This is a genomic window from Bradyrhizobium acaciae (genome assembly GCF_020889785.1).
In the GTDB taxonomy this organism is placed as follows: domain Bacteria; phylum Pseudomonadota; class Alphaproteobacteria; order Rhizobiales; family Xanthobacteraceae; genus Bradyrhizobium; species Bradyrhizobium acaciae.
In genome coordinates this window covers 1-51,119 of record NZ_JACMYK010000043.1, presented here as the reverse complement: position 1 = coordinate 51,119, position 51,119 = coordinate 1, and the positions used below count along the sequence as shown (strand labels likewise).

The following is a 51,119-nucleotide window of genomic DNA, read 5'->3' as shown; positions in this document are numbered from 1 at the left end:
CGCAGCACCCGCGGCCGGAGCAGCGCCACCAGCAGCCGCCGCAGCAGCGGCCTTCTGCTCTTCGGCGTAGCCGGACGGCGGCACGATGGTGACGAGCGTCGCGTCCTCGCGGGTCAGCGACTTCACACCCGCGGGCAGCTTGACGTCGGAGAGATGCAGCGAATAGCTGATCTCGAGCGCGCCGACGTCGGCCTCGATGTACTGCGGAATGTTGTCAACCGAGCACTCGAGATCGAGCGCGTGGGTGACGATGTTGACGGTGCCACCGCGCTTGACGCCCGGCGAGCTTTCACCGTTCACGATGTGCAGCGGCACGCTGACGCGGATGGTTGCACCTTCGCCGAGCCGCATGAAGTCGACATGGAGCGGGAAGTCCTTCACCGGGTCGAGGTGGTAGTCGCGCGGAATCACGCGATGCTTCTTGCCCTCGACATCGATATCGAACAGCGTGGTCAGGAACCGGCCTGCCAGGATGCGCTGGCGCAGTTCACGATCGTCGACCGAGATGGTGACGGGGGGCTGGTTGTCTCCGTAGATCACTCCGGGAACTCTCCCGGCGCGACGCTCTGCCCGGGCGGCCCCCTTGCCGCTCTTCGGACGCGCGGTCGCCTTCAATTCCTTGACGGTCGCCATAGCGTTAAGTCCTTGTATTTAAAAAGTTAAAGGCCGCAGCGCGGCCCATGCTCAAGTCCACAGCAAGCCTCCAGGGGTGCGGGGGCCGCGGACGTGGCGGGCTTTTAGCCCCAAAGGGCCCGAATGACAAGGAAATGAAGGGATTTTTCTCACTCCCCCCTGAAGAGGGAGGGTGAAAAGATCAGCCGGCTGAACCGCCGAGCTTGGCTTCCAGCGCAGCGATCCGGGCCTTCAGCGCCTCGTTCTCCTCGCGCGCCAGGCGGGCCATGTCCTTGACCGCGTCGAATTCCTCGCGCTTGACCACGTCGAGGTCACGCAGGATCCGTTCGGCCTGGTTGCGCATGACCGTGTCGACCTCGCGCTTGACGCCCTGGGCGGCACCCGCGGCATCGTTCATCAGACGGCCGATCTCGTCGAAAAACCGGTTGCTGGTCTGGGTCATCTCGCAAAACTCTCCGCGTTCACTGAATCGCGATAAGACAATGGCGATGTCGGCCACCCGGTTCAAGTCCGCCGCGAATGGCAGGCCTCTCGCAGCTTGCCTTGTCATGCTCCGGTTTCCTTGCAATCGTATGAACCCACAACAAAAATCGCACACATAACGCGAGCAGAAACGCCATGATCGAAGAGACCGTCGAAATCCCGACCAAGGACGGCAAGACCACCACCTTCATCACCCATCCCGAGCGCGGCGGCCCCTTCCCGGTCGTGATCTTCTACATGGATGCACCGGCGATCCGCGACGAGCTGCGCGACATGGCGCGCCGGCTCGGCACCTCCGGCTACTATGTGATGCTGCCGAATATGTATTACCGCGCCGGCGTGATGGAGCTCGGCCCGATCAATCCCGATCCGGAGTCGCCCGAACGCAAGCGCATGTTCGAGCTGATGCACTCGCTCAACATTCCCCTCGTCATGGAAGACACCCGGGGCCTGCTCGCCTATGCCGAGACGCAGAAGGCCGCCGACACAGAGATCATCGGCACCGTCGGCTACTGCATGAGCGGTCGCTATGCGGTGAACGCGGCGACGCATTTCGGCGACCGCGTCAAGGCCGCCGCTTCGGTCTACGGCACGCATCTGGCGACCGATCAGCCCGACAGCCCGCATCTTGCCGCGCAAAAGACCAAGGCCGAACTCTATTTCGCCTGCGCCGAGACCGATATCTACGCGCCTCAGCAAATCATCGAACAGGTGAAGGCCGGCATGAAGGGATCGAACAACGAGGTCGAGATCTATCCCGGCACCCATCACGGCTTTGCGTTCCCCAAGCGCCCGGTCTATGACCGCGACGCCGCCGAACGCCATTGGGAGCGGCTGCTGGCGCTGTACCGGCGCAACCTCGTGAAGTGAGTCTCAACCCGCACGATGCCGTTCCTGCTGATCGACTTTCCGGTGTTCAACCCCGTCGCGCTCGCGCTCGGGCCGATCGTGATCCGCTGGTATGCGCTCGCCTATATCGTCGGCATCGTGCTGGGCTGGATCTACGCCCGCTCGCTGATCAAGAAGGACCGGCTGTGGGGCGGCGAGGTGCCGATCACGCTGCCGCAGCTCGATGACTTCATCCTCTGGGTCACCATCGGCATCATCGTCGGCGGCCGCACCGGCTATGTGCTGTTCTACAATCTGCCGTTCTTTATCGCGCACCCGTCCGAGATCCTCGAATTGTGGAAGGGCGGCATGTCCTTCCACGGCGGCTTCCTCGGCTGCGTCGCCGCGGTGATGCTGTTTGCCCGCCGCAACAACATTCCGATCCTGTCGCTCGGCGACATCACCACGGCGGTCGCGCCGATCGGGCTGCTCCTCGGCCGGCTCGCCAACTTCATCAACAGCGAATTGTGGGGCCGGCACGCCGATGCAAGCCTGCCCTGGGCCATGATCTTTCCCAATGGCGGGCCGTTGCCGCGCCACCCGAGCCAGCTCTATGAGGCCGGGCTCGAGGGCATCGTGCTGTTCACGGCGTTGGCGATCATGATCCGGATGGGTGCGCTCAAGCGGCCCGGCCTGATCCTCGGCAGCTTCATTACGATCTACGGCATTGCCCGGATCATCGGCGAGCACTTCCGGGAACCGGACCCGCAGCTCGGATTCCTGTGGGGCGGACTGACCATGGGCATGCTGCTGTCGGTGCCAATGATCATCGTGGGCGCTATCATCATCACGGCCGCCGTCCGCCGCAGGGCGAACGGGCCGGCGCCGAGTTCAACGTAAGCAAGTGCAATCCAAGGAAGGCCGTGAGCGAACCCTCCCCGCTGCTGGATGAGATCAGGAAGCTGATCAAATTGTCCGGGCCGATGCCGGTCTGGCGCTACATGGAATTGTGCCTGATGCATCCGCATTACGGCTACTATTTGTCGCGCGATCCGCTCGGCCGCGAGGGCGATTTCACCACCGCGCCCGAGGTCAGCCAGATGTTCGGCGAACTGCTCGGGCTATGGAGCGCCTCGATCTGGCGCGCGATCGGCTCACCCGAGACGCTCCGCCTGGTCGAGCTCGGGCCCGGCCGCGGCACCATGATGTCCGACGCGCTGCGTGCGCTGCGCGTGCTGCCGCCGCTCTACCAGTCGCTCAGCATCCACCTCGTCGAGGTCAATCCGGTGCTGCGCGAGAAGCAGCACGCGACGCTGACCGGCGTGCGCAACATCACCTGGCACGACAGCATCGACGACGTCCCCGAGGGGCCGGCGGTGATCCTCGCCAACGAATATTTCGACGTGCTGCCGATCCACCAGATGGTCCGCCGCGAGACCGGGTGGCACGAGCGCACGGTCGGGATGGATGCCAATGGCAGCCTGTATTTCGCACCTGCCGTCGAGCCGACACCACACTTCGAGGTGCTGCTGCCGCCGCTGGTGCGCGCCGCGCCGCTCGGCGCGGTGTTCGAATGGCGGCCCGACAACGAGATCATGAAGCTTGCCACGCGGGTGCGCGACCAGGACGGCGCCGCGCTGATCATCGACTACGGCCATCTGCGCAGCGACGCCGGCGACACCTTCCAGGCGATCGCACGCCACAGCTTCGCCGACCCGCTGAAGAACCCGGGACAAGCCGACGTGACCGCGCATGTCGATTTCCAGGCCCTGGCACGGGCCGCCGAGGATGTCGGCGCGCGCGTGCACGGGCCGGCGACGCAGGGCGCCTTCCTCAAGCGCCTCGGCGTCGAGGCCCGAGCTGCCGGATTGATGGCGAAAGCAAGCCCCGAAGTCTCCGCCGACGTCGCCGGTGCGCTGAAACGGCTGACCGATTCCGGACGCGGCGGGATGGGCTCGATGTTCAAGGTCATGGCCATCTCCGACCCGCGCCTCACCTCGATCGCCGGACTGAGCGATCAGCCTGACGAGACCGAACAATGACATTGGGATCACCGCTGCTGTCGGCCATACCTGGCCTGCGCCACGCCTTCTTCTCGCGCGAGGGCGGCGTCTCCGATGGAATCTATGCCGCGCTCAACGGCGGGCTCGGCTCCAACGACGATCCGGCCAAGGTCGTGGAGAACCGGCGGCGGATGGCCGAGCAGCTCGGCGTGCCGCTCGATCATTTGATCAGTGTGCACCAGGTTCACTCGCCCGACGTCGTCGTCGTGGACAACCCGTGGAATGGCGCAGCGCGCCCGAAGGCGGATGCGCTCGTCACCCGCACCGAAGGCCTCGCGATATCGGTCACGACGGCCGACTGCGGCCCGATCCTGTTCGTCGATCCCAGTGCGCGGGTGATCGGTGCAGCGCATGCCGGCTGGAAGGGCGCGCTGACCGGTGTGCTGGAATCGACCATCGATGCGATGGAGAAGCTCGGCGCGGAGCGCGGCGGCATCGTCGCCGCCATCGGGCCGCTGATCCGCAAGGAGTCCTACGAGGTCGGACGCGAATTCGTCGAGCGCTTCATCGAGGCCGATGCCGAGAACGGCATGTTCTTCATTCCCGCCGAACGCGACGGCCATGCGATGTTCGATCTTGCCGGCTTCATCCGCATGCGGCTGGAAAATGCCGGCGTGCTGATGATCGACGATCTCGGCATCGACACCTATTCCGACGAACGCTGTTTCAGCTACCGCCGCTCCGTGCACCGCAGGGAAGCCGATTACGGCCGGCTCGTTCACGCCATCGCGCTGGAACGCTGACGCGCCGCCGCGCGTCCTCTTCATTTTCATGCGACAAGCGTCTTGACTCTCCACCTGCTGGAGACCGGACAAGCGGCGCATGACACAACGCACCTACAGCATCGGCGAGGCGGCGCGGCTCAGCGGAATTTCCGTCCGCAAGCTCCGCTTCTATTCGGACCAGGGGTTGCTGCCGCCGGCCGGCCGCACCGCGAGCGGCTATCGCGTCTTCACCGACGCAGAGCTCGTTCGCCTCGACCTGATCCGCTGCCTGCGCGATGCAGGGCTCGGTCTCGACGCGATCAGTGAGGTCCTGACCAAGGAACTCTCGCTGGTCGAAGCGCTGAAGCTCCGCCTCGAGACGCTGGAAGCGGAGATCGCGGCCCAGCGCCGCGTCGCCTCGGCCCTGCGGGCTGCGTTGCGCTCACCGCAACTCACCGAAGCAGACTTGAGGAGATTTCTGACCATGACGCAGCTATCCCGCACCGAGCGCCGCAACGTCGTCGAACGCTTTTTCGAGAAAGTGTCCGACGGCATCAACATCGACCGGAAATGGATCCGGCAGATGATCGAGACCAGCGTGCCCGAATTGCCGGACGAGCCGACGCCGGAGCAATGCGATGCCTGGACCGAGCTGTCGGGGATGCTGGGCGATCCCACTCTCGTCGCCAACATCCGCGCCAACGCAGAGGACGTCTGGAATCACCACGTGCTGGATCTCGCTGCCTGGCAGGCGGCCAACGAGACCGTGCTGGCAAGAGCCAAAGAGATCATCGCGCGCGATCTCGCGCCGACGTCGCAGGCCGGCCAGGACCTGGCCCGCGACTGGCTGGAGACCTCGGCGCGATTGCTGAAGCGAGAACCCGACCAGGAATTCCGCAACTGGATTCGCGGCAAATATGCGCTGCACGACGCCCGTGCGGCCCGCTACTGGGAGCTCGTCGCCATCATGCGCGGACAGAAGCCGGACGCGAGCCCGAACCGCGAATGGGCCTGGATCACCGAAGCGATGCGGCATCATCTGGCCGACTGAGCCCGAAGTATCGAGCAAGGAATTCGATCCTCTCCCCGGTCCGGCCGGCCGGATCGGTTAAGTGCTGTGGCCGTCCTGCCCTAGACGTTAAGCCGTTTTAACGATATCGCAGGACGCAATGAGGGATGCGTCAGACCACCAGTTTCAAACTGGGACAGTCGTGCGTGCCGCGATCGCAGTCACCTGGCTGGCGATCGCGGGCGTGCTTGGCGGATGCGCGGCCGGCGGCGGCGCTGCCGACTCCTACGCCATGGCCACGCCGGCGAGCGGCGGGGCAACTGTTGCCTTCGAATCGATCGACGGCCCGCCGCCCCAGGTGTTCGACCGCATGGTGGGGGTGCTCGACAGCGAATCCAAGCTGCGCAGCCTGTCGGTCGTGTCGCGCCAGGGCACCGCGGCCTACCGCGTGCGCAGCTATCTGTCGGCGCAAGTGGTGCGCGGCCGCACCATGATCTCGTGGGTATGGGACGTCTACGACAGCAATCAGCAACGGGCGCTCCGGCTTTCGGGTGAAGAACCCGCCGGCAAGGCCGGCCGCGACGCCTGGGCCGCGGCCGACGATCTGGTGCTGCGCAAGATCGCCCAGGCCGGCCTCAGCGGCCTGTCCAGCATGATCAACGGCGGCCCGGCGGATGGCCTGGCGCCCGCCCCGGCACCGGAGCTCCGTGGGCCGACGGTGGCGAGCGCCCCGGCCGCGGCGGCGTCCGAGACCGTGGCGCTCGGCTATTCGGCCGACTAACCCCGGGTACCTCCCGGGGAAAGGCGTTTTTTGCCCAGGAAAACGGCGGCGAAAGCAGCTAATGGGTTGCCATCCGAGCCGCCTGCCTGATATTCCCTCGCGCACCGAAAACCCGCCGGTTCTGTAAGGACTTGAGATGCTGAACGTCGTATCCAGCAAGGCGCGGGGGGAAGCATCGATGTCGGCAAAGAACGGATCAATCAAGCTCGTCGCCGGCAACTCCAATCCTGCGCTGGCGCAAGAAATCGCCAAGGGACTTGGCATTGAACTGACCAAGGCCGTGGTCCGGCGCTTCGCCGACATGGAGATCTTCGTCGAGATTCAGGAGAACGTCCGCGGCTCGGACATGTTCATCCTGCAGTCGACGTCGTATCCGGCGAACGACAATTTGATGGAACTGCTGATCATCACCGACGCGCTGCGCCGATCCTCGGCACGCCGCATCACGGCAGTGATCCCCTATTTCGGCTATGCCAGGCAGGACCGCCGCTCCGGCTCGCGCACGCCGATCTCGGCCAAGCTCGTCGCCAATCTGATCGCCCATGCCGGCGTCGACCGCGTCATGACGCTCGACCTGCACGCCGGCCAGATCCAGGGCTTCTTCGACATCCCGACCGACAATTTGTTCGCGGCGCCCTTGATGGTGCGCGACATCAGGGAAAAGTTCGACCTTGCCAAGGTGATGGTGGTGTCGCCCGACGTCGGCGGCGTGGCGCGTGCCCGCGGCCTCGCCAAGCGCATCAATACCCCGCTCGCGATCGTCGACAAGCGCCGCGAGCGTCCCGGTGAGTCCGAGGTGATGAACGTGATCGGCGATGTCGCCGGCTACAATTGCATCCTGGTCGACGACATCGTCGACTCCGGTGGCACGCTGGTGAACGCGGCCGAGGCGCTGATCGCGCACGGCGCCAAGGAAGTCTCGGCCTACATCACCCACGGCGTGCTGTCCGGCGGGGCTGCCGCGCGCATTGCATCGTCGCGGCTGAAGGAACTGGTCATCACCAACTCGATCCTGCCGACCGAGGCCGTCAACAAGGCGCCGAACATCCGCCAGATCTCGATCGCCGGCCTGATCGCCGAAGCGATCGGCCGCACCGCGGCGGAAGAGTCGGTGTCGAGCCTGTTTGACTAATACCCTGTCGTCCCTGCGAAAGCAGGGACGACACTGAATTTGCAGATGCGGCGTTCTTAAAACCCCGGCCGCGGCACGTGACTCATCAGCGTCCGCGCATAGCCGCCATCGACGATGATTTCCTCGCCATTGACATAGGACGACCGGTCGCTCGCCAGGAACAGGGTCGCGTCCGCCATGTCCTGCGGCGCGCCGATCCGGCGCATCGGCACCACGGCAGTGCGCCGCTCGGTGACCCCTGGCGTATCGTAGAACGCCTGGCTCATCGGCGTGACGACAAGGCCCGGACTGACCACATTGCTGCGGATACCGTGCGGGCCCCATTCGGCGGCGAGTTGCTGCGAGAGCATCACGACGGCGGCCTTGCTGACGCTGTAGGCGCCGCTCTGCCCCTGCGCATTGCTGGCGGCGATCGAGGCGACGTGAATGAGGCTGCCGCGCCCCAGCTTGCGCATCTGCCGGCCGAACGCCTGCGCGCAGATGAAATAGCCGGTCAGATTGACCGCCAGCACCGCATTCCATTCGGCGAGGGGCAGCGTGTCGAGCCCGCCGGGGCGCAGCACCGCCGCGGTGTTGACGAGGATGTCGCAAGCACCGAGCGTGCGCGCGACGGTGTCCGCGACGACAGCGACGTTGTCCTCGCGGGTGGTGTCGCAGCTTGCGACGAGATGGCCGTCGCCGAACTCGCGAAGCTTTGCCTTGGTCTCCGCAAGCCCGCGCTCGTCGCGATCGAGCGCAGCGACCTTGGCGCCGGCGCGCGCGAAGCTGACCGCGGTGGCGCGGCCGATGCCGCCGCCTCCGCCGGTGACGACGGCAACGCGGCCCGACAGGCCGAGCCAGTCGGAAGAATGTTGTTCGGTCATGAGCGCCTCCCGCACATTTGGTTATGCCGGCAAGCATAACCGAACGCGCTGGCCGCGAGAGCGATCCCGGCGCGCATGCCGGGATCGCTTTTGCGTTGGATCTTCGAGGCTCCGAGGCCTCCCTATTGGCGTATGATCTTTCCGGAAAACCGCTTCGCACTTTTCCGGATCATGCGCGTTAGCCGGGAATCCCCGCCGCGACCTGGCCGCGCAGGCGTTCCAGGCTGAGCAGCGTGTTGGCGCAGGCTTCCGCGACCTCGATCCCCTTGATCACGAAGTGCTTGCGGAAGAAGTCGTAATGCACCTCGGTCTCATGGAACTGCTGCGGCGTCAGCACCGCCGAGAACACCGGCACCTCGGTGCGCAACTGCACATCCATCAGTGCCTTGATCACGGTGTCGGCGACGAACTCGTGGCGATAGATGCCAGCGTCGACGACGAGCCCGGCAGCGACGATCGCGGTGTAGCGGCGCGTCTTCGCCAGGAGCTGCGCATGCAGCGGGATCTCGAACGAGCCCGGCACCTCGAACACGTCCACATTGGTGATGTGGCGCGCCTCGATCTCCTTCAGGAAGGAGATGCGGCACTCCTCCACCACATCGCGATGCCAGGACGATTGCACGAAGGCAACGCGCTGCGGCTTCGCGAAATGCGGATGCTCCGGCGTCGGCGGATGTGCCGGCGTATCGGGAGCATTTTCTGCTTGGGAGGTTTGGATTTCAGCGTCTTGAACTTCAGTGTCTTGCAACATCTGATTCATGGCTTTCCTCTTTCAGGACCAGAATCAGGGCACACGGACAACGACACGAGCCCACGCGAAAATCGCGTTGGCTGCCGCAACCGTTCTCTTTCATCCGGACTGTAACCGTCGGCTTCGGAATTGCACCGAATCTGCTGACCCTTCCTTCCGCTTCGCGAAAAGAAGGCGCTCGCGGGCTTGGGCTCATCGCCCTTTACCGCCGGTGGGGATTTTCACCCCGCCCTGAGAACATCGGCACGCCCGGGATGGACGTGCCTGAGACGAAATATGACCAAACCGCGACAGCCGGGCAAGGCCTTTGGCATGGGCAAACAGCATGTCCCCATGAGCGTGTTGCGGCCCTTGCGGAGGCGATATGAGTGCCCGGAGGCTGATTCACGCGTGCGGCGAGGCGGGTGCAAATGGTTAACAAATCGTTACTCCAATGCGGAGATTCCGATTTGTTCTCCAAATCACAAGTGTGGCGGAGATCAGCTGTGGACGATGCGCGCTTTGGCTGTGGACGGACTCGGCGTGCGGTTGCGCGGATTCCGCAAATCACATCACTTCATCGGCGTCAGGTCCAGGGGCATCCGGAAGCCCGGTCAAGGAACTGCACTCGGCCACGACGCAGTATGTCGCAAGTGCCGGCTTCCGTGTGCGTATCAAGCGATCATAAGAACAAGGTCCGAGACGGCATGTCCCTCCTCGAAAGCATTATCGATTCCCGGAACAACCCGCTTGCGGTGGTCGAGGATATCGCCACCGACAACAACTGGGCGTTCGAGCGTTCCGGCGAAGACGAGGTGACGATCGTCTCCAAGGGAGACTGGATCGACTATCAGCTCTCCTTCACCTGGATGGGAGAGATCGAGGCGCTGCATCTCGCCTGCGCCTTCGACATGAAGATGCCGCAGGCGCGTCGCGCCGAAGTGCAGCGGCTGGTCGCCGCGATCAACGAACAATTGTGGGTCGGCCATTTCGATCTGTGGACCCACACCGGCATGGTGATGCATCGTCAGGCGCTGGTGCTGCCGGGCGGCCTCACCGCCTCCACCTCGCAATGCGAGGCCATGGTGGTCAACGCGATCCACGCCTGCGAGCGCTACTATCCGGCGTTTCAGTTCGTGGTGTGGGCCGGCAAGTCGACCACCGAGGCGATGGCGGCTGCGATGTTCGATACCGAGGGCGAAGCGTAAACGGCTGAAGCGCGACGCTTCCACACTTTCGGTGTCGTCCCTGCCTAGTGCGCAATTGCGCACGGGAGCAGGGACCCACACTCCGCGGCCGCGGGGCTCACGCAAACTGCTTGTCGCTGGCGTCACGCTTCACTAGAACCGCCTGTGGTTATGGGTCCTGGCTCAAGGCCGGGACGACACAGAGTTTGTGGAGCCACCTGTGAACACAAGCAGCGCACTGAAGAATACTTCCGGCACCATCGCGCTTGCGGGCGCTGGCAAGATGGGCGGCGCAATGCTGACCGGCTGGCTCGCGCAGGGTCTTGCACCCACGCAGGTCGCGGTGATCGATCCGCATCTTTCACCTGAGATCTCCGCGCTTGCCGCGAAAGGTGTCCGGCTCAATCCGCAACCGAAGGATCTCGGCACGCTCGACACGCTTGTGGTCGCGGTGAAGCCGCAATCGTTCCGCGACGCCGGCGCCGCGCTGAAGGCCCTGATCGGCCCCTCGACGCTCGTGGTCTCGATCATGGCCGGCACGACCATCTCAGCCTTGGAAGAGGTCGTCGGCGGCGCCGTGGTGCGCGCGATGCCGAACACGCCGGCGGCGATCGGCCGCGGCATCACCGTCGCGGTGCCGTCAAAACGCGTCACCGCCGCGCAGCGCGCGATGACGGATGCACTGCTGAAGGCGACCGGGCTCGTCGAATGGGTCGACGACGAAAGCCTGATGGATGCAGTGACGGCGGTCTCCGGCTCCGGCCCGGCCTATGTCTTCCTGCTCGCCGAGGAGCTGGCCCGCGCCGGCGTCGCGGCCGGCCTGCCCGAGCAGCTTGCGACCACGCTGGCGCGCGCAACCGTCGCCGGCTCCGGCGAGTTGCTGCATCGTTCGGATCTGCCTTCGGCAACCCTGCGGCAGAACGTCACCTCGCCCGGCGGCACCACAGCTGCAGCACTCGAGGTGCTGATGGCAAATGACGGCATGCAACCGCTGATGACCCGCGCGATTGCCGCGGCGACACGGCGCTCGAAGGAATTGGCGAAGTAACATCTCGCCTACGCCATCACGCTCTATCCCGTCACCCTAAGGTGCGAGCGGAGCGAGCCTCGAAGGGTGCACGGCCCGCGGCCAATCCTTCGAGGCTCGCTTCGCGAGCACCTCAGGATGACGTCCGAACAAGTTGCCGGATAATGCGCCTCGAGCCCTCGCCTAGTGCGCCAGCCCCGACATCCCGGCCAGCCGCCTGTTGAAACTCTCGACATTGATCAGGCCGCGGGCATGGCGGCCTTCGCCGAGCTTGCGCGTGCCCTCGAACGCCTCGACCTCGAAGCGGATCACGCGGCGCTCGACCGCGATCACCTTCGAGGTGGTCCGCACCGTGGCGCCGACGAGTGCCGCCGCGAGATGGCGGATATCGACCTCGGTACCGACCGTGACCCAACCGGGCTGCAACGCAGAGCGGATCGCATCGCCCGACGCCATCTCCATGTCGAGGATCATCATCGGCGTCGCATAGACCATCGGCATGCCGGGCACGAAATGCCCGACCGTGCGCTCCGGCGGCACCACCAGCATGCGCTCGGCGCTCATGCCGATCTTGATGAAGTCACGTGCGTCCATTGGCGCCTCAGAAAAACTGTCGTCCCGGCGTAGGCCGGGACCCATAACCACCGAAGATTTTTGCAGCGCGACGCTGGGCCGCAGCTCGATGCAACAACTCAACCCTGTGGTTATGGGTCCCTGCTTGCGCAGGGACGACCCGTGGAGAAAGCCGGGCTATTTCTTCGCCGCAGCCGCGCGCTCGACGAAGGTCTTGCCGCCCTTCATCTTGTGATGCAGCGGCGCTTCGTTGATCTGAATCACCACTGCGTCGGCATCGACGCCGAGATTCTTCACCAGCGCCTGGGTGATGTCGCGCATCATGCCGGCCTTCTGCTCGTCGGTGCGGCCGGCGGCCATGCTCACGGTGATCTCAGGCATTGTTGCTCTCCCTCTTGTTGTCGCCATGGTCGGGCTAACCCCGGCCATCCACGTGGCGTGCATCAAACAAGAGGTGGATGCCCGGCACAAGGCCGGGCATGACGTCACAAGCGAATGGCTATCCCCACGCCACGTCATGCCGCGCCAGGACTTCGCGGACCTTGGCGACCAGATCGGCCTCTGCGCAGGAGAACTGCGCGGGGCGCGTTTCGCGCCATTCCTGGTTGGAGGCGATCGCGGCCGCCGCCTTGGCGCCCTCGATCAGGTCTTTGATCTGCACCTCGCCGCGCGCCTTCTCATCCGAACCCTGGATGATGACGCAGGGCGAGTTGCGGCGGTCGGCATATTTGAGCTGGTTGCCCATGTTCTTCGGATTGCCGAGATAGAGCTCGGCGCGGATGCCCTCCCGGCGCAGCTGCGCGACCATCTTCTGGTAATCGGCGACGCGGTCGCGATCGAACACGGTGACGACGACCGGGCCGAACTCGGCCCTCGCGTCGAGCTGACCGAGCATGGTCAGCGCGGCCTGCAGGCGCGACACACCGATCGAGAAACCGGTCGCCGGCACCGGCTCGCCGCGAAAGCGCGAGACGAGGCCATCATAGCGGCCACCGCCGCCGACCGAGCCGAAGCGCACCGGGCGCCCCTTCTCGTCCTTGGTGTCGAGCAGCAGCTCAACCTCGTAGACAGGCCCCGTGTAATATTCGAGACCGCGAACAACGGTGGGATCAATGCGGATGCGATCCGCGTCGTAACCGGATGCCGCGACCAGCTTGGCGATCTCTTCGAGCTCGCTCACACCGGCCTGACCAACTTCGCTCTTCGCCAGGTAAGTCTCGGCTGCAGCGATCGCCTCTTTCCAATCGTCGCGCTTTTGAGTGACGGCCAGGACGATATCGGCATCCGCGGGGCTCAGCTCGGCGCCCTTGGTGAAGTCGCCCTTGCCCTCTTCGCCGCCGTCCCATCGCCCGGGACCAAGCAGCTTGCGAACCTCGTCGGCAGAGAATTTGTCGAGCTTGTCGATCGCACGCAGCACCGTGAGCCTGCGACCTGCATTCTCGTCGCCGCCGAGGCCGATGGCCTCGAGCACGCCGTCGAGCACCTTGCGATTGTTCACCTTCACGACATAGGAGCCGCGCGGAATCCCGAGCGCTTCCATCGTGTCGGCCGCCATCATGCAGATCTCGGCGTCGGCCGCCGGCGTCGCCGAGCCGACCGTGTCGGCGTCGAACTGCATGAACTGGCGGAAGCGGCCGGGGCCGGGCTTCTCGTTGCGGAAGACAAAACCAAATCGATAAGAACGATAAGGCTTCGGCAACGCGTCGAAGTTCTCCGCGACGTAACGCGCCAGCGGCGCGGTCAGGTCGTAGCGCAGCGAGATCCACTGCTCGTCATCGTCCTGGAACGAGAACACCCCCTCGTTGGGACGGTCCTGGTCCGGCAGGAATTTGCCGAGCGCGTCGGTATATTCCATCGCCGGTGTCTCGACGGGCTCGAAGCCGTAGAGCTCGTAGACGGCGCGGATCTTCTCGACCATCGCCCGGGTGGCATTGATCGCGGCCGGGCCGCGATCTTCCAGTCCGCGCGGCAGGCGCGCCTTCAGTTTCTGGGGTTTTTTGGGTTTCTCGGCCATTGGCGGCATTTATCAGTGGACGCGCGAAGCGGCAACCCGGCTCTGCACCTCCGCTGCGGTCGAACACCGGTCCTCAAGGCTGCTCCAAAGGCTGCTCCATCCGCGCGCGAAGCGCGCCGGCGTCGCCCTTCGGCATCGATTTCAGCAGCGGCTTGATGGTCTCATCGCGAAAGCGCCTCTCCCTTGCACAGGAAGAGGCGCCAAATCGAAATCCTCAGCCGTGGAACCGCTCTCGCGTCAGGCGACGTTTCTGATCCAGTTATGCGGGTCGTTGGTGCGACCGTACTGGATGTCGACCAGCTTCTTGCGCAGGCCCATGGCGACCGGGCCGGCCACGCCGCCGCTGATCTGGAAGTCGCCGCTCGCCGAGCACACCTTGCCGATCGGCGAGATCACGGCGGCGGTGCCGCAGGCGAACGCCTCTTTCAGCTTGCCGCTGGCCGCATCGGCGCGCCACTGCTGGATCGTGTAGGGCTCCTCACGCACGCGGGTGCCGGTATCCTTGGCGAGCGCGATGATCGAGTCGCGGGTGATGCCGGGCAGGATGGTGCCGAGCGGCGGCGTCAGCAGCGAGCCGTCGTCGAAGGCGAAGAAGATGTTCATGCCGCCGAGCTCTTCGATATAGCGGCGCTCGACCGCATCGAGGAACACGACCTGGTCGCAGCCGCGATCGATCGCCTCGGCCTGCGCGCGCAGGCTTGCAGCATAATTGCCGCCGCATTTGACCGCGCCGGTGCCACCGATTGCGGCACGCGTGTAATTCTCCGACACCCAGATCGAGACCGGCGCGGGACCACCCTTGAAATAGGAGCCGACCGGAGAGGCGATCACCGAGAAGATGTATTCCGCCGACGGCTTCACGCCGAGGAAGACCTCGCTCGCGATCATGAACGGCCGCAGATAGAGGCTGCCCTCGCCGCCCGGAATCCAGGCGCGATCAATCCGCACCAGCTGCTCGACCGCCTCGATGAACACATCCTCGGGCAGCGGCGCCATCGCCATGCGCTCGGCCGAATCGCGGAAGCGGCGAGCATTGGCGTCGGGACGAAACAGGTTCACGCCGCCATCGTCGCGCCTGTAGGCCTTGAGACCTTCGAAAATCTCCTGGGCGTAGTGCAGCACCGCGCCTGCCGGATCGAGCGGGAAGTTCGCGCGTGCCTCGACGCGGGCGTTGTGCCAGCCCTTGCCCTGGCTATAGCGGACGATCGCCATGTGGTCGGTGAAGACGCGGCCGAAGCCCGGGTCCACGAGCTTCGCCGCGCGGTCCTTGTCGGACGTGGCATTCGGCGAAGGCTGGATGTCGAATTTCAAAGTCATTTTTCTTGCTTTCCGCTGTCGGAACCGGCGCCATATCGGGCGCTGGCCTGTTTCCCCCGGAGCCATCAGGCTCGGCTGGTCCGGACTTCACCACCGCCGGCAATCCGGCCGGTTTCCGTCGCCAACATGCCGTTTAGACATGCTTTTGCGGAGTGCTGAAGTCCAGTATGTTTGCCGAAATGCCGCTCGACAATCGCACGGTAGTCCAATTTGCGGCCCAAACCGCCTCACAGGCTTTTTCAGGCCGCGTCAAACGCTGTCAAGGACGAAACGACTTAATGTTTCGTCGCGACGGTCAGTTTTGTAACATTGAGACCAAGATACGTCAATATGACTGACATAAATTTCTCAGGCATGGCTGCCAAGCCCGATTCGCAGGGAGATGAGAACGCTCCTGCGGCGGGCGCGCGCGACCTGCGCTGGGACATCATCGAGCTCTTGTTCTTCGCCTACCGCGACTTTGTCGGCGACGCCGACCAGGAGCTGGAGGCGTTCGGTTTCGGCCGCGCCCACCACCGCGTCATCCACTTCGTCACCCGCTATCCCGGGCTGAAGGTTGCCGACCTGCTCGATGTCCTGCGCATCACCAAGCAATCGCTCGGGCGCGTGCTCAAGCAGCTCCTGGACGAGGGCTACATCGTGCAGAAGACCGGCAACAACGACCGCCGGCAGCGCCTGCTCTACGCCACACCGAAGGGCGAGGCGCTGGTCGGCAAGCTCGCAGGGTTGCAGACCGACCGCATCAACCGCGCGATCGCCGGCATCGATCCGGCCGGCGTCGAGACGGTTCGCCAGTTCCTCCGCGCGATGATCGACCGCGACGATCCCGACAAGGTGCTCGAAGCGATCTTCGGCGGCGGCAGAAAAGCAAGGGAGTGAACCTGGTGCAGGCTGCAACCATGATGCGCGCGCCGATCGAACCGGCCGACGACGCGCCGCATCTGCTTCTGGTCGACGACGACCGCCGCATTCGCGACCTGTTGTCGCGCTTTCTCTCCAGCGAGGGCTATCGCGTCACGACGGCAATGAGCGCCACCGACGCGCGCGCCAAGCTGCTCGGGCTGCATTTCGACCTGCTCATCCTCGACGTGATGATGCCCGGCGAGAACGGCTTCGACCTTGCCCGCTTCATCCGCAGCTCCTCCACGGTGCCGATCATCATGCTGACCGCGCGCCACGAGGCGGAAGCCCGCATCGAGGGCCTGCAGATCGGCGCCGACGATTACGTCGCCAAGCCGTTCGAGCCGCGCGAGCTCGTGCTGCGCATCGGCAACATCCTCAAGCGCACCGCGCCGCCGCAGGTCGTGACCGTCGAGCAGATCGCGTTCGGCCCCTACATCTTCCACATCGAGCGCAGTGAGCTGCGTCAGGGCGAGGAGATCATCCATCTCACCGACCGCGAGCGCGAGATGCTGCGCATCCTTGCGAGCGCGCCCGGCGAGACCGTGCCGCGCGCCGAGCTGACCTCCGGCGGCACCGTCAACGAGCGTGCGGTCGATGTGCAGATCAACCGCCTGCGCCGCAAGATCGAGCACGATCCCGCCAATCCGCTGTTCCTCCAGGCGGTCCGCGGCATCGGCTATCGCCTGGTCGCCTCGCCATAAGACAGCCCATGAGCACGCTCGACTCCGGCCTGACCCTGATCAAGAACGCCTCGCAGCGCGTCTCGAAGGCGAACGGCTGGATGGGCAACGCGTTCAAGAGCTGGATGCCGACCGGCCTCTACGCACGCGCGCTGCTGATCATGATCGTGCCGATGGTGATCCTGCAAACCGTGGTCGCCTTCGTGTTCATGGAGCGGCACTGGAACACGGTGACGCGACGCCTGTCGGCCGCGGTGGTATCCGACATCGCCGCGCTGATCGACGTCTACAAGACCTATCCGCAGGACAAGGACCGCGCGCACCTGCGCGGCATCGCCCAGAAGCTGCAGCTGGTGGTCGACTTCCTTCCCGCGGGCGACATGCCCCCGCCGGGACCGAAGCCGTTCTTCTCGCTGCTCGACCAGACCCTCTCGGTGCAGCTCGGCCGGCAGATCAGCCGTCCATTCTGGATCGACACCGTCGGCAAATCCAACCTGGTCGAGATCCGCGTGCAGCTCGACGATTCGGTGATGCGGATCTTCGCCCAGCGCAGCGCGGCCTACGCCTCCAACTCGGAGATCTTCATCTTCTGGATGGTCGGCACCTCGTCGATCCTGCTGATCGTCGCCGTGCTGTTCCTGCGCAACCAGATCAAACCGATCCTGCGGCTGGCCGACGCTGCCGAAAGTTTCGGCAAGGGCCGCGAAGCGCCGAATTTCCGGCCGCGGGGCGCGCGCGAGGTGCGGCGCGCGGCGCAGGCCTTCATCGAGATGAAGGCGCGCGTCGAGCGCTCGATCGAGCAGCGCACCGCAATGCTCGCCGGCGTGTCGCATGATCTGCGCACCATCCTGACCCGCTTCAAGCTCGAGCTCGCCTTGATCGGCGAAGGCCCCGAGATCGACGCGATGCGCAAGGACGTCGACGAGATGTCGATGATGCTGGAGGATTACCTCGCCTTCGCGCGCGGCGATTCCGGCGAGGTCGCGCAACCGACCGACATGGCGATGGCGCTGGAGGAACTGCGCAGCGACGCCGAGCGCCACGGCCATATCGCGACCGTCGCGTTCCACGGCCTGCCGGTCGTCACGGTGAAGCCGGCCTCGTTCAAGCGCTGCCTCGCCAACCTCGTCTCCAACGCGGCGCGCCACGCCAACACGATCTCGATCACCGGTCAGCGCGACCACCGCTATCTCAACATCACGGTCGACGACGACGGGCCCGGCATTCCCGCCAACATGCGCGAGGAGGTGTTCAAGCCCTTCCTGCGGCTCGACGATGCCCGCAACCAGGATGAAGGCGGCAGCGGGCTCGGACTTGCGATCGCCCGCGACATTGCGCGCTCGCATGGCGGCGACATCATGCTCGGCGACAGCCCGATGGGCGGCCTGCGCGCCACGGTGCGGGTGCCGGTGTAACTTCGCGTTTTCGAGCGAAGCGGACGCCGGTTCGCGTGAAGAAAACGCGTCCAAACAACAAGAGCTACCAGCGGCAAGAGCTACCAGCGGTAGGACAGGGTGCCGATCATCTGACGCCGCTCGCCGGCATAGCAGTAGCCGGACTGGCAGGTCTGGAAGTGCGTGTCGAACAGATTGGTCGCGTTCAGGCGCGCGGTGGCGCCGAGCAATCGCCGGTCCAGCTTGCCGAGATCGTAGTCGATCACGGCATCGAACAACGTTCTCGCCGCATTCTGGAACGTGTTCTGGTCGTTGCCGAAGTTGGTCCCGATATAGCGCACACCAAGGCCAAGCCCGAGCCCCTCGACGGGCACGCCGGACTGGAAGGTGTATTTGCCGAAGGCAGCGAAGGAATTGCGCGGAATGCCGGACAGCTCGTTGCCGGTCGTATCCGGACTGCCCTGCGTGATCACGACGTTGAGATGGGTGTAGGCCGCGGTGAGATCGAACCCCTGCTTGAGCGCCAGCTTCGCTTCGAGCTCGACGCCCTTGGATTCGATCTGGCCGGTTGCGGCCTGGAACGCCATGTTGCCGGGATCGGTGCGCAGCACATTGTCCTGGGTGATGTCGAACACCGCGGCGGTCAACAGCACCGGAAGCTGCGGCATCTGGTACTTGATGCCGATCTCCTTCTGCTCGCCGGTGGTCGGCCTGAATGGCGTCCCGGACACGTCGACACCGACCTGCGGGGCGAACGACGTCGCGTAGCTGACATAGGGCGCAATGCCGCTATCGAAGACGTAAGCGAGGCCCGCGCGGCCGGTGAAGGCATTCGCCTTCTGCGTCGACGGCTCGCCGTCGAGACCCGCCGTCGTGGTCTGCGACACCCAGCTCTGGCGGCCGTTGAGAGTCAGGACGAAGCCGCCGAGCTTGGCCTGTTCCTGCGCGTAGACGCCGACCTCGTCAGTCGATTGCTTGTTGAAGATCGAGAACGCCGGTGTCGCGATCGCCTGCGCGCCGTAGTTCATCGTCAGGAGATTCAGATCCGGCGCCGCGCCGTAGCCTATTTTGTCGTTGTAGTAGGAGTGGCCGTAATCGACGCCGAACAGCACCGTGTTCTTGATCGCGCCGAGCATGAACTTGGCCTCGGCCTGGTTGTCGAGCGTCACCGTGTTGAAGCTGTCCAGGATGCGCCAGGCGGAGCGCGACGCGAGATTGGTGCTGCTGTCGATCGAATCGATCTGGGTGTATTTCGCGTCGGTGTCGACCTGATAGAAGCGGAAATTCTGCCGCACGGTCCAGACGTCGTCGACACTGTGCTCGAACGCATAGCCGATGCGATACTGCTTCTGATCCATCGCGCTGAAGGCCGGATCGTTCGAGTAAATGTTGGTCAATTGTCCGTCGGGCGTGCGGAAGTTGCCGATGCTCGCGGCGGTGCGGCTGCTTTGATATTCGCTGAGGATCGTGAACGACGTATCGGCGTCCGGCCGCCAGGTCAGCGCCGGCGCGATATAGGCGCGATCGTCGTCATTGCCGGGATACCAGGTCTTTGCCTCGCGCAGCAAACCCGTCAGCCGGTAATACAGTTGATCGCTGCCGGGCACCGGACCACCGAGATCGAAACTGCCCTGATAGCGATCATAGGTGCCGGCCTGCAGCTGCACTTCGCCGAACGGCGTTAACGTCGGCCGCTTGGTGGTGAGATCGACGATGCCTCCGGGAGAACCGAGGCCATAGAGCCCCGAGGCCGGACCACGCAGGATCGATACACTGTCGAGACCGTATGGCTCGATCTTTGGAATAGCGAAGTTGCCGCCGCCTTGGCGCAGGCCGTCGCGATAGATCCCGGTGTAGGTCGCATCGAAGCCGCGGATGTAGAAACTATCGAACCTCGGATCATAGCCGAACGCCGTGGTCGTCGCGCCGGGCGTGTAGTTGACGGCGTCCTTGAGTGTCTGAACGTTGCGATCCCTGAGCTCCTGTTGCGTGACCACCGAGAGCGACTGCGGCGTTTCGATCAGCGCCGTGTTTGTCTTGGTTCCTGCCGTACTGCCGGTCGCGACGTAACCGGTCGTCGTACCGATATTGCCTGAGCTGCCCTGCGATCGCGGCGCCTGGCTCTGCGCAGGTGTAGCGACACGACTGCGCCGGTTCGCGGCGACCGCGCGCGAAAACCTGGTGTTCTGACTTGAAGCAGCGGCAGCACGCTTCTTCGCCGCGCCGGGCTGATCCACCGTCACGGCCGGAAGCACGCTGGCATTGTTCTGCGGAGGACTGCTTTGCGCCTGAGCGCTGGCGACGTTTGCACCTGCTGCTGCAAGCATGATCGAACCAAGAAGGGCCGCGTTGATCGCAGCCGTTGATCCAAGCAAGCCGCGCTTGCTTCGATACCAAGTCATTCCCACCGAATAAATCCCCACACGCCCAGACCGATCTTGATCGCGCCGCGCCTTCTTCATGACGCGACATCGATTGGGGCGGACTTCTATCGGCGGGGTTCGCGAAATTCCACACGTGCAAAATAGAATCGCTTGAAGCACACACGATGCGAAACACTGGAACGATTCAAGACGTGTGCATTTGAACAATTCAAAACGACACGTTGTCGCGGCACGCTTGCAGCACGAAGAATTCGAAGTGCGTATTCGCTCTCTCATCTTGCTCGAGCGCGAGACACGCGGCGATCGCTCAATGATGTCGCATCCCGTCGACTTAATCGCGCACCAAGGAGCGCACGAACGCGCGACGTTGAACCGTCATCCTGAGGTGCGAGCGGAGCAAGCCTCGAAGGATGCACGGCCACCAGCCGGGCCGTCGCCCCTTCGAGACGCGCTTCGCGCTCCTCAGGGTGACGGGGAGGGATCGGATGGCTTCCACATCGCCCTCAGCACAAGATTGCTCCGCAACTCTGTCGCGGGCTAATCGCAATGATGCTGGTGCAAGACGTCACCGCCTCTCGACATGAGAGGGCACCAATTCAGGCGCGCTACCGGATGCGCGGCGCCCTACTTCTGCTTGGGCAGCAGGCCCTTCAGCTTTTCCATGTCCTTGACGTTCATCTTCATGCCGCCGGGCATGATGATATCGCCGGGCTTCTGGTCGGCCTTGCAGGCGCCGAGCCATTTCGCCTCGATGGCCATCGTGGTGTCGCGCGAGCCGGCCGCGCCGCCCTCGGCGTGCGAGGTGCTCTTCACGGTGTAGGCGGAATTGAAATCGCCGACGATCTCGGCGTGGCTCTTCATCGTCATGCCGGCCACGCTGCACACGCTGTCGCTGACATAGCCGGTCGCGGTCTTCTGGATATCCTGCTTGGCGCAGACTTCCTTGGCCATCGGCGAGGCCGCCGCGCTCATCTCCTTGTCGGTGGTCTCGTCGGTGCAGTGCTGCATGGTGATTTCCGGCATCGGCCCGCCGGTCCGCACCATCTTCATCTCCCACAGGCCGGGCTTGCGAACGGGCAGGTCGACGGCGCTTGCGGCGCCAGCGGACAGCACAAGGCACACGGCAGAACCAATCAAGGCAAGCTGTCGGGTCATGCGGTTAGCTCCCGGCTAAACGATCGACGGATATGGAGCGCGCTCAGTAGAGCGTGCGCAGCGGTCTCTCGGCCGCGCCATAGGGCACCCAGCGGCAGGCGAAAGAGATGTAGCCACCCGGGTAGCGCTGCACCGCAAGGAACTTGGCGACCTTGCCGTAGGTCGCGCAGTGATCGACGGCGAGTTGCCGGGCATCGGTCTGGGCCGCCAGCGTGTAGGCGATGATACCGCCGGTATCATTGCCCTTGAACGGCGGCACCGGCTGCATCCAGTCGGCTCGCGCCGGACCAACGGCCAGCATCCCGCAAACGGCAACCAGGCACGCGGCCAATTTCCTTCGCATCGCAGACTCCATTTCGCTTGAAGCCAACATAGAGTGCCCCGGCGACCGTGAAAAGAACGAGCCGGCCGCCAGCGGTGGACTTCTCGGCAGGTGTTGCCGCGCTGCACTTGACCTTGTCGGGGCTTCACGGCACCGTCCGCCGCATCGGATAATCGGGTGGATTCCCATGCGCAACCTGTTCAACTCCCGCGACAAACTCGGCCACACGCTTGGCCTCGGCGCCGCACTCGTGGTCGGCATGCTGGCTTTCGGGGGGACGGCCCAGGCCGCAAATCCGTTCGAATTGAATTTCTGGCTGTCCGGCCCGCGCTATGACGCCAATGTAGCGCCCTGCGAAAGGGCGCTCGCGATCATCAGCGATCAATTCCATGAAAAGGAAGCCACCTTCTGGAATTCGCCGCTCGTGATCACCGGCTACAACCGGATTCACGAAACCGCGTTCCGTCCCTGGCAGTCCGACAACATTCCGCGCCGCTATTGCTCGGGCGATGCCATGCTCAGCGACGGCAAGGTGCGCAAGGTGCATTATTCGATCATCGAGGACGGCGGCTTTGCCGGCCTCAGCCAGGGTGTTGAATGGTGCGTGAGCGGGCTTGACCGCAACTGGGCCTACAACCCGTCCTGCAAGGCCGCCCGGCCCTGATTTCCCGACCCGATTGATCCAGCAGAAGCCGCCGCCATTGGGACGGCGGCTTTTGTTCTTGAAATGTTCCGGAGGCCTGCTAGGCTCCGGACGGTCGAGTATGGGGGAGCGTTGATGCCTCGGTTGGTCACTATTTCCCGATTTCTGATTTCGTTTGCCATCGTTCTGTGTGGTGCAGTCGGGGCCTCGGCCCAGGATCGCCGCCAGAATGCGCCCGGTGAGTTCGACTTCTATGTGCTGTCGCTGTCATGGTCGCCCTCGTTCTGCGAGGCGGCGAGCGAGCGCGGCAACAATGGCCGCGGCACCCAGGCGCAGTGCGGCGGACGGCCCTACTCGTTCGTGGTGCACGGCCTGTGGCCACAATATGAGCGGGGCTTTCCGGAATACTGCCAGCGGCCCTCGCCCCGCCTCGCGCGCAACATCATGACATCGATGCTCGACCTGATGCCGGCGCCCGGACTGATCTACAACGAGTGGGACAAGCACGGCACCTGCTCGGGACTCGGCGAGCGCGCCTATTTCGAAGCCATCCGCAAGGCTCGCGCCGCGGTGAAGATCCCCGAGGAATTCCTGCAATTGACGGAGCCCAAGACGATCGCGCCCGACGAGCTGGAGACAGCGTTCATCAAGGCCAATCCTGGGCTCAGCAACTCCGCGATCTCGGTGACCTGCGACAGCAAGCGGCTCAGCGAGGTGCGGATCTGCCTCAGCAAGGATCTGCAATTCCGCTCCTGCGAGGAAATCGATCGTCGCGCCTGCCGCCGCGATCAGGTGCTGATGCCGCCGGTCCGCGGCGGCTGAAACCCTCCGCGTCACGGCCGGGAGGGCACGCTCCGCGCGGCTTCGCACGATAGTCCCGGCCACCTGCGCCGCTACGAAACATACGCGATGGAGCGTCGATGCCCGGGACAAGCCCGGGCATGACGAAGTACAACATGCGCATCCTCTGGAGCGCAGCGCGATATCAGCATGAACTACCGTCACGCCTTTCATGCCGGCAACTTTGCCGACGTCATCAAGCACATCGTGCTGGTGCGGATGCTCACCTACTTGCAGGACAAGCAGGCACCGTTCCGCGTCATCGACACTCATGCCGGCGCCGGCCTCTATGATCTGACGTCGAGCGAGGCGCAGCGCGGCGGCGAATGGCTCACCGGCGTCGCGCGACTGATGCAGGCGCGACTTTCCGACGAGGCGCTGCCGCTGATCGCGCCGTATCTCGATATCGTCAGGGCATTCAATCCGCGAGGCGAGCTGAAGGCCTATCCCGGCTCGCCGCTGATCGCGAGAGCGCTGCTGCGTCCGCAAGACCGTCTCACGGCATGCGAGATCGAACCGACGGCGCGCAAGCAGCTGATCGATGCGCTCCGGCGCGACGCGCAGGCACGTGTCGTCGATCTCGACGGCTGGACGGCGCTGCCGGCATTCGTGCCGCCGAACGAGCGGCGTGGCCTCGTGCTGATCGATCCGCCGTTCGAAGCGAAGGACGAGTTCGAGCGGCTGACCCGTGCTTTCACGGAAGCATTTACGAAGTGGCCGACCGGCGCATATCTTTTGTGGTACCCCGTAAAAACCCGGAGGGCCACCGACGAGCTCGCGCGCAGCGTCGCTGCTGCAGCAGCAAGCAGTCGGCCTGCCGGCAAATGCTTGCGGTTGGAATTCAGTGTGGCGCCGCAAGAAGCGGGCGCAGGCCTCGTTTCCACCGGCCTTTTGATAGTGAATCCGCCGTGGACGCTTGCGAACGAGCTGAAGATCATCCTGCCCGAACTCGAGAAGCCGCTCGGTCAAGGCGGCGCGGCGCGCTTCAGACTAGAGACGCCTAAACATTGATCGACAACACCCACTGAAAAGTTCGATTTTGAGCATAGGCAATTTGCGCGGAACCGTATTATGCTCATCCTGTTACGACTGGCTTTACGTTCCGCTTCCGCGAATGGTTGCGGCGGAGTGACAAGGCCGAAATAAAATCCAGGCAGACCGGCGGCGTGACGCCGGCCTGTTGAGGTGGCCAAGCTTCCGACAAGCGAATGTCGGTCAACCGCTACGCGACGTGCGCGTAGCGGTGGAGCAATACGGGGGAGGAGTTTTCCCGATGGCCATGACTGGGACAGTCAAGTTCTTCAACGGAGAGCGTGGCTACGGCTTCATCAAACCTGATGATGGCGGCCGCGATGTGTTCGTTCACATCACAGCTGTCGAGCGTGCAGGATTGAAGGACCTGACTGAAGGACAGCGCATTACGTTCGAGGTTGAACCGGACAAGAAGGGCAAGGGCCCGAAAGCCGTCAACCTGGTGGTTTCATGACGAGTGCTCGCGGTGCGCGGCTCGTGATGGACGCCAAGTGAAGCGTTGCGTGTGAGTTGACTGCCGAGCGCGCGGCTCGCGCTCGCTGCATGACCGCCTGCATGATGCGGACGCGACTGGCCGTGCCGCATGTCCAAGGCCTGCGGCCCGCCGAGTGGATTCGCGGACACTGCGGCGTGCGTGCTGCTGCGCTGCGCGCGACGCGTCGCATCGCCCGCACGTCGTATCATCCGCACTAAGAAAAACCCGGCCGCGCGAGGCGCAGCCGGGAGTTGATATCAGACGTCTTCTTGTTCTCAGAAGTGATAGTTGATGCCGGCGCGAACCAGGCTGAAGCTGTAGCCGTTCGACGCGCCGCCGGTGATGGTGAAGTTGCTGTTGGCGAGATCGACGTAGAGATACTCGATCTTGGCGCTCCAATGCGGGGCGAAGCCCATTTCGGCGCCGGCGCCGACGGTGAAGCCCGCGTTGGTGTGCGACTCCGTGATGCCGAACGTCTCGCCGCGCAGTTCGCCGAAGGCAAGACCGCCGGTCGCGTAGAACAGCACGTTGTTGACCGCATAGCCGGCGCGACCGCGCACCGTGCCGAACCACGGGTTGGAGAACTTCCACGGCGCGAACCGGTCGTCCGCAGTGGTGCCCTGGATATCGGCCTCGATACCGAACACCCACGGGGAGCCGTTCTGGAAATTGTAGCCTGCCTGCACGCCACCGACGAAGCCGGACGGCTTGGTCGGGTTGTTCTCGACCGAACCCCAGCCGTAGCCGAGGTTGCCGCCGAGATAGGGGCCGGCCCAGCTGTAGGCATTGAGCGGCTGGTAGACGGTATAGGGCGAGCCGTAATTGAGGTCGGCCGACGCCGCCGAGGTCGTCCAGCCTGCGACGATCAGTGCCAGCGCACGCGCTACAAACCGGGTCATTGGTACTCTCCACACGCAACTGCCGCAGCCCGCTGGCCAAGGCCGGCGTGGTTACGGAATTCCAATTTTTTCGCTAAGCTTTATCGAGAGTTTTAAGTAAAGGGTCTGTTAAGCCCGGTTACCGGCCCGCTCATCAGTCTTAACAATGTGTTACCCGCCAGCTGCTGCCACGGCGCGGGGTCGGTAACCTGCTGCGATCGGGGCTGTTTTCCGGTGCCGCCAACGCTGGCGAGCTGTCCCCCAAGCGCTTAGTTTACGGCCCATGGTTCACGATTCTCCCGAGCGCCCGACGCCGGCCCCCAAGACTGACCTCAAGACTGACCTCAAGGCCCGGCGCGGTTCAAAGTCCGACCTGCCACAGGACGACCTGACGCTCGACACCAGTGATGTCGATCCCGAGACCTCCGCCGCCGAGGAGGAAGATGACGCGCGCCTGCCCGAGGCTGCCGAGGATTCCGCCGAGGCCGTGGCCGAGGCGACGTTGTCGGTCGGGCATGCCGCGATCGAGAACGCGGTCCGCCTCGCGCCGACCTCGCCCGGCGTCTACCGCATGCTCAATGCCGGCAACGACGTGCTTTATGTCGGCAAGGCGAAGAACGTCAAAAAGCGGCTGTCGTCCTATGCGCGGGCCAACGCACCGCTGCCGGCGCGCATCCTGCGCATGATCGCGGCAACCACGCATGTCGAGATCGTCTCGACCATGACCGAGACCGAGGCGCTGCTGCTCGAAGCCAACCTGATCAAGCAGCTCCGCCCGCGCTTCAACGTGCAGCTGCGCGACGACAAGTCGTTTCCCTATATTCTGATCACCGGCGACCATTGGGCGCCGCAAATCCTCAAGCATCGCGGCGCGCAGTCGCGGCCTGGACGCTATTTCGGTCCGTTCGCCAACGCCGGCGCGGTCAACCGCACCATCACGGCGCTGCAACGCGCGTTCCTGATCCGCTCCTGCACCGACGGCTTCTTCGAAAGCCGCACCCGCCCCTGCCTGCTCTATCAGATCAAGCGCTGCTCCGGCCCCTGCACGCGCGAGATCGATTTCCCCGGTTATAGCGAGCTGGTGCGCGAGGCGACCGAATTCCTCTCCGGCCGCAGCCACGCGGTGAAGGAGCTGCTCGCGGCCGAGATGGAGAAGGCCTCCGGCGAGCTCGAGTTCGAAACCGCAGCGCTGTACCGCGACCGTCTCGCGGCGCTGTCGGCGATCCAGTCGCAGCAGGGCATCAATCCGCGCACGGTCGAAGAGGCCGATGTGTTCGCGATCCACCAGGAAGGCGGCTATTCCTGCGTCGAGGTGTTCTTCTTCCGCACCGGCCAGAACTGGGGCAACCGCGCCTATTTCCCGAAGGCCGAGAAGACCTTCACGCCGGAGGAGGTGCTCTCCTCGTTCCTCGCGCAATTCTACGACGACAAGCCGCCGCCGAAGCTGATCCTGCTGTCGCACGAGATCGAGGAAAGCGCGCTGCTCGCCGACGCGCTGTCGGTGAAGGCCGGATCCAAGGTCGAGGTCTCCGTACCCAAGCGCGGCGAGAAGAAGGAGCTGATCGGCCACGCGCTCACCAACGCGCGCGAGGCGCTCGGCCGCAAGCTCGCCGATACCGCAACCCAAAGCCGGCTGCTGGAGGGCATGGTCATGACGCTCGGCCTGCCGCATACGCCGAAGCGCATCGAGGTCTACGACAACAGCCACATCCAGGGCACCAACGCGGTCGGCGCGATGATCGTGGCGGGACCCGACGGGTTCATGAAGAACCAGTACCGCAAGTTCAACATCAAGTCCGAAGGGCTGACGCCCGGCGACGACTACGGGATGATGCGCGAGGTGCTGGAGCGCCGCTTCAAGCGGCTGCTGAAGCCGCCGGAGGGCGAGGCTGCCGAGGCGAAGGACAACGACAAGGCGGACGACGTGTCGTTCCCGCAATGGCCCGACCTCGTCATCATCGACGGCGGCCGCGGCCAGCTCAACGCGGTCAGGGAGATTTTCGAGAAGCTCGGGCTGGCCCGGGTCTCGCTGATGGCGGTGGCCAAGGGACCGGAGCGCGATGCGGGGCGGGAAACCCTGTTCATGCCGGACCGCGAGGCCATCAAGCTGGAGCCGCGGGACCCGGTGCTCTATTTCATCCAGCGGCTGCGCGACGAGGCCCATCGCTTCGTGATCGGCTCGCACCGCAAGCTGCGCAAGAAGGACATCCGCGAGGCCGGCCTCCAGGAGATCCCGGGCATCGGCCCGTCGCGCAAACGTGCCTTGCTGCATCACTTCGGAACGCTCAAGGAGATCGAGCGGGCCTCGATCGCCGACCTTGGCAAGGTTCCCGGCGTCAGCGCCGAGAGTGCCCGCAAGATTTTCGAGTTTTTCCACGCCCAGCCGGGTTAAACCAAAGGCGAGTCATCAGGGCGTCGCCTGCGACAGGGCATCTAGGGCATGATGCGGCAAAGTGTGCGGCGGCTGTCCGAAAAAATCACGACTAAACAAGGAGCTAAGGCGCCATGACGATTCAGCGTAATCTCGCCGCACTTTGGCGCCCGCACGGTTGACCTTCTCGCTTCAGCGGTATTGGTAGAACGGATGAACATCGCCACGACCCGGGGACAGACCAAGACCATGTCCCTTCCGAATATCCTGACCTACGCCCGGATCGCCGCCATCCCGGTGGTGATCGGCTGCGTCTACTGGCAGTCGATCCTGGACGGCCCGTTGTGGCTGCGCTGGGTGGCGCTGGCCGTGTTCATCGCGGCGGGGATCACCGACTATCTCGACGGCTACTATGCCCGGATGTGGGACCAGCAATCGGCATTCGGCCGGATGCTCGATCCGATCGCCGACAAGCTCCTGGTCGCCTCCAGCCTCTTGATGCTGGCCGCCGACAATTCGATCCACGGCTGGACGCTGTGGGCGGCGATCGTGATCCTGTGCCGCGAGATCCTGGTCTCGGGTCTGCGCGAATATCTCGCAGGGCTCCGGGTCAGCGTCCCCGTCACCAAGCTCGCGAAATGGAAGACCACGATCCAGCTGGTGGCGATCGGCTTCCTGATCGCCGGCGAGGCGGGCGAACAGGTCTTCCCCGCCACCACTTTGATCGGCATCGTGCTGCTGTGGATGTCGGCGATCTTCACGATCTACACCGGCTGGGATTACTTCCGTGCCGGCATCCATCACCTCATCAAGGAGGATGAGGGATGAAGCTGAAATACTTCGCCTGGGTGCGGGAACGGATCGGCAAGACCGAGGAGATCGTCGAGCCGCCGGCCGAGGTGCGCACCGTCGGCCAACTGATCGGCTGGCTTGCCGCGCGCGACGACGCCTACGCCCATGCCTTCGAGAAGCCCACGGTGATCCGCGCCGCGATCGACCACGCTCATGTTAAGCAGGATGCGGCAATCTCCGGCGCCCGCGAGATCGCGTTCTTCCCGCCGATGACCGGCGGCTAGATCTTCCTATGGCTATCGCAGCGACCATTCGCATCCAGGAAGCCGACTTCGACGTCGCGCAGGAGATCGCCGCCTTGAGCAAGGGCCGCACCGATGTCGGCGCGGTGGTCAGCTTCAGCGGCATCTGCCGCGGCAGCGAACAGGGCGAGCCGATCGCGGCACTGACGCTCGAACATTACCCGGGCATGGCGGAAGCTGAAATTTCGCGCCATGCCGACGAGGCGCTGGCGCGCTGGCCGTTGCAGGGCCTCACCATCATCCATCGCTTCGGCCGCATCGCGCCGGGCGAGAACATCGTGCTGGTCGTGACCGCCTCGGCGCACCGGCAGGCCGCGTTCGAGGCAGCCGAGTTCCTGATGGATTATCTGAAGACCAACGCCCCGTTCTGGAAGCGCGAGGAAAGCGCCCGCGGCACCAGCTGGATCGAGGCGCGCGACCATGACGACGCGGCGACCGCGCGCTGGACCAAATCCTGATGGCCAAGCGCAGCAAAGTGCCGGCAAGGCGCAGCCCGGTCGCGCCCAAGGCGCCAGAGAAGGCGCCGAAGGTTGGCGCCGGCGAGCTTCACACCCTGTTCGATTTCCTGCGCTATGCGGTGAGCCGCTTCAACGCCGCCAAGCTCGTGTTCGCGCACGGCACCACCGATCCGGTGGCCGAAGCCGCATTCCTGATCTGCGAGACGCTGCATTTGCATCCCGACCAGTTCGAGAATTTTGCAACCGCGCGCGTTACCACCGCCGAGGGCAAGCAGATCCTCGACCTGATCGAGCGGCGGATCGCGACGCGAAAGCCGGCCGCCTACCTCGTCAACAAGGTCTATATGCGCGGCCTGCCGTTCTACGTCGACGAGCGCACCATCGTGCCGCGGTCCTTCATCGGTGAATTGCTGGATTCGCATTTCGGCGGCGACGAGGACGGCACCTCGCTGATCGGCGCCCCCGAAGAGGTCGAGGCCGTGCTCGATCTCTGCACCGGCTCCGGCTGCCTGGCGATCCTGGCCGCCCGGCATTTCGCCAACGCCGCGGTCGATGCGGTCGACATCTCAAAGGATGCGCTCGAGGTCGCCGCGCGCAACGTCGCCGACCACGGCCTCGACGATCGCCTCACGCTCCATCGCGGCGACCTGTTCAAGCCGCTCGGCGCCAGCCGCTACGACCTCATCATCTCCAACCCGCCCTATGTCGACGCCGAGGGCATGGCGGCGCTGCCGCGCGAGTGCCGGGCCGAGCCGAAGATCGCGTTCGACGGCGGCGCCGACGGGCTCGATATCGTCCGCCGCCTGCTCGATGAGGCCAAGCAACATCTGACGCCGCAGGGTGGGCTGCTCTGCGAGATCGGCCGTGGCCGCGAGAATCTGGAAGCGGCCTACCCCAACCTGCCGCTGCTCTGGCTCGACACCGAGGACTCCGAGGGCGAGGTGTTCTGGATCGCCGCCGCCGACCTCTGACCGGCGTGCCGCGGCGGCCTCCCAGGGCGAAGCGAAAATCGTGTGCAGTTCCAGCCGGTTCTCAAGATCGCTGACCCGTCGAATCAACAATGGTGCTAGAGTCCCGCTTCGGGGACGTTCGAAGAGAGGGCGCGGGCGCGCGACAATGATTCGCATTTCGACGATCTTCATCGCCATCTGCATGGTGCTGGTCGCAGCCTCGCTCGGCTTCGTGCTGTACTCGGTGGCCGGCATCAGCGGATCGGAATCGGCGATCGTGGCGCTCACCGCCCTCACCTGCCTGATCCTCTACAACGCCGTCTCGATGCGGTTGCGCGACCGCAGCGATGTCGGCGGCCAGATCGCCGATCTGTCGCGCGGCACTGCCGACCTCGCCCGCCAGGTCGCCGAATTCGGCCGTCGGCTGGCCGCGGTCGAAGGCCGCGTCGCCTCGGCCAACTCCACCGGCGCCGACCGGATGCAGGGCCTGGCCGGCGAGATCAGCGAGCTCGGCGGACTGGTGCGGCAGCTTGCGGCGTCCGTCGCCCATCATGAGGACCTGCTGGCAGCAACTCCCGTGGCGCAGCCGGCCGCCTCCCCGCGAGACGATCTGCTGCAACCGGTCGCCCCCGCACCGACCGTCGCGTTTGCACCCCCGCCGCCGATTGCGCCTCCGCCGGCGATCTCACGCAGCCAGGCCCAGCTGATCGGCGCGATCAAGCACGCCATCGACGAGAACCGCCTCGACATCTACCTGCAGCCGATGGTGACGCTGCCGCAGCGTAAGGTGCGCTACTACGAGGCGGTGACACGGCTGCGCGACGAGCGCGACCAGGTCCTCGCCGCCGACGATTTCATCGGGGCGGCCGAGGCCAGCGGCCTGATCGGCCGCATCGATCACATGGTGATGCTCCGCTGCGTCCAGGTGCTGCGCCGCCTGATGATCCGCAGCAAGGATGTCGGCGTGTTCTGCAACGTCTCGGCGGCGACGCTGGCCAATCCGGCGCACTTCACCCAATGCCTCGACTTCCTCGAAGCCAACCGTGCGCTGGCGCCGTCCTTCGTGCTCGAGTTCAAGCAGGCGACCTTCCGCAATCTCGGCCCGGTCGAAAGCGAGAACCTCGCCGCGCTATCGCAACGCGGCTACCGGTTCTCGATCGACCATGTCAGCGACCTTCGCCTCGAACCGCGCGAGCTCGCCGATCGCGGCGTCCGCTTCATCAAGGTGCCCGCCGCCTTGCTGCTCGACGCCAGGCAGAGCGCGGCGACCGATATCCATCCTTCCGATCTCTCCGACCTGCTCGGCCGCTTCGGCATCGACCTGATCGCCGAACGGATCGAGGGCGAGCGCTCGGTGGTCGACCTGCTCGACTACGATGTCCGGTTCGGCCAGGGCTTCCTGTTCGCGCCGCCGCGGCCGTTGCGGCCGGAAGGGGCTTCTGCTACCGCCGAGGCTCCGCAGACCAACCCCCAGGACGTTAATGGCGCCGGCACTTCAGCACCTGTCTCCAGTCCCGCAGCTCCGCAGCGCACAACCGGCAGCGCCGCGCTGGCGCGTCGCGCGCTCGGTCCGACCTGACCAACGGATCGCGTCATGACTTCGCTGCGTTTCGTGGAACGGCTGCGCGACCTCACCGGCGATGTCGACGTCGTGCTGTCGGACATCTGGGGCGTCGTGCACAACGGGCTCGAATCCTTTCCCGAGGCCTGCGAGGCACTGCACACATTCCGCCAGCGCGGCGGCACCGTCATCCTGATCACCAACGCGCCGCGTCCGGCCGATTCCGTGCAGCGCCAGCTGCGCAAGCTCGGCGTCGCCGACGAGACCTATGACGCGATCGTCTCCTCGGGCGACCTGACGCGGCACTTCGTGGCCGCTCATCCCGGCCAGAAGATCTTCTGGATCGGACCGGAGCGCGACAGCTCGATCCATCGCGGCCTCGACGCCACCATGGTGCCGCTGGAGCAGGCCGACTACATCATCTGCACCGGCCTGTTCGACGACGAGACCGAATCCGCCGAGGATTATCGCGACACGCTGCTGAAAGCGCTCGCGCGCAAGCTCACGCTGGTCTGCGCCAACCCTGATATCGTGGTCGAACGCGGCGACCGGCTGATCTACTGCGCCGGCGCGGTCGCCGAGCTGTATCGCGAGCTCGGCGGCGAGGTGATCTTCTATGGCAAGCCGCACCGGCCGATCTACGAGCGCGCCATGGCGCTGGCCACTGAGCGCCGCGGGCGTCCGACCGAGCTCAGCCGCGTGCTCGCGATCGGCGATTCCGTGCGCACCGACCTGACCGGCGCCCTTGGCTTCGGCATCGACCTTTTGTTCGTCACCCGCGGTATCCATTCGGAAGAGTTCGAGGGCATCGAGCAGCTCGATCCGGCATCGGTGAAGGAATTGTTCGGCCATCCGCCGCGCGCGCTGATGCGCGAGCTGAAGTGGTAGCGGCGAGCTCCCTGTGCCCCCTCTCCCCGTTCTTCACGGGGAGAGGGTTGGGGTGAGGGGCTGCTTCCGCGAGTAACGAATGCGGTTAGACCTGTACCCCCTCACCCGGATCGCATCTGCGATGCAATCCGACCTCTCCCCGCAAGCGGGGCGAGGTGAAGCGGCGCGCTGACAAAAATATCGAAAACAACCCCATGCAAAGTAGCCCAGGGCGCCGGGTGTCCGTAGCCTTGACACGTCGGGCAACTCAGGGGTAATTTCCAATATTCCGAAATTGCGCGAGCGCCCGCTGCTGTGAGAAATCCAGCTGTTGAGATGATCATGCGGCTTTTGTTGGTCGGGCTTTTCCCTTGCGGATTTGCCACCACGACCTTTGCCGATGAACTCGAAGATTATCAGCAGTTATACCGCATCTGTCAGGAGAAGGGCCGACCGACCATCGGCATGACCGAAGCACAAGTAGAGGCGTCGTGCTGGGGTAAACCAATCCGCATCTACGATGTGCCTGACGGCAGAGTCGGGTGGACTTATCAGCGAGGATTTCTATTTTTTACTGATGGCAAACTATCGGAAATTGCCGCTTGGCGGGAGGAGCGTCGTTAACTCACTTGTGCCGTTTGCGCCATAACGCCCCAAAAACGAAAATGCCCGGGACAAGCCCGGGCATGACGTGAATTTCAGTCGATGCGACGGTCGAGCGTCTTACGCCGTCGCCATGTCCGGGAACACCGCCTCGATCTTGGTCTTCAGCGTGGCGGCGTTGAACGGCTTGACGATGTAGTTGTTCACGCCGGCCTTCTTGGCCGCGATTACGTTCTCGGTCTTGGATTCCGCCGTGATCATGATGAAGGGCGTGGTCGCGAGATTGGGATCGGCGCGGACTTCCTTGAGCAGGTCGTAGCCGGTCATCGGCTCCATGTTCCAGTCGGAAATCACCAGGCCGTACTTCTTGCCGCGCATCTTGTTGAGCGCCGCAGAGCCGTCGGAGGCATCGTCGATATTCTCGAATCCAAGCTGCTTGAGAAGATTCCGGATGATGCGGATCATGGTGCTGTAATCATCAACCACCAGAACCGGCATGGACAAATCAACCGCCATCTTTCCCCCCAAAACCACTGACGCAACTTGGCTTCTGCACAAACGCAGCTTTCCGCCAACGACTAACAGCAGGCGTTAAACAGCGCGTTAACCGGCTGAATCCGGATTGTTACGGATTTGACGCGATTTTCGCTACGCTTGACTTCCACGCCGCCGCCGCGTCACGGTCCGGCGCGCAACAATCATGCTTAAAAATCCTTGAAGAATCCCTGACATGAGCACCGGCTTTACCGTTATCCGCGACAACACCCCCGAAAGCGCCATTCCGAAGGGCGCCGTGGTCGCGATGGGAAATTTCGACGGCGTCCATCTCGGTCACCGCGCCGTGATCGGTGCGGCGCTCGCGATGGGCAAGACGCACGGCGTACCCGCGCTCGCCGTGACCTTCGAGCCGCATCCGCGCAGCTTCTTCAGCCCGAACACCCCGCAATTCCGTCTCACGGACGAGACCAATAAGCTGCGGCTGCTCGCGGCCACCGGGCTCGCCGGCGCCGTCGTCATGACCTTCGACAAGGCCCGCGCCGGGACCACGGCACAGGATTTCATTCACCGTGACCTGATCGAGAGGCTCGGCATCAGCGGCATCGCGGTCGGCTACGACTTCCATTTCGGCAAGGGCCGGGTCGGCTCGCCGAGTCTGTTGGTCAGCGAGGCGCCGCGGCTCGGAATCGAGGTCGACGTGCAGGCCCATGTCGACATCGAGGAACGCCCGGTCTCCTCCAGCGCCATCCGCATGGCGCTCGCCGAGGGCCAGGTCGACGAAGCCACCACGATGCTGGGCGGGCCGTGGTTCGTCACCGGCAAGGTGATCCATGGCGAGAAGCGCGGCCGCGACCTCGGCTACCCCACCGCCAACATCCGCCTCGACAAGCATTGCGGCCTCAAGCACGGCATCTATGCGGTGCGGGTCGGCAAGGCGCAGGGCAACGACAAGGTGCGGTTCGATGGCGTCGCCAGCTTCGGCCGCCGTCCGACCTTCGACAACGGCGCGCCGCTGCTCGAAGTGTTCCTGTTCGACTTCAAGGGCGATCTCTACGACACGGTCCTTGATGTCGCCTTCATCGGTTTCATTCGCGAAGAGCTGAAATTCGACACCATCGAGGCGTTGATACGCCAGATGGATGACGACAGCGCCAAGGCGCGCGCGCACCTCGCCGCCGCGCCGAACGCGTTCCCGCAGCTCGGAGCGATTGATTGAACAAGACTGAAAAGCAAAAAATGCTGGCGGGCGAACTGTATCGCCCGGATGCGGAGATCGCCGCCGACCATACCGCGGCGGAACGCTGGATGGCACGCTACAATGCGTCGGGCGCGTCGTCCGCGGCCGAGTTGAACGCGCTGCTCGCCGAGCGCTTCCACAAGGTCGGCAAGGACGCCATGATCCGCCCGCCGTTCTTCTGCGATTACGGCAGCAATATCAGCCTCGGCGACGGCGTGTTCCTCAACTTCAACTGCGTGATCCTCGACGTGGTCGAGGTCATGATCGGCGATCGCACCCAGATCGGGCCCGCAGTGCAGATCTATACCGCCGACCACCCGCGCGATGCCGAAACCCGCCGCGCCGGGCTGGAATTCGGCCGCCCGATTCGGATCGGGAGCGACGTCTGGATCGGTGGGGGCGCCATCATCCTGCCCGGCGTCACCATCGGCGACGGCGCCCTGGTCGGGGCCGGCAGCGTGGTGACGCGGGACGTCGCCTCAGGGACGATCGTGGCCGGAAATCCGGCCCGGCGGCGGGCGGCCTAGCGGGCACATGCGGTTCTTAACCCGTCACCCCCGCGCAAAGGCTTCGCCTTTGTCGCTGGAGGTGGCCGCTTCTTCAGCGGCCCTCGAAGGGTCGACGGCCACCAGCGGGGCCGTGCACCCTTCGAGGCTCGCAAGAGCTCGCACCTCAGGGTGACGGGTGAAGGTACTTGCTAAGGGGCGGCTCCCTCGGAACAGTCCGCCGGGGGCTTTGCGATTTCCGCGCTCGGCTGCTATGGAAACCCCATGTTTTCGCGGCGCATCATACGGATTAGCGGCCCGGCTTCCGCCTGAGCCTGAAGGCTCGGCGCAAGACCGGGATTTTCGCCGTTTTCACCCGCGATTGACCGCGTATCCGCGCCCGCACCTGCCAAATCAGAGCTTTCATGTCCGACAAGCCGCAAAAGACCGACGCTAACGACTATTCCAAGACCCTTTACCTGCCGCAGACGGAATTCCCGATGCGCGCCGGCCTGCCCCAGCGCGAGCCGGAAATCCTGAAATACTGGAACGACATCGGCCTCTACGACAAGCTCCGCCGGGAAGCCGAGGGCCGCGCCAAATTCGTGCTGCATGACGGCCCGCCCTACGCCAACGGCAACATCCATATCGGGCACGCGCTGAACAAGATCCTCAAGGACGTCGTGACCAAGAGTCAGCAGATGCTCGGCTTCGACTCCAACTACGTGCCGGGCTGGGACTGCCACGGCCTGCCGATCGAATGGAAGATCGAGGAGGAGAACTACCGTTCCAAGGGCAAGCAGAAGCCCGACTTTCGCGATTCCGCCGCGATGGTCGCGTTCCGCCGGGAATGCCGTGCCTATGCGACGCACTGGATCAACGTGCAGCGCGAGGAGTTCAAGCGGCTCGGCATCATCGGCGACTGGGACCATCCCTATCAGACGATGAGCTATCCGGCCGAGGCGCAGATCGCCCGCGAGCTGATGAAGTTCGCCGCCAACGGCACGCTCTATCGCGGCTCCAAGCCCGTGATGTGGAGCGTGGTCGAGAAGACCGCGCTCGCCGAAGCCGAGGTCGAATACGAGGACTACACCTCCGACATGGTGTGGGTGAAATTCCCGGTCACCTCGCCGGCGCATGGCGCGCTCGCCAATGCCTCGGTGGTGATCTGGACCACCACGCCGTGGACGCTGCCCGGCAACCGCGCGATCTCGTTCTCGCCGAAGATCGCCTATGGCCTCTACAGGGTGACGGATGCGCCCGCGGACAATTGGGCGAAGACCGGCGATCTCCTGATCCTGGCCGATGCCCTCGCCGCCGAGGTGTTCAAGCAGGCGCGCGTCACGTCCTATGAGAAGGTCCGCGATATTCCCGGCGACACGTTGGATGCCGTGGAATGCGCTCATCCGTTGAAGGGCTTTGGCGGCGGCTACGAATTCACCGTGCCGCTGCTCGACGGCGAGCATGTCACCGACGACACCGGTACCGGCTTCGTGCACACCGCGCCGAGCCACGGCCGCGAGGACTTCGATGTCTGGACGGCCAACACCCGCGCGCTCGATGCCCGCGGCATCCCGACTGCGATCCCCTACACCGTCGACGAGAACGGCGCCTACACCGCGCAGGCGCCGGGCTTCACGGGAAAACGCGTGCTCAACGACAAGGGCGAGAAGGGCGATGCCAACGAGGCCGTGATCAAGGCGCTGATCGAGGCCGGCAGACTGCTGGCGCGCGGCCGCCTCAAGCACCAGTATCCGCATTCCTGGCGTTCCAAGAAGCCGGTGATCTTCCGCAACACGCCGCAATGGTTCATCGCGATGGACAAGGACATCGCCGAGAACGGCCACGCCAAGAAGGGCGACACGCTGCGCGCCCGCGCGCTGCAGGCGATCTCGGTCACGCAATGGGTGCCGCCGGCCGGCGAGAACCGCATCAACGGCATGATCGCCAACCGCCCGGACTGGGTGATCTCGCGTCAGCGTGCCTGGGGCGTCCCGATCGCCGTGTTCGTGCGCGAGAACGCCGACGGCTCGGCCGAGATCCTGCAGGACGAGGTCGTCAACCAGCGCATCACCGAAGCGTTCATGGAGGAAGGCGCCGACGCCTGGTACATGGACGGCGCCCGCGAGCGCTTCCTCGGGAGCCGCGCATCGGAGAACTGGAAGAAGGTCGACGACATCTGCGACGTCTGGTTCGATTCCGGCTCCACGCACGCCTTCGTGCTGGAAGACCGCCAGAACTTCCCGCAGCTCGGCAACATCGTCCGCAAGATCGACGGCGGCGATGACACCGTGATGTATCTGGAAGGCTCGGACCAGCATCGCGGCTGGTTCCACTCGTCGCTGCTGGAAAGCGCCGGCACCCGCGGGCGGGCGCCGTACGACATCGTGCTGACCCACGGCTTCACGCTCGACGAGAACGGCCGCAAGATGTCGAAGTCGCTCGGCAACACGGTCGAGCCGCAGAAGGTGATCAAGGATTCCGGCGCGGATATCCTGCGCCTGTGGGTGTGCGCCACCGACTATGCCGACGACCAGCGCATCGGCCCGGAGATCCTGAAGAACACCATCGAGACCTATCGCAAGCTGCGCAACTCGATCCGCTGGATGCTCGGCACGCTGCATCACTTCAAGCCGAGCGAGAAGGTCGCCTTTGCCGAGATGCCCGAGCTCGAGCGGCTGATGCTGCACGAACTGGCCGGCCACACCGAGACCATCCGCAAGGCCTATGCCGCGTTCGACTACAAGACCGTGGTCGCAACGCTCGCAGCCTTCATGAACTCCGAGCTGTCGGCGTTCTACTTCGACATCCGCAAGGACACGCTGTATTGCGACCCGCCGTCCTCGGTGGCGCGCAAGGCGGCGCTGACCACGATCGACCTGCTCTGCGACGCGATCCTGAAATGGCTGGCGCCGATCCTGAGCTTCACCACCGACGAAGCCTGGCGGATGTACCGGCCGAACGCCGAGCCTTCGGTGCATCTCACGCTGTTCCCCGAAGGTCTCGAGCAGTTCCGCGACGACACCCTCGCCGCGAAGTGGGAGACGATCCGTAACGTCCGCCGCGTCGTCACCGGTGCGCTCGAGCTTGAACGCGCCGCCAAGCGGATCGGCTCGTCGCTCGAGGCCTCGCCGGTGATCTACGTCGCCGACCGCGCGATGCTGGCAACGCTGTTCGACATCGATCTCGCCGAGGTCTGCATCACCTCGAACTACGAGGTGCGCGAGGGCGAAGCGCCGGCTAACGCCTTCCGCCTCGACGCGGTGCCTGGCGTTGCCGTGGTGGTCGAGAAGGCGGTCGGCACGAAGTGCGCCCGGTCGTGGAAGATCCTCCCCGATATCGGCGCGGATCCCGAGTATCCCGACGTCTCGCCGCGCGACGCGCAGGCACTGCGCGAATGGAAGGCGCTGGGGGTCACGGCCTAACATCCACCGTCGTCCCGGCCTAGTGCGCGCACGGGGCCGGGACCCATAACCACCGCTGTCTCGATGGACGAAGGTTGATGACCCCGAGTCATTCAAACAATACCCGGCACGGCGTATGGGTCCCGGCCTGCGCCGGGACGACGTCAATGGCGGGGCTCCGATGAGTTCCCCCGTTCGCGCCGGTGTGCTGGCGGCGGTCATGACCCTGATTGCCGACCAGGCCTCCAAGCTCTGGCTGCTCCATATCCTCGACATCGTGCATCACGCCCCGGTGCAGGTGACGCCGTTCTTCGACCTGGTGCTGGCCTGGAATCCGGGCATCAGCTTCGGCTGGTTCCAGAGCGAGACCCCGGCGGCCCAGATCCTGCTGATGGCGATCAAGGCCGCCGCCGTGATCGCGCTGGCGATCTGGATGGCGCGCTCCCGGACCTGGCTTGCGACAGTTTCGCTCGGCCTGATCATCGGCGGTGCCATCGGCAACGGCATCGACCGCTTCGCCTATGGCGCGGTGGTCGATTTTGCCCTGTTTCATGTCGAGATCGGTGGAAAAACCTTCAATTGGTACATCTTCAACCTCGCCGACGTGGCGATCGTTGCTGGCGTGGCGGCCCTATTGTATGATTCCGTCATGGGGACCCCCGCCGTAAAAGCGCCCTGATCCCGGCCGATACGAGCCTGTCGGCGCGGTTGACCTGCACCCAGCGGAACTGAGCGCTAAGCCAGTGATCGCCTTGGCGAATTTTGAGATGGGAATAGCGCGATGCGCAACACCAAAGCCCGCGGTTACCTGATCGAGACGTCCCGGCTGCCGCTGATGCGCGGCCTGCATCTGGCATTCGTCGCGGCCGGAATCGGCCTGGTCATGACGGCCGGTCCGGTGCGTGCCGGCGACGATGACGACGACGGCGATGACGGGCTGACCTTCGAAGAACGGATCGTCGACAATCTGATGACCGGTCTCGGCGCCAAGAGCGCGGCCAGCAAGGGCATCGACTACCGCGAGCGCTCGCCGCTGGTGGTGCCGCCCAAGCTCGACCTGCCCCCGCCCTCCTCGGCCGCCCAGGTCAACGCGCCGAACTGGCCGAAAGACCCTGATATCGCCGCGCGCAAGGCCGCGATCGCGGCGCGCAAGAAGGAAGTGAAGAAGGAGCCGTGGCAGTCGGCGGTGGCGTTGACACCGGCCGAGATCGAGGCGGGCCGCAAGCAGCAGACCGCCACCGACGGCCGGAAGGAGCCAATCGAGCCCGGCGTAAGCACCAATCCGTCGCTGATGCCGAACCAGCTCGGTTACACCGGCGGTCTGCTCGGCATATTCAAGGGAAACAGCAGCGAGTCCAAGCCGTTCAAGGGCGAGCCGACGCGCGAATCCCTGACCGAGCCGCCGCCGGGCTACCAGACGCCGTCCACGGGCTTTGCCTATGGCACAGGCCCGATGCTGCCGGTGGGAAAAGAGGGCCAGTATGACGTCATGACCGGAAAACCGGTGCAGTGATCGATTGGCGTGATCTGTTGCCGTGACCTCTTGGCGTGATCGCTTGGCGATATCTCTTGGTTCGATCTCTTGGCGCGATCTTTTGGCCTCCGCGGGCGAAGGCTGACATGAGCAAAGCTTAATGCGGGGAGACCTGCGTCTCTCCGGTTCGTGACGACGGGCACGGGCGCGACCGTGTACGATGGCCTGCTTTCACGTCCCGGCCGTATGTCCGGGCTTTCATAAGGACCGTGATGCGCTCTCGCTCGATTGCCCTGTTTGCTGCGGCATTTGTTTCAACAATCCCGCTGACGGGCGCCAGCCTCCGCGCCCAGACCACCGTCACCTCGGAACGTCCCGCCAGCTTCACGCTCGACAACGGCCTGCAGGTCGTGGTGATCCCCGATCACCGCACGCCCGTCGTCACGCAGATGATCTGGTACAAGGTGGGCTCCGCCGACGAGACGCCCGGCAAATCGGGCCTTGCGCATTTCCTCGAGCATCTGATGTTCAAGGGGACCGCCAAGCACCCGGCCGGCGAGTTCTCGCAGACCGTGCTGCGCGTCGGCGGCAACGAGAACGCCTTCACCTCCAGCGACTACACCGGCTACTTCCAGCGCGTGCCGCGCGAGCAGCTGCCCACCATGATGGAGTTCGAGGCCGACCGCATGACCGGCCTGATCCTCAAGGACGAGAACGTGCTGCCGGAGCGCGACGTCGTGCTCGAGGAGTTCAACATGCGGGTTGCCAACAACCCGGATGCCCGGCTCACCGAGCAGATCATGGCCGCGCTCTATCTCAACCATCCCTACGGCCGGCCGGTGATCGGCTGGCACCAGGAGATCGAGAAGCTCGACCGCGAGGATGCGCTCGCCTTCTACCGGCGCTTCTACGCGCCGAACAACGCGATCCTGGTCATCGCCGGTGACGTCGACGCCAAGGATATCCGCCCGCTGGTCGAGAAGAATTTCGGCCCGATCCCGGCGCAACGTGCGATCTCCGAGAAGCGCGTCCGGCCGCAGGAACCGACGCCGGCCGCACCACGCACAGTGACGCTGTCGGATCCGCGTGTCGAGCAGCCGAGCTGGCGCCGCTCTTACCTGGTGCCGTCGGCGACAACCGGGGCGGCAGGCGAGAGCCAGACGCTCGACGTGCTCGCGCAATTGATGGGCGGCGGCGCCAATTCCTATCTCTACCGCGCGCTGGTGATCGACAAGGGTCTCGCAATCTCGACCGGCGCCGGCTACCAGGGCACCGCGCTCGATCCGTCGCAATTCTCGATCTCGGTGACGCCGAAGCCGGGCGTCGAATTCGCGCAGATCGAGGACGCGATCGACAAGGTGATCGCCGACCTCGCACAGAACCCCGCGCGCGCCGAGGATCTCGAGCGGGTCAAGACCCAGCTCATCGCGGAGGCGATCTACGCCCAGGACAACCAGGCGACGCTGGCGCGCTGGTATGGCGGCGCGCTGACCACCGGGCTCAGCATCGACGACATCAGGAGCTGGCCGGAACGGATTCGCGCCGTCACCGCCGAGCAGGTGCGCACTGCTGCCGCCACCTGGCTCGACAAGAAGCGATCGGTGACCGGCTATCTGATCAAGGATACCGCGCCGAAACGCGAGGAGAAGCGCTCGTGACCTATTCCCTCACCCGCCGCGCGGCGCTGATCGGCGGCGCCTGCGCCGCGCTGCTGACACTGTCATCGGCTCCCTCGCAGGCCGCGGCCAAGATCCAGCGGCTGGTGTCGCCCGGCGGCATCGAGGCGTGGTTCGTGCAGGATGCGACCGTGCCGCTGATCGCGATGGAATATTCCTTCAGCGGCGGCGCCAGCCAGGATCCGCCCGGCAAGCCCGGCGTCGGCAATCTGGTCGCCGACCTGCTCGACGAGGGCTCCGGCGATCTCGATTCCAAGACCTATCATGAGCGGCTCGAGCGCCGCGCCATCGAGCTGAGCTTCGCAGCGAACCGCGATCAATTCCGTGGCTCGCTGCGCATGCTCAAGGACAACAAGGACGAAGCCTACGACCTGCTGCGGATGGCGCTGACCTCGCCGCACTTCGAGGCCAAGGACGTCGAGCGCATCCGCGCCCAGGTGATCTCGAACCTGCGCCGCGAATCGACCAATCCGTCGTCGCTGGCCGGCCGCAAGTTCCTCGAGCTCGCATTCGGCGATCATCCCTATGCCAGAACGGCCACCGGCACGCTGGAGAGCGTGCCGACGATCGAGATATCGGACCTGAAGGAATATACCCGCCGCATCGTCGCGAAGGACACGCTGCGCATCGCCGTGGTCGGCGACGTCGACCCGGAGACGCTCGGCAAGCTGCTCGACAAGACCTTCGGCAGCCTGCCGGCGAAGGCCGAATTGACGCCGATTATCGACGTCGTGGCGGCCAAGCCGCCGCAGCGCGCCTTTGTTCCGCTCGACGTGCCGCAAACCGTCGTCACCTTCGGCGGCCCCGGCATCAACCGGCATGACCCGGACTTCATGGCCGCCTATGTGGTGAACCACATTCTCGGCGGCGGCGGGCTGTCGTCGCGGCTCTACAAGGAAGTGCGCGAGAAGCGCGGGCTGGCCTATTCGATCTACGAATCGCTGCTCTGGATGGACCACTCCGCACTGTTCATCGGCAACACCGGCACCCGCGCCGACCGCGCCGGACAGACCGTCGATGCGATCGATGCGGAAATCCGCCGCATCGCCGAGGACGGTCCGACGCAGCAGGAGCTCGACGAGGCGAAGTCGTATCTGAAGGGCTCGCAGATGCTGGCGCTCGACACCTCCTCCAAGCTCGCGCAGGCGATGCTGCAATACCAGCTCGACAAGCTGCCGATCGACTACATCGAGAAGCGCAATGCCATCGTCGATGCGGTGACGCTCGACGACGCCAAGCGGGTGGCCAGGAAGCTCTGGGGTAACGGCCTGCTCACCGTGATCGTCGGCCGCGCCCCGCAAGCCGCCGCGCAACCGGCGTCGGCGCCGCCGAAGGCGGACTGACGCGGTTCGGGGCGCATTCGCGTCCTCATACGCACCACCGTTGCGGCCACCCCTCTCCCCACCCTCCCCCGCAAGGGGGGAGGGAGCCTGAGAGGCGTGCTCACCTCGCGTCGCGTGATGGCGGGCCTTTCACGTCCGGCAGGTAAGGGACGCGCGAACGGATGGGCCCCCTCCCCCCTTGCGGGGGAGGGTTGGGGAGAGGGGTAAGCCACATACTCCGACAGATGACGTAACGGCCCCATACCAACACCGCCCGAGCACGCCCAGCACAAACCCGCTATCCTGCGGCCGCCGATTCTTCCCTCCGGGTGATGTCATGCTGCGGGTGTCCCGCGACCTTACGATCGACGAGAACGACATTGAGATCGTGTTTGTCCGCGCCTCCGGTCCGGGCGGGCAGAATGTCAACAAGGTCTCGACCGCAGCGCAGCTCCGCTTCGACACGCACAAGATCGCGCTGCCGGCGGACGCGGCGCAGCGGCTGGCGCGGCTTGCCGGCAGCCGCATGACCAAGGACGGCGTGATCGTGATCCAGGCGTTTCGTTTCCGCACCCAGGAACGCAATCGCGCCGACGCGATCGAGCGGCTGCTCGAGATGTTGAGGGAAGCAATGGTGCGGCCGACACCGCGGCGGCCGACCAAGCCGACGTTCGGCTCCAAGCAGCGCCGGCTCGAAGGCAAGAAGCGCCGCAGCGACGTCAAGGCGGGCCGCGGCGCGCGCCGTTTCGACGACTAAGAACGCCGGACGCAGCGCACGCGGCGCTGCATCCGGGATCCGATCATCGCGCGTCAGTACTTCTTGGTTGCGGGCGCCATCTCGGAACCACCTGATTTCGGTGACGCTGCGTGGCCGCTGCTGCTGCCGACCGTTCCCTTGCTGCCCGACTTGGCGCTGGTGCCGCTCTTCTGCGGCGGCGAAGTCGGCTGCGCGGCCATTTCCTCATCGCCGCTGCCGGACATGCCGCCGCCCTGTTGCACGGTCCCCGCGCCCGCTGCACCGCCGCGAAGCTGGGTATTCGGTGTGGCCCCGCCCTGTGCCAGGACGGGGCCGGCCATCGCGGCCGCGATGGCAAGGGCGAGCACGCTGGTTTTTGCAAACGTCATCCATTTCTCCTGGACTTTAATTGACGATGGAAGGAGCGACGCAGGTCGTGCGCCGTTTGCAGCGCCGACCCTAAACCCCATCGTGCGAGACTGAATTTCCGCAAACGGCGCACACGCAATGCAAACTGCGTCGTGTGGTGATCGTGCAGGGATTTCGCGGTCATTTTGCGAAATTGTCGTCCGCATATGCGGCAACCACCGGTTCCGCGCCGGATCACCGCCCATCTTTGTTCTGCTGTGAAACAGCCCGCTACTACCAACGGCTGATTTCAGGCCCCTACAGTCACTGCACAGAGGCGGTGATGTATATGACAAAGCTGCGCGCAGGGTGGACGGCAAGGTGGACGTTTGCGCCGGGATTTTGGGCGCTGGGATTTTGCAGCGCAATGCTTGCAGTGCAAAGCGCGAATGCGCAGATGCCATTGCCTGCCGCCAAGCCGCCCGATGGGGCGACGCTGTTCAAGCAGCAATGCGCGACCTGCCACACGACAAATACGTCGGATCCCGTGCGGCAGGGACCATCGCTCCACAAGATCGTCGGCCGCCATGCCGGCAAGGCTGACGGCTTCAAATATTCCGCGGGCTTCGCCAACACCGATTTCGTCTGGGACGACGCCAGGCTCGATGCCTGGTTGACCAATCCGCAAGAGGTGATCCCCGGCGCCGTGATGGCCTATCGGCAGGCCAAACCGGAAACCCGCGCCATGATCATCGCCTACCTGAAGGAGCTGAACTGAATGGCGAAACCCGTGCATTCGATGATCCGCGTGTTCGACGAGTCCAGGGCGCTCGATTTCTATCGTCGCGCGTTCGGCCTCGAGATTGCGGACAATCTGCGCTTTGCCGATTTCGCGCTGATCTATCTGCGCCATCCCTCCTCGCCGTTCGAGGTCGAGCTCACGGTCAATTTCGATCGCAAGGAGCCCTACACGCTCGGCGACGGCTACGGCCATCTCGCCGTCGTGGTCGATGACGTCGATGCCGAGCACGCGCGCTTCGAGAAGGAGAAACTGTCGCCCGGGCCGCTGCGCGATTTCAAGCATGACGGCCGGACGCTGGCGCGCTTCTTCTTCGTCTCCGATCCCGACGGCTACAAGATCGAGGTGATCCAGCGCGGCGGGCGCTTCGGTTAATCCAATTACAAAAATGTCTATGGAGGAAACCAATGAGAGAGATCGATCGACGCAGCAAATATGACCGGCGTGTTTTTCTCAAGGGCGCGGCCGTCACCGCACCAGCAGTCGCGATCGCGACATCCACCGGGCTCGGCATTACCGATGCATGGGCCGACGAAGCGGGCACGCTGACACCGGCAACGATGAAGACGCTGTTGAAGATGGCGCGCGACATCTATCCGCACGATTTCCTCGGCGACAGCTACTACATATCAGCGGTCAAGCCGTGGGATGACAAGGCCGCCAAGGATCCGGCCGTCAAATCGCTGATCAATGACGGCGTCGCGCGGCTCGATCAGGAAGCCAACGAGCGCCACAAGATGCCCTACGCCCAGGTCGCCTGGGAAAACGATCGCGTCGCGCTGCTGCAACGGATCGAGGAGAGCGCGTTCTTCCAGAAGATCCGCGGCGATCTCATCGCTTCGCTCTACAACAACAAGGAGGTGTGGCCGCGGTTCGGCTACGAGGGCTCCTCCGCAGAGCACGGCGGCTACATCAAGCGCGGCTTCGCCGACATCGACTGGCTGCCGAAGGCCTGAAGCGGACAACGTCGGGAGGACACAATGGCAAAATTCGATCTGAATGACAGCGGCGTTGTCGTGATCGTCGGCTCCGGTGCCGGCGGCGGAACGCTCGGCAATGAACTGGCGCAGAAGGGCATCAAGGTCGTGATCCTGGAAGCCGGACCGCGCATCGAGAACCAGGACTTCATCAACGATGAATGGGACAGCTTCGGCCAGCTCGCCTGGTCGGACATGCGCACGACGTCCGGCAGCTGGCGCGTCCACAAGGACTTCCCCAATATTCCAGCCTGGATCGTCAAGGCGGTCGGCGGATCCACCGTGCACTGGGCCGGCGCCTCGCTCCGCTTCGACGAGCACGAGTTCAAGATCAAGTCGGCTTACGGCAACATCCCCGGCGCCAATCTGCTGGACTGGCCGATCACGCTCGCCGAGATGGAGCCCTATTACGCCAAGGCCGAGAACAAGATGGGCGTCACCCGCACCAACGGCATTCCCGGACTTCCCGGCAACAATAATTTCAAGGTGCTGGAAGCCGGCGCCAAGAAGCTCGGCTACAAGGAGGTGCACACCGGACGAATGGCGATCAACAGCGAGCCGCGCGACGGCCGCGGCTCCTGCCAGCAGATCGGCTTCTGCTTCCAGGGCTGCAAGTCCGGCGCCAAATGGTCGACGCTCTACACCGAGATCCCGAAGGGCGAAGCCACCGGCAATCTCGAGGTGCGCCCCGGGAGCATGGTGATCAAGATCGAGCACGACCAATCCGGCAAGGTGACCGGCGTGGTCTATGCGGATGAGACCGGCGCGATGCAGCGCCAGAAGGCGCGCGTCGTCGCGGTCGCCGGCAACTCGATCGAGAGCCCGCGGCTGCTGCTCAACAGCGCCTCCAGCATGTTCCCGGATGGGCTTGCCAACTCATCCGGCCAGGTCGGTCGCAACTATTTGCGGCACATGACCGGCAGCGTGTATGCGACTTTCGAAAAATCGGTGCACATGTATCGCGGCACCACGATGGCCGGCATCATCCGCGACGAAGCGAAGAACGATCCGAAGCGCGGCTTCGTCGGCGGCTACGAGATGGAGACGCTGTCGCTCGGCCTGCCCTTCATGGCCGCGTTCCTCAATCCCGGCGCCTGGGGCCGCAGCTTCACCAGCGCCATGGAAGGCTATCCGCGGATGGCCGGCATGTGGCTGGTCGGCGAGGATCTGCCGCAGGAGACGAACCGCGTCACGCTGGATCCGAACATCAAGGACAAGTTCGGCATGCCGGTCGCCAGCGTGCATTTCGACGACCATCCGAACGACGTCGCGATGCGCGATCACGCCTACAAGCAGGGCGCGGCGGTCTATGAGGCGGTCGGCGCCACCGTGACCTATCCGACGCCGCCCTATCCCTCGACCCACAACATGGGCACCAACCGGATGAGCGAGAAGCCGCGCGACGGCGTGGTCAACAAGTTCGGCCAGAGCCACGACATCAAGAACCTGTTCGTGTCCGACGGCAGCCAGTTCACGAGCGGAGCTGCCTGCAACCCGACCCTGACCATCGTCTCGCTGGCGATCCGGCAGGCCGACACCATCGCCGGCGCGATGCAGCGCAAGGAGATCTAGGACTCTGAAAGGCGAGCTTCGGTCTGATCTCGATCAGAACCGAAGCCTGAGTTCCCTCGCAACTCAAACGGCCTTGTCCTGCCCAGGACAAGGCCGCTGTTTTCTGCACGATGAATCCGAAAGCTTATTCCGCGGCGTCGAGGATCGGCTGGCCCTGGAATGCGGGCGCCGCAGCTACGCTCTGCGAGCGATAGATCAGGCAGCAGCACCGCAACAGCGATGCGAAATTATTGACCTCGCCATGATGGTCGAGAACTTCGCCATACAGCGTGGTGACGAACTTCGCGACGCTCATCCCCTCCTTGGCCGCGATCTCCTCCAGCGTGTCCCAGAACGACATTTCCAGCCGGATCGAGGTGCAATGACCACCGATCCGCAGCGACCGGGTCTGCGACTCATAATTGCGCTGCGGCTGGTGCGAGAACAAATGGCACATGGCTATCCTCCCGATCGAATTATAGTTTTTCTAAACGATATACCCCCGCATGCGGCGTCACAATCGCCACGTAGGGCGTAGCCGGCGCACACGCGAAGGTGAGTGTCTTCAAGGCGATAGGCCGGCTCCATCCCCAGCTATAGCCAGCTATTCGCGGACCGCCCCATGCATTTGGCCGACGAGCCGACTAGAATGGCGCCGACCCTCGAATCTCCGTCCGATCGCGCAATCCATGCCCGTCCGCCAGCTCCCCGAACAGCTCGTCAACCGCATCGCCGCCGGCGAAGTGGTCGAACGCCCCGCGAGCGTGGTCAAGGAACTGGTCGAGAACGCGATCGACGCCGGCGCGAGCCGGATCGACATCTTCACCGACGGCGGCGGCCGGCGCCGGATCGGCATCACCGACGACGGCGGCGGCATGACGCGGTCAGACCTTGCGCTCGCGGTCGACCGCCATGCCACCTCCAAGCTCGACGATGAAGACCTGCTGCGCATCCGCACGCTCGGGTTCCGCGGCGAGGCGCTGCCGTCGATCGGCGCGGTCGCCAAGCTCGGCATCACCACGCGCCATGCCGGCGAGCCGCACGCCTGGTCGCTGTCGGTCGAGGGTGGCGAGAAGTCGGAAGTCATGCCGGCCGCACTCGGCCAGGGCACCCGCGTCGAGGTCAACGAACTGTTCTACGCAACGCCGGCGCGGTTGAAATTCCTCAAGACCGACCGCACCGAGGCGGAAGCGATCCGCGAAGTGGTGCGGCGGCTCGGCATGGCGCGCCCCGACATCGCCTTCACGCTGGCGGGCGAAGAGCGCGCGCCGGTCACCTGGGCCGCAGCACTTCCCGGCGCGGCAGGCCGGCTGACGCGGCTCGGCGATATCCTGGGCGCGGATTTTCGCGCCAGCGCGATCGAGGTGCGCGCCGAGCGCGAGGGCGTCGTGGTCGAGGGCTTTGCCGCCGCGCCGTCGCTGACCCGTGCCAATGCGCTCGGACAATATCTGTTCGTCAACGGCCGTCCGGTGCGCGACAAGCTGATCCTCGGCGCCGTGCGCGCGGCCTATTCCGATTATCTGCCGCGCGACCGCCATCCCGTGGTGGCGCTGTTTGTGACCTGCGACCCGCAAGAGGTCGACGCCAATGTGCATCCGGCCAAGACCGAGGTGCGCTTCCGCAATGCCGGCCTGGTGCGCGCGCTGATCGTGCACGCCCTGAAGGAGGGCCTTGCGCGCGAAGGCAGGCGCACCGCCGCCAACACCGCCGACGGCGCCACGCTCTCGGCATTCCGCACGGCCTTCACGCCGCCGCGCCCGAGCAATTGGGACTGGCGCGGCTCGCCGTCATATCCGGTCAATCCGACGCGTTCGTTCGATGGCGCGGCGGCGCCCGCCTTCGCCGAGCCCGGACAGGCCGCCTTCGACGTCGCGCGCCGACCGCCGATGTGCGCTTCGAGACCGCGCCCACGCCCGACATGCTCGACCGGCCGCTGGGCGCCGCGCGCACCCAGATCCACGAGACCTACATCGTGTCGCAGACCCGCGATGGCCTCATCGTGGTGGACCAGCACGCGGCGCATGAGCGCATCGTCTATGAGAAGCTGAAGGCCTCGCTGGCGAAGAACGGCGTGCAGCGGCAGATCCTGTTGATCCCCGAGATCGTCGAGCTCGATGAAGCGACCGTCGAAAAGCTGCTCGATCGCGCCGAGGAGTTGGCCTCGTTCGGGCTCGCGATCGAATCCTTCGGACCCGGCGCGGTCGCCGTGCGCGAGACGCCTTCGCTGCTCGGCAAGGCCAATGCGGCCGGTCTGTTACGCGACCTCGCCGAGCACATGGCTGAATGGGACGAGGCGCTGCCGCTGGAGCGCCGGCTGATGCATGTCGCCGCCACCATGGCCTGCCACGGCTCGGTCCGCGCCGGGAGACGCCTCAAGCCGGAAGAGATGAACGCGCTGCTGCGCGAGATGGAAGACACGCCGAACTCCGGCCAGTGCAACCACGGCCGGCCGACCTATGTCGAGTTGAAGCTGAGCGATATCGAGAAGCTGTTCGGGCGGCGGTAGTCTCGATGCCCGTCGTCCCGGGCAAGCCAACGGGTCGGCGCGCAGCGCCGCCCGATGACAGGCTCCGCGCGACCTGGGACCCAATAGCCACGAAGGCATCCGCTGAGAAAGGCTGGGACCCTAGAGCGGGATGGGTTTTGGTTGAATCGGCC

51 protein-coding genes, 1 pseudogene and 1 riboswitch are annotated in these 51,119 nt (G+C 64.8%); of the genes and pseudogenes, 37 read left to right on the top strand and 15 right to left on the bottom strand.

What is annotated here, in order from left to right; translation table 11 throughout:
- On the bottom strand, positions 1 to 633 hold a 633-nt coding region (locus tag H8A92_RS18560; RefSeq protein WP_229197103.1), incomplete at its 3' end, for a 50S ribosomal protein L25/general stress protein Ctc.
- A 181-nt stretch (positions 634 to 814) separates the two neighbouring features.
- Positions 815 to 1,075, bottom strand: coding sequence for an accessory factor UbiK family protein (locus tag H8A92_RS18555; protein WP_038388183.1), 261 nt, complete (start codon positions 1,073 to 1,075; stop codon positions 815 to 817).
- A 176-nt stretch (positions 1,076 to 1,251) separates the two neighbouring features.
- Between H8A92_RS18555 and H8A92_RS18550 the strand changes: the two genes are divergently transcribed.
- From H8A92_RS18550 to H8A92_RS18520, 7 genes are all read left to right on the top strand, one after another.
- Entirely contained in the window at positions 1,252 to 1,986 is a 735-nt protein-coding gene (locus H8A92_RS18550; protein ID WP_229197102.1) for a dienelactone hydrolase family protein, read from the top strand.
- A 15-nt stretch (positions 1,987 to 2,001) separates the two neighbouring features.
- Positions 2,002 to 2,844: a prolipoprotein diacylglyceryl transferase gene (gene lgt / locus H8A92_RS18545; protein WP_229197101.1), complete on the top strand. Its 843-nt coding sequence runs from the start codon at positions 2,002 to 2,004 to the stop codon at positions 2,842 to 2,844.
- Between the two features lie 83 nt (positions 2,845 to 2,927).
- On the top strand, positions 2,928 to 3,986 hold the full coding sequence (locus tag H8A92_RS18540) for a class I SAM-dependent methyltransferase (protein WP_229197107.1): 1,059 nt from the start codon (positions 2,928 to 2,930) through the stop codon (positions 3,984 to 3,986).
- Entirely contained in the window at positions 3,983 to 4,750 is a 768-nt protein-coding gene (gene pgeF, locus H8A92_RS18535) for a peptidoglycan editing factor PgeF (RefSeq protein ID WP_229197100.1), read from the top strand. The genes H8A92_RS18540 and pgeF overlap by 4 nt, the downstream gene beginning before the upstream one ends.
- A 79-nt stretch (positions 4,751 to 4,829) precedes the next feature.
- Complete coding sequence (locus H8A92_RS18530) at positions 4,830 to 5,762, top strand: MerR family transcriptional regulator (protein ID WP_229197099.1); 933 nt, start codon at positions 4,830 to 4,832, stop codon at positions 5,760 to 5,762.
- Between the two features lie 118 nt (positions 5,763 to 5,880).
- Positions 5,881 to 6,501 carry a hypothetical protein gene (locus H8A92_RS18525; RefSeq protein ID WP_229197098.1) on the top strand — a complete coding sequence of 207 codons (621 nt, stop codon included), beginning with the start codon at positions 5,881 to 5,883 and terminating at the stop codon, positions 6,499 to 6,501.
- Positions 6,502 to 6,679: 178 nt separating this feature from the next.
- Positions 6,680 to 7,633, top strand: coding sequence for a ribose-phosphate pyrophosphokinase (locus H8A92_RS18520; RefSeq protein WP_229197097.1), 954 nt, complete (start codon positions 6,680 to 6,682; stop codon positions 7,631 to 7,633).
- A 56-nt stretch (positions 7,634 to 7,689) separates the two neighbouring features.
- On the opposite strand, the gene H8A92_RS18515 is transcribed toward H8A92_RS18520, so the two are convergent.
- Together H8A92_RS18515 and H8A92_RS18510 are read right to left on the bottom strand one after the other, a co-directional pair.
- Positions 7,690 to 8,496, bottom strand: a complete 807-nt coding sequence (locus tag H8A92_RS18515; protein ID WP_229197096.1) for an SDR family NAD(P)-dependent oxidoreductase — start codon at positions 8,494 to 8,496, stop codon at positions 7,690 to 7,692.
- Positions 8,497 to 8,674: 178 nt separating this feature from the next.
- Complete coding sequence (locus H8A92_RS18510) at positions 8,675 to 9,256, bottom strand: 6,7-dimethyl-8-ribityllumazine synthase (RefSeq protein WP_229197095.1); 582 nt, start codon at positions 9,254 to 9,256, stop codon at positions 8,675 to 8,677.
- Between the two features lie 78 nt (positions 9,257 to 9,334).
- Positions 9,335 to 9,490, bottom strand: a riboswitch (FMN riboswitch).
- Positions 9,491 to 9,933: 443 nt separating this feature from the next.
- Between H8A92_RS18510 and H8A92_RS18505 the strand changes: the two genes are divergently transcribed.
- Together H8A92_RS18505 and proC are read left to right on the top strand one after the other, a co-directional pair.
- Positions 9,934 to 10,434: a type III secretion system chaperone family protein gene (locus H8A92_RS18505; RefSeq protein WP_229185331.1), complete on the top strand. Its 501-nt coding sequence runs from the start codon at positions 9,934 to 9,936 to the stop codon at positions 10,432 to 10,434.
- A gap of 262 nt (positions 10,435 to 10,696) precedes the next feature.
- On the top strand, positions 10,697 to 11,461 hold the full coding sequence (gene proC, locus H8A92_RS18500; RefSeq protein ID WP_229197106.1) for a pyrroline-5-carboxylate reductase: 765 nt from the start codon (positions 10,697 to 10,699) through the stop codon (positions 11,459 to 11,461).
- 162 nt (positions 11,462 to 11,623) lie between these two features.
- On the opposite strand, the gene H8A92_RS18495 is transcribed toward proC, so the two are convergent.
- The 4 genes from H8A92_RS18495 to H8A92_RS18480 all read right to left on the bottom strand — a co-directional run bounded on the left by H8A92_RS18495 (position 11,624) and on the right by H8A92_RS18480 (position 15,344).
- Complete coding sequence (locus tag H8A92_RS18495) at positions 11,624 to 12,034, bottom strand: thioesterase family protein (protein ID WP_229197094.1); 411 nt, start codon at positions 12,032 to 12,034, stop codon at positions 11,624 to 11,626.
- 156 nt (positions 12,035 to 12,190) lie between these two features.
- Positions 12,191 to 12,394, bottom strand: coding sequence for a tautomerase family protein (locus H8A92_RS18490; RefSeq protein ID WP_044538952.1), 204 nt, complete (start codon positions 12,392 to 12,394; stop codon positions 12,191 to 12,193).
- 118 nt (positions 12,395 to 12,512) lie between these two features.
- Positions 12,513 to 14,027 (bottom strand): histidine--tRNA ligase, encoded by a 1,515-nt coding sequence (hisS, locus tag H8A92_RS18485; RefSeq protein ID WP_229197093.1) that lies wholly within the window; start codon positions 14,025 to 14,027, stop codon positions 12,513 to 12,515.
- A 237-nt stretch (positions 14,028 to 14,264) separates the two neighbouring features.
- Positions 14,265 to 15,344: a branched-chain amino acid aminotransferase gene (locus H8A92_RS18480; RefSeq protein ID WP_229197092.1), complete on the bottom strand. Its 1,080-nt coding sequence runs from the start codon at positions 15,342 to 15,344 to the stop codon at positions 14,265 to 14,267.
- A 330-nt stretch (positions 15,345 to 15,674) separates the two neighbouring features.
- Here H8A92_RS18480 and H8A92_RS18475 point away from each other — a divergent pair, with 330 nt between their 5' ends.
- The 3 genes from H8A92_RS18475 to H8A92_RS18465 are packed head-to-tail and all read left to right on the top strand — an operon-like array spanning position 15,675 to position 18,342.
- Positions 15,675 to 16,223 (top strand): MarR family winged helix-turn-helix transcriptional regulator, encoded by a 549-nt coding sequence (locus tag H8A92_RS18475; protein ID WP_420831338.1) that lies wholly within the window; start codon positions 15,675 to 15,677, stop codon positions 16,221 to 16,223.
- 20 nt (positions 16,224 to 16,243) lie between these two features.
- Positions 16,244 to 16,948, top strand: coding sequence for a response regulator (locus tag H8A92_RS18470; protein WP_420831339.1), 705 nt, complete (start codon positions 16,244 to 16,246; stop codon positions 16,946 to 16,948).
- 8 nt (positions 16,949 to 16,956) lie between these two features.
- The gene (locus H8A92_RS18465; RefSeq protein ID WP_229197091.1) at positions 16,957 to 18,342 is read left to right on the top strand and encodes an ATP-binding protein; all 1,386 of its coding nucleotides are present in this window, start codon (positions 16,957 to 16,959) and stop codon (positions 18,340 to 18,342) included.
- Positions 18,343 to 18,422: 80 nt separating this feature from the next.
- On the opposite strand, the gene H8A92_RS18460 is transcribed toward H8A92_RS18465, so the two are convergent.
- The 3 genes from H8A92_RS18460 to H8A92_RS18450 form a co-directional block, all read right to left on the bottom strand.
- Positions 18,423 to 20,648 carry a TonB-dependent siderophore receptor gene (locus tag H8A92_RS18460; protein ID WP_229197090.1) on the bottom strand — a complete coding sequence of 742 codons (2,226 nt, stop codon included), beginning with the start codon at positions 20,646 to 20,648 and terminating at the stop codon, positions 18,423 to 18,425.
- 681 nt (positions 20,649 to 21,329) lie between these two features.
- The gene (locus tag H8A92_RS18455) at positions 21,330 to 21,860 is read right to left on the bottom strand and encodes a DUF3617 domain-containing protein (protein ID WP_229197089.1); all 531 of its coding nucleotides are present in this window, start codon (positions 21,858 to 21,860) and stop codon (positions 21,330 to 21,332) included.
- A gap of 43 nt (positions 21,861 to 21,903) precedes the next feature.
- Positions 21,904 to 22,203, bottom strand: coding sequence for a hypothetical protein (locus tag H8A92_RS18450; RefSeq protein ID WP_229197088.1), 300 nt, complete (start codon positions 22,201 to 22,203; stop codon positions 21,904 to 21,906).
- A gap of 166 nt (positions 22,204 to 22,369) precedes the next feature.
- On the opposite strand from H8A92_RS18450, the gene H8A92_RS18445 reads away from it, so the two are divergent.
- From H8A92_RS18445 to H8A92_RS18430, 4 genes are all read left to right on the top strand, one after another.
- Positions 22,370 to 22,846, top strand: coding sequence for a hypothetical protein (locus tag H8A92_RS18445; protein ID WP_229197087.1), 477 nt, complete (start codon positions 22,370 to 22,372; stop codon positions 22,844 to 22,846).
- A gap of 114 nt (positions 22,847 to 22,960) precedes the next feature.
- Positions 22,961 to 23,647 carry a ribonuclease T2 family protein gene (locus tag H8A92_RS18440; RefSeq protein ID WP_229197086.1) on the top strand — a complete coding sequence of 229 codons (687 nt, stop codon included), beginning with the start codon at positions 22,961 to 22,963 and terminating at the stop codon, positions 23,645 to 23,647.
- A gap of 168 nt (positions 23,648 to 23,815) precedes the next feature.
- Positions 23,816 to 24,676, top strand: a complete 861-nt coding sequence (locus tag H8A92_RS18435) for a 23S rRNA (adenine(2030)-N(6))-methyltransferase RlmJ (protein ID WP_229197085.1) — start codon at positions 23,816 to 23,818, stop codon at positions 24,674 to 24,676.
- Positions 24,677 to 24,938: 262 nt separating this feature from the next.
- Positions 24,939 to 25,151, top strand: coding sequence for a cold-shock protein (locus H8A92_RS18430; protein ID WP_016844477.1), 213 nt, complete (start codon positions 24,939 to 24,941; stop codon positions 25,149 to 25,151).
- 296 nt (positions 25,152 to 25,447) lie between these two features.
- On the opposite strand, the gene H8A92_RS18425 is transcribed toward H8A92_RS18430, so the two are convergent.
- On the bottom strand, positions 25,448 to 26,071 hold the full coding sequence (locus H8A92_RS18425) for an outer membrane protein (protein ID WP_163155118.1): 624 nt from the start codon (positions 26,069 to 26,071) through the stop codon (positions 25,448 to 25,450).
- 262 nt (positions 26,072 to 26,333) lie between these two features.
- Between H8A92_RS18425 and uvrC the strand changes: the two genes are divergently transcribed.
- From uvrC to H8A92_RS18385, 8 genes are all read left to right on the top strand, one after another.
- A complete protein-coding gene (gene uvrC / locus H8A92_RS18420) occupies positions 26,334 to 28,442 on the top strand; it encodes an excinuclease ABC subunit UvrC (RefSeq protein WP_229197084.1) in 2,109 nt (702 codons plus the stop codon).
- Positions 28,443 to 28,634: 192 nt separating this feature from the next.
- A complete protein-coding gene (pgsA, locus tag H8A92_RS18415; RefSeq protein WP_016844474.1) occupies positions 28,635 to 29,249 on the top strand; it encodes a CDP-diacylglycerol--glycerol-3-phosphate 3-phosphatidyltransferase in 615 nt (204 codons plus the stop codon).
- Entirely contained in the window at positions 29,246 to 29,497 is a 252-nt protein-coding gene (moaD, locus tag H8A92_RS18410; RefSeq protein WP_229197083.1) for a molybdopterin converting factor subunit 1, read from the top strand. The genes pgsA and moaD overlap by 4 nt, the downstream gene beginning before the upstream one ends.
- Before the next feature lie 8 nt (positions 29,498 to 29,505).
- Positions 29,506 to 29,973 (top strand): molybdenum cofactor biosynthesis protein MoaE, encoded by a 468-nt coding sequence (locus H8A92_RS18405; RefSeq protein ID WP_229197082.1) that lies wholly within the window; start codon positions 29,506 to 29,508, stop codon positions 29,971 to 29,973.
- Complete coding sequence (prmB, locus tag H8A92_RS18400) at positions 29,973 to 30,944, top strand: 50S ribosomal protein L3 N(5)-glutamine methyltransferase (RefSeq protein WP_229197081.1); 972 nt, start codon at positions 29,973 to 29,975, stop codon at positions 30,942 to 30,944. Before H8A92_RS18405 ends, prmB begins: the two co-directional genes overlap by 1 nt.
- A gap of 145 nt (positions 30,945 to 31,089) precedes the next feature.
- Positions 31,090 to 32,502 carry an EAL domain-containing protein gene (locus tag H8A92_RS18395; RefSeq protein ID WP_229197080.1) on the top strand — a complete coding sequence of 471 codons (1,413 nt, stop codon included), beginning with the start codon at positions 31,090 to 31,092 and terminating at the stop codon, positions 32,500 to 32,502.
- Between the two features lie 15 nt (positions 32,503 to 32,517).
- Entirely contained in the window at positions 32,518 to 33,372 is an 855-nt protein-coding gene (locus H8A92_RS18390) for a TIGR01459 family HAD-type hydrolase (protein ID WP_229197079.1), read from the top strand.
- A gap of 321 nt (positions 33,373 to 33,693) precedes the next feature.
- Positions 33,694 to 33,975, top strand: a complete 282-nt coding sequence (locus H8A92_RS18385; protein WP_229197078.1) for a DUF2845 domain-containing protein — start codon at positions 33,694 to 33,696, stop codon at positions 33,973 to 33,975.
- 99 nt (positions 33,976 to 34,074) lie between these two features.
- Here H8A92_RS18385 and H8A92_RS18380 read toward each other — a convergent pair whose 3' ends face one another.
- On the bottom strand, positions 34,075 to 34,470 hold the full coding sequence (locus H8A92_RS18380) for a response regulator (protein WP_016844467.1): 396 nt from the start codon (positions 34,468 to 34,470) through the stop codon (positions 34,075 to 34,077).
- A gap of 214 nt (positions 34,471 to 34,684) precedes the next feature.
- Between H8A92_RS18380 and H8A92_RS18375 the strand changes: the two genes are divergently transcribed.
- From H8A92_RS18375 to arfB, 8 genes are all read left to right on the top strand, one after another.
- Positions 34,685 to 35,668, top strand: coding sequence for a bifunctional riboflavin kinase/FAD synthetase (locus H8A92_RS18375; protein WP_229197077.1), 984 nt, complete (start codon positions 34,685 to 34,687; stop codon positions 35,666 to 35,668).
- A complete protein-coding gene (locus H8A92_RS18370) occupies positions 35,665 to 36,216 on the top strand; it encodes a sugar O-acetyltransferase (RefSeq protein ID WP_229197076.1) in 552 nt (183 codons plus the stop codon). The genes H8A92_RS18375 and H8A92_RS18370 overlap by 4 nt, the downstream gene beginning before the upstream one ends.
- Before the next feature lie 383 nt (positions 36,217 to 36,599).
- The gene (gene ileS, locus H8A92_RS18365; protein WP_229197075.1) at positions 36,600 to 39,599 is read left to right on the top strand and encodes an isoleucine--tRNA ligase; all 3,000 of its coding nucleotides are present in this window, start codon (positions 36,600 to 36,602) and stop codon (positions 39,597 to 39,599) included.
- 160 nt (positions 39,600 to 39,759) lie between these two features.
- Positions 39,760 to 40,257 carry a signal peptidase II gene (gene lspA, locus H8A92_RS18360; protein WP_229197074.1) on the top strand — a complete coding sequence of 166 codons (498 nt, stop codon included), beginning with the start codon at positions 39,760 to 39,762 and terminating at the stop codon, positions 40,255 to 40,257.
- Positions 40,258 to 40,359: 102 nt separating this feature from the next.
- Positions 40,360 to 41,091 carry a hypothetical protein gene (locus tag H8A92_RS18355; RefSeq protein ID WP_229197073.1) on the top strand — a complete coding sequence of 244 codons (732 nt, stop codon included), beginning with the start codon at positions 40,360 to 40,362 and terminating at the stop codon, positions 41,089 to 41,091.
- Positions 41,092 to 41,324: 233 nt separating this feature from the next.
- Positions 41,325 to 42,710, top strand: coding sequence for a M16 family metallopeptidase (locus H8A92_RS18350; protein WP_233285520.1), 1,386 nt, complete (start codon positions 41,325 to 41,327; stop codon positions 42,708 to 42,710).
- Positions 42,707 to 44,071, top strand: a complete 1,365-nt coding sequence (locus H8A92_RS18345; protein ID WP_229197071.1) for a M16 family metallopeptidase — start codon at positions 42,707 to 42,709, stop codon at positions 44,069 to 44,071. The genes H8A92_RS18350 and H8A92_RS18345 overlap by 4 nt, the downstream gene beginning before the upstream one ends.
- A gap of 316 nt (positions 44,072 to 44,387) precedes the next feature.
- Positions 44,388 to 44,807, top strand: coding sequence for an alternative ribosome rescue aminoacyl-tRNA hydrolase ArfB (arfB, locus tag H8A92_RS18340; protein WP_229197070.1), 420 nt, complete (start codon positions 44,388 to 44,390; stop codon positions 44,805 to 44,807).
- Between the two features lie 53 nt (positions 44,808 to 44,860).
- On the opposite strand, the gene H8A92_RS18335 is transcribed toward arfB, so the two are convergent.
- Positions 44,861 to 45,175, bottom strand: coding sequence for a hypothetical protein (locus H8A92_RS18335; RefSeq protein ID WP_229197069.1), 315 nt, complete (start codon positions 45,173 to 45,175; stop codon positions 44,861 to 44,863).
- 416 nt (positions 45,176 to 45,591) lie between these two features.
- On the opposite strand from H8A92_RS18335, the gene H8A92_RS18330 reads away from it, so the two are divergent.
- The 4 genes from H8A92_RS18330 to H8A92_RS18315 are packed head-to-tail and all read left to right on the top strand — an operon-like array spanning position 45,592 to position 48,482.
- Positions 45,592 to 45,912, top strand: coding sequence for a c-type cytochrome (locus tag H8A92_RS18330; protein WP_229197104.1), 321 nt, complete (start codon positions 45,592 to 45,594; stop codon positions 45,910 to 45,912).
- A complete protein-coding gene (locus H8A92_RS18325; RefSeq protein WP_229197068.1) occupies positions 45,913 to 46,308 on the top strand; it encodes a VOC family protein in 396 nt (131 codons plus the stop codon).
- A gap of 32 nt (positions 46,309 to 46,340) precedes the next feature.
- Complete coding sequence (locus H8A92_RS18320) at positions 46,341 to 46,889, top strand: gluconate 2-dehydrogenase subunit 3 family protein (protein ID WP_229197067.1); 549 nt, start codon at positions 46,341 to 46,343, stop codon at positions 46,887 to 46,889.
- A 24-nt stretch (positions 46,890 to 46,913) separates the two neighbouring features.
- The gene (locus H8A92_RS18315) at positions 46,914 to 48,482 is read left to right on the top strand and encodes a GMC family oxidoreductase (protein WP_229187842.1); all 1,569 of its coding nucleotides are present in this window, start codon (positions 46,914 to 46,916) and stop codon (positions 48,480 to 48,482) included.
- 124 nt (positions 48,483 to 48,606) lie between these two features.
- On the opposite strand, the gene H8A92_RS18310 is transcribed toward H8A92_RS18315, so the two are convergent.
- On the bottom strand, positions 48,607 to 48,918 hold the full coding sequence (locus H8A92_RS18310; RefSeq protein ID WP_229197066.1) for a ribbon-helix-helix domain-containing protein: 312 nt from the start codon (positions 48,916 to 48,918) through the stop codon (positions 48,607 to 48,609).
- Positions 48,919 to 49,150: 232 nt separating this feature from the next.
- On the opposite strand from H8A92_RS18310, the pseudogene mutL reads away from it, so the two are divergent.
- A pseudogene (gene mutL, locus H8A92_RS18305) lies at positions 49,151 to 50,967 on the top strand (DNA mismatch repair endonuclease MutL).
- Positions 50,968 to 51,119: the final 152 nt, after the last annotated feature.

Bases quoted from the DNA above. Each gene is read 5' to 3' on its own strand.
- H8A92_RS18550 (WP_229197102.1), top strand. From the start codon at position 1,252: ATGATCGAAGAGACCGTCGAAATCCCGACCAAGGACGGCAAGACCACC.
- H8A92_RS18465 (WP_229197091.1), top strand. From the start codon at position 16,957: ATGAGCACGCTCGACTCCGGCCTGACCCTGATCAAGAACGCCTCGCAG.
- H8A92_RS18455 (WP_229197089.1), bottom strand. From the start codon at position 21,860: ATGACCCGACAGCTTGCCTTGATTGGTTCTGCCGTGTGCCTTGTGCTG.
- uvrC (WP_229197084.1), top strand. From the start codon at position 26,334: ATGGTTCACGATTCTCCCGAGCGCCCGACGCCGGCCCCCAAGACTGAC.
- H8A92_RS18390 (WP_229197079.1), top strand. From the start codon at position 32,518: ATGACTTCGCTGCGTTTCGTGGAACGGCTGCGCGACCTCACCGGCGAT.
- H8A92_RS18530 (WP_229197099.1), top strand. From the start codon at position 4,830: ATGACACAACGCACCTACAGCATCGGCGAGGCGGCGCGGCTCAGCGGA.
- H8A92_RS18495 (WP_229197094.1), bottom strand. From the start codon at position 12,034: ATGGACGCACGTGACTTCATCAAGATCGGCATGAGCGCCGAGCGCATG.
- H8A92_RS18520 (WP_229197097.1), top strand. From the start codon at position 6,680: ATGTCGGCAAAGAACGGATCAATCAAGCTCGTCGCCGGCAACTCCAAT.
- H8A92_RS18310 (WP_229197066.1), bottom strand. From the start codon at position 48,918: ATGTGCCATTTGTTCTCGCACCAGCCGCAGCGCAATTATGAGTCGCAG.
- H8A92_RS18515 (WP_229197096.1), bottom strand. From the start codon at position 8,496: ATGACCGAACAACATTCTTCCGACTGGCTCGGCCTGTCGGGCCGCGTT.
- H8A92_RS18430 (WP_016844477.1), top strand. From the start codon at position 24,939: ATGGCCATGACTGGGACAGTCAAGTTCTTCAACGGAGAGCGTGGCTAC.
- lspA (WP_229197074.1), top strand. From the start codon at position 39,760: ATGAGTTCCCCCGTTCGCGCCGGTGTGCTGGCGGCGGTCATGACCCTG.
- H8A92_RS18555 (WP_038388183.1), bottom strand. From the start codon at position 1,075: ATGACCCAGACCAGCAACCGGTTTTTCGACGAGATCGGCCGTCTGATG.
- H8A92_RS18425 (WP_163155118.1), bottom strand. From the start codon at position 26,071: ATGACCCGGTTTGTAGCGCGTGCGCTGGCACTGATCGTCGCAGGCTGG.
- H8A92_RS18540 (WP_229197107.1), top strand. From the start codon at position 2,928: ATGCCGGTCTGGCGCTACATGGAATTGTGCCTGATGCATCCGCATTAC.
- H8A92_RS18460 (WP_229197090.1), bottom strand. From the start codon at position 20,648: ATGCTTGCAGCAGCAGGTGCAAACGTCGCCAGCGCTCAGGCGCAAAGC.
- H8A92_RS18385 (WP_229197078.1), top strand. From the start codon at position 33,694: ATGCGGCTTTTGTTGGTCGGGCTTTTCCCTTGCGGATTTGCCACCACG.
- pgeF (WP_229197100.1), top strand. From the start codon at position 3,983: ATGACATTGGGATCACCGCTGCTGTCGGCCATACCTGGCCTGCGCCAC.
- H8A92_RS18450 (WP_229197088.1), bottom strand. From the start codon at position 22,203: ATGCGAAGGAAATTGGCCGCGTGCCTGGTTGCCGTTTGCGGGATGCTG.
- lgt (WP_229197101.1), top strand. From the start codon at position 2,002: ATGCCGTTCCTGCTGATCGACTTTCCGGTGTTCAACCCCGTCGCGCTC.
- H8A92_RS18335 (WP_229197069.1), bottom strand. From the start codon at position 45,175: ATGACGTTTGCAAAAACCAGCGTGCTCGCCCTTGCCATCGCGGCCGCG.
- H8A92_RS18525 (WP_229197098.1), top strand. From the start codon at position 5,881: ATGAGGGATGCGTCAGACCACCAGTTTCAAACTGGGACAGTCGTGCGT.
- H8A92_RS18435 (WP_229197085.1), top strand. From the start codon at position 23,816: ATGAACTACCGTCACGCCTTTCATGCCGGCAACTTTGCCGACGTCATC.
- H8A92_RS18395 (WP_229197080.1), top strand. From the start codon at position 31,090: ATGATTCGCATTTCGACGATCTTCATCGCCATCTGCATGGTGCTGGTC.
- H8A92_RS18325 (WP_229197068.1), top strand. From the start codon at position 45,913: ATGGCGAAACCCGTGCATTCGATGATCCGCGTGTTCGACGAGTCCAGG.
- H8A92_RS18380 (WP_016844467.1), bottom strand. From the start codon at position 34,470: ATGGCGGTTGATTTGTCCATGCCGGTTCTGGTGGTTGATGATTACAGC.
- moaD (WP_229197083.1), top strand. From the start codon at position 29,246: ATGAAGCTGAAATACTTCGCCTGGGTGCGGGAACGGATCGGCAAGACC.
- proC (WP_229197106.1), top strand. From the start codon at position 10,697: ATGGGCGGCGCAATGCTGACCGGCTGGCTCGCGCAGGGTCTTGCACCC.
- H8A92_RS18480 (WP_229197092.1), bottom strand. From the start codon at position 15,344: ATGACTTTGAAATTCGACATCCAGCCTTCGCCGAATGCCACGTCCGAC.
- H8A92_RS18475 (WP_420831338.1), top strand. From the start codon at position 15,675: ATGACTGACATAAATTTCTCAGGCATGGCTGCCAAGCCCGATTCGCAG.
- H8A92_RS18355 (WP_229197073.1), top strand. From the start codon at position 40,360: ATGCGCAACACCAAAGCCCGCGGTTACCTGATCGAGACGTCCCGGCTG.
- H8A92_RS18405 (WP_229197082.1), top strand. From the start codon at position 29,506: ATGGCTATCGCAGCGACCATTCGCATCCAGGAAGCCGACTTCGACGTC.
- ileS (WP_229197075.1), top strand. From the start codon at position 36,600: ATGTCCGACAAGCCGCAAAAGACCGACGCTAACGACTATTCCAAGACC.
- hisS (WP_229197093.1), bottom strand. From the start codon at position 14,027: ATGGCCGAGAAACCCAAAAAACCCCAGAAACTGAAGGCGCGCCTGCCG.
- H8A92_RS18470 (WP_420831339.1), top strand. From the start codon at position 16,244: ATGATGCGCGCGCCGATCGAACCGGCCGACGACGCGCCGCATCTGCTT.
- pgsA (WP_016844474.1), top strand. From the start codon at position 28,635: ATGAACATCGCCACGACCCGGGGACAGACCAAGACCATGTCCCTTCCG.
- H8A92_RS18320 (WP_229197067.1), top strand. From the start codon at position 46,341: ATGAGAGAGATCGATCGACGCAGCAAATATGACCGGCGTGTTTTTCTC.
- H8A92_RS18375 (WP_229197077.1), top strand. From the start codon at position 34,685: ATGAGCACCGGCTTTACCGTTATCCGCGACAACACCCCCGAAAGCGCC.
- prmB (WP_229197081.1), top strand. From the start codon at position 29,973: ATGGCCAAGCGCAGCAAAGTGCCGGCAAGGCGCAGCCCGGTCGCGCCC.
- H8A92_RS18440 (WP_229197086.1), top strand. From the start codon at position 22,961: ATGCCTCGGTTGGTCACTATTTCCCGATTTCTGATTTCGTTTGCCATC.
- arfB (WP_229197070.1), top strand. From the start codon at position 44,388: ATGCTGCGGGTGTCCCGCGACCTTACGATCGACGAGAACGACATTGAG.
- H8A92_RS18510 (WP_229197095.1), bottom strand. From the start codon at position 9,256: ATGAATCAGATGTTGCAAGACACTGAAGTTCAAGACGCTGAAATCCAA.
- H8A92_RS18350 (WP_233285520.1), top strand. From the start codon at position 41,325: ATGCGCTCTCGCTCGATTGCCCTGTTTGCTGCGGCATTTGTTTCAACA.
- H8A92_RS18330 (WP_229197104.1), top strand. From the start codon at position 45,592: ATGCCATTGCCTGCCGCCAAGCCGCCCGATGGGGCGACGCTGTTCAAG.
- H8A92_RS18445 (WP_229197087.1), top strand. From the start codon at position 22,370: ATGCGCAACCTGTTCAACTCCCGCGACAAACTCGGCCACACGCTTGGC.
- H8A92_RS18490 (WP_044538952.1), bottom strand. From the start codon at position 12,394: ATGCCTGAGATCACCGTGAGCATGGCCGCCGGCCGCACCGACGAGCAG.
- H8A92_RS18315 (WP_229187842.1), top strand. From the start codon at position 46,914: ATGGCAAAATTCGATCTGAATGACAGCGGCGTTGTCGTGATCGTCGGC.
- H8A92_RS18505 (WP_229185331.1), top strand. From the start codon at position 9,934: ATGTCCCTCCTCGAAAGCATTATCGATTCCCGGAACAACCCGCTTGCG.